Source organism: Chitinilyticum aquatile DSM 21506, assembly GCF_000430805.1.
Lineage (GTDB): Bacteria > Pseudomonadota > Gammaproteobacteria > Burkholderiales > Chitinibacteraceae > Chitinilyticum > Chitinilyticum aquatile.
Window position 1 is genome coordinate 1 of the sequence record NZ_AUMS01000019.1, and the last position, 46,659, is coordinate 46,659.

Annotated in this window: 44 protein-coding genes, 1 tRNA gene, 1 other RNA gene and 6 pseudogenes; 18 read left to right on the forward strand and 34 right to left on the reverse strand. The window is 59.0% G+C overall.

Annotated features, from left to right (window positions below):
* On the reverse strand, positions 1–280 hold a 280-nt coding region (locus H559_RS0112375), incomplete at its 3' end, for a transposase (protein WP_028452952.1).
* A 2-nt stretch (positions 281–282) separates the two neighbouring features.
* Between H559_RS0112375 and H559_RS20245 the strand changes: the two genes are divergently transcribed.
* Positions 283–660: a DNA-methyltransferase gene (locus H559_RS20245; protein WP_081413045.1), complete on the forward strand. Its 378-nt coding sequence runs from the start codon at positions 283–285 to the stop codon at positions 658–660.
* A 70-nt stretch (positions 661–730) separates the two neighbouring features.
* Positions 731–1,849: a Fic family protein gene (locus H559_RS0112385; RefSeq protein WP_028452953.1), complete on the forward strand. Its 1,119-nt coding sequence runs from the start codon at positions 731–733 to the stop codon at positions 1,847–1,849.
* Between the two features lie 82 nt (positions 1,850–1,931).
* Here H559_RS0112385 and H559_RS0112390 read toward each other — a convergent pair whose 3' ends face one another.
* From H559_RS0112390 to H559_RS20250, 3 genes are all read right to left on the reverse strand, one after another.
* Complete coding sequence (locus H559_RS0112390) at positions 1,932–2,396, reverse strand: DUF3489 domain-containing protein (RefSeq protein WP_034641203.1); 465 nt, start codon at positions 2,394–2,396, stop codon at positions 1,932–1,934.
* Positions 2,397–2,435: 39 nt separating this feature from the next.
* A complete protein-coding gene (locus tag H559_RS0112395; protein ID WP_028452955.1) occupies positions 2,436–2,651 on the reverse strand; it encodes a hypothetical protein in 216 nt (71 codons plus the stop codon).
* Between the two features lie 121 nt (positions 2,652–2,772).
* Positions 2,773–3,078, reverse strand: a complete 306-nt coding sequence (locus tag H559_RS20250) for a DUF6900 domain-containing protein (protein WP_155845408.1) — start codon at positions 3,076–3,078, stop codon at positions 2,773–2,775.
* A gap of 89 nt (positions 3,079–3,167) precedes the next feature.
* Between H559_RS20250 and H559_RS0112405 the strand changes: the two genes are divergently transcribed.
* Together H559_RS0112405 and H559_RS0112410 are read left to right on the forward strand one after the other, a co-directional pair.
* The gene (locus H559_RS0112405; RefSeq protein WP_028452956.1) at positions 3,168–3,704 is read left to right on the forward strand and encodes a hypothetical protein; all 537 of its coding nucleotides are present in this window, start codon (positions 3,168–3,170) and stop codon (positions 3,702–3,704) included.
* Positions 3,705–3,722: 18 nt separating this feature from the next.
* On the forward strand, positions 3,723–5,690 hold the full coding sequence (locus tag H559_RS0112410; protein ID WP_034641208.1) for a phage terminase large subunit family protein: 1,968 nt from the start codon (positions 3,723–3,725) through the stop codon (positions 5,688–5,690).
* A gap of 67 nt (positions 5,691–5,757) precedes the next feature.
* Here the strand turns inward: H559_RS0112410 and H559_RS22725 are convergent, their stop codons facing one another.
* Together H559_RS22725 and H559_RS0112425 are read right to left on the reverse strand one after the other, a co-directional pair.
* On the reverse strand, positions 5,758–6,657 hold the full coding sequence (locus tag H559_RS22725; RefSeq protein ID WP_155845409.1) for a kinase: 900 nt from the start codon (positions 6,655–6,657) through the stop codon (positions 5,758–5,760).
* 33 nt (positions 6,658–6,690) lie between these two features.
* Positions 6,691–7,545: a hypothetical protein gene (locus H559_RS0112425; RefSeq protein ID WP_028452959.1), complete on the reverse strand. Its 855-nt coding sequence runs from the start codon at positions 7,543–7,545 to the stop codon at positions 6,691–6,693.
* On the opposite strand from H559_RS0112425, the gene H559_RS0112430 reads away from it, so the two are divergent.
* The 3 genes and pseudogenes from H559_RS0112430 to H559_RS23190 all read left to right on the forward strand — a co-directional run.
* Entirely contained in the window at positions 7,492–9,354 is a 1,863-nt protein-coding gene (locus tag H559_RS0112430) for a hypothetical protein (protein WP_155845410.1), read from the forward strand. The two genes, H559_RS0112425 and H559_RS0112430, sit on opposite strands and share 54 nt — an antisense overlap.
* 79 nt (positions 9,355–9,433) lie before the next feature.
* Positions 9,434–10,498, forward strand: coding sequence for a DUF3825 domain-containing protein (locus tag H559_RS0112435; RefSeq protein WP_028452961.1), 1,065 nt, complete (start codon positions 9,434–9,436; stop codon positions 10,496–10,498).
* Between the two features lie 5 nt (positions 10,499–10,503).
* Positions 10,504–10,983: pseudogene (locus tag H559_RS23190) on the forward strand (IS1595 family transposase); the annotation flags it as partial.
* A 326-nt stretch (positions 10,984–11,309) separates the two neighbouring features.
* On the opposite strand, the gene ssrA reads toward H559_RS23190, so the two are convergent.
* Both ssrA and H559_RS0112440 read right to left on the reverse strand, forming a co-directional pair.
* Positions 11,310–11,674, reverse strand: a transfer-messenger RNA (tmRNA) gene (gene ssrA, locus H559_RS22285).
* Between the two features lie 251 nt (positions 11,675–11,925).
* Entirely contained in the window at positions 11,926–12,795 is an 870-nt protein-coding gene (locus H559_RS0112440) for a LysR family transcriptional regulator (RefSeq protein ID WP_034641212.1), read from the reverse strand.
* 133 nt (positions 12,796–12,928) lie between these two features.
* On the opposite strand from H559_RS0112440, the gene H559_RS0112445 reads away from it, so the two are divergent.
* The gene (locus tag H559_RS0112445; RefSeq protein WP_028452963.1) at positions 12,929–13,822 is read left to right on the forward strand and encodes an MBL fold metallo-hydrolase; all 894 of its coding nucleotides are present in this window, start codon (positions 12,929–12,931) and stop codon (positions 13,820–13,822) included.
* Between the two features lie 289 nt (positions 13,823–14,111).
* Here H559_RS0112445 and H559_RS20255 read toward each other — a convergent pair whose 3' ends face one another.
* The 3 genes from H559_RS20255 to H559_RS0112460 form a co-directional block, all read right to left on the reverse strand.
* On the reverse strand, positions 14,112–14,504 hold the full coding sequence (locus tag H559_RS20255) for a hypothetical protein (RefSeq protein ID WP_155845412.1): 393 nt from the start codon (positions 14,502–14,504) through the stop codon (positions 14,112–14,114).
* Positions 14,505–14,949: 445 nt separating this feature from the next.
* On the reverse strand, positions 14,950–16,170 hold the full coding sequence (locus H559_RS0112455) for an acyltransferase family protein (protein ID WP_034641215.1): 1,221 nt from the start codon (positions 16,168–16,170) through the stop codon (positions 14,950–14,952).
* 417 nt (positions 16,171–16,587) lie between these two features.
* On the reverse strand, positions 16,588–17,346 hold the full coding sequence (locus tag H559_RS0112460; RefSeq protein WP_028452966.1) for a substrate-binding periplasmic protein: 759 nt from the start codon (positions 17,344–17,346) through the stop codon (positions 16,588–16,590).
* A gap of 197 nt (positions 17,347–17,543) precedes the next feature.
* Between H559_RS0112460 and H559_RS0112465 the strand changes: the two genes are divergently transcribed.
* Complete coding sequence (locus H559_RS0112465; protein WP_034641217.1) at positions 17,544–18,038, forward strand: GNAT family N-acetyltransferase; 495 nt, start codon at positions 17,544–17,546, stop codon at positions 18,036–18,038.
* Between the two features lie 114 nt (positions 18,039–18,152).
* Here the strand turns inward: H559_RS0112465 and H559_RS23325 are convergent, their stop codons facing one another.
* The 3 genes from H559_RS23325 to H559_RS0112480 all read right to left on the reverse strand — a co-directional run bounded on the left by H559_RS23325 (position 18,153) and on the right by H559_RS0112480 (position 20,782).
* A complete protein-coding gene (locus H559_RS23325) occupies positions 18,153–19,355 on the reverse strand; it encodes a carbohydrate-binding protein (RefSeq protein WP_028452968.1) in 1,203 nt (400 codons plus the stop codon).
* Positions 19,356–19,489: 134 nt separating this feature from the next.
* A complete protein-coding gene (locus tag H559_RS21820) occupies positions 19,490–20,470 on the reverse strand; it encodes a DUF3298 domain-containing protein (RefSeq protein WP_051279417.1) in 981 nt (326 codons plus the stop codon).
* Positions 20,471–20,509: 39 nt separating this feature from the next.
* Complete coding sequence (locus H559_RS0112480) at positions 20,510–20,782, reverse strand: GIY-YIG nuclease family protein (protein ID WP_028452969.1); 273 nt, start codon at positions 20,780–20,782, stop codon at positions 20,510–20,512.
* Positions 20,783–20,895: 113 nt separating this feature from the next.
* On the opposite strand from H559_RS0112480, the gene aceK reads away from it, so the two are divergent.
* On the forward strand, positions 20,896–22,647 hold the full coding sequence (gene aceK / locus H559_RS0112485; RefSeq protein ID WP_028452970.1) for a bifunctional isocitrate dehydrogenase kinase/phosphatase: 1,752 nt from the start codon (positions 20,896–20,898) through the stop codon (positions 22,645–22,647).
* A 40-nt stretch (positions 22,648–22,687) separates the two neighbouring features.
* Here the strand turns inward: aceK and H559_RS0112490 are convergent, their stop codons facing one another.
* The 3 genes from H559_RS0112490 to creD form a co-directional block, all read right to left on the reverse strand.
* Positions 22,688–23,233 carry a hypothetical protein gene (locus tag H559_RS0112490; RefSeq protein ID WP_028452971.1) on the reverse strand — a complete coding sequence of 182 codons (546 nt, stop codon included), beginning with the start codon at positions 23,231–23,233 and terminating at the stop codon, positions 22,688–22,690.
* Positions 23,234–23,338: 105 nt separating this feature from the next.
* Complete coding sequence (locus H559_RS0112495) at positions 23,339–24,559, reverse strand: hypothetical protein (protein WP_028452972.1); 1,221 nt, start codon at positions 24,557–24,559, stop codon at positions 23,339–23,341.
* 229 nt (positions 24,560–24,788) lie between these two features.
* Positions 24,789–26,207 carry a cell envelope integrity protein CreD gene (gene creD / locus H559_RS20265; RefSeq protein WP_051279419.1) on the reverse strand — a complete coding sequence of 473 codons (1,419 nt, stop codon included), beginning with the start codon at positions 26,205–26,207 and terminating at the stop codon, positions 24,789–24,791.
* Between the two features lie 318 nt (positions 26,208–26,525).
* Here creD and H559_RS0112510 point away from each other — a divergent pair, with 318 nt between their 5' ends.
* On the forward strand, positions 26,526–27,521 hold the full coding sequence (locus H559_RS0112510) for an extracellular solute-binding protein (protein ID WP_245579373.1): 996 nt from the start codon (positions 26,526–26,528) through the stop codon (positions 27,519–27,521).
* A gap of 276 nt (positions 27,522–27,797) precedes the next feature.
* On the opposite strand, the gene creC is transcribed toward H559_RS0112510, so the two are convergent.
* From creC to arsC, 8 genes and pseudogenes are all read right to left on the reverse strand, one after another.
* Entirely contained in the window at positions 27,798–29,225 is a 1,428-nt protein-coding gene (gene creC / locus H559_RS0112515) for a two-component system sensor histidine kinase CreC (protein ID WP_028452974.1), read from the reverse strand.
* A 117-nt stretch (positions 29,226–29,342) separates the two neighbouring features.
* Entirely contained in the window at positions 29,343–29,606 is a 264-nt protein-coding gene (locus tag H559_RS23500; protein WP_505635908.1) for a DUF8617 domain-containing protein, read from the reverse strand.
* A gap of 108 nt (positions 29,607–29,714) precedes the next feature.
* Positions 29,715–30,419, reverse strand: coding sequence for a two-component system response regulator CreB (gene creB, locus H559_RS0112525; protein ID WP_028452975.1), 705 nt, complete (start codon positions 30,417–30,419; stop codon positions 29,715–29,717).
* On the reverse strand, positions 30,416–30,985 hold the full coding sequence (locus H559_RS0112530; protein ID WP_028452976.1) for a transglycosylase domain-containing protein: 570 nt from the start codon (positions 30,983–30,985) through the stop codon (positions 30,416–30,418). Before H559_RS0112530 ends, creB begins: the two co-directional genes overlap by 4 nt.
* Complete coding sequence (locus H559_RS0112535) at positions 30,985–31,446, reverse strand: DUF6882 domain-containing protein (RefSeq protein WP_155845413.1); 462 nt, start codon at positions 31,444–31,446, stop codon at positions 30,985–30,987. Before H559_RS0112535 ends, H559_RS0112530 begins: the two co-directional genes overlap by 1 nt.
* The gene (locus H559_RS0112540; RefSeq protein WP_028452978.1) at positions 31,439–32,476 is read right to left on the reverse strand and encodes a hypothetical protein; all 1,038 of its coding nucleotides are present in this window, start codon (positions 32,474–32,476) and stop codon (positions 31,439–31,441) included. Before H559_RS0112540 ends, H559_RS0112535 begins: the two co-directional genes overlap by 8 nt.
* A 1-nt stretch (position 32,477) precedes the next feature.
* Positions 32,478–33,314 (reverse strand): M949_RS01915 family surface polysaccharide biosynthesis protein, encoded by an 837-nt coding sequence (locus H559_RS20270; protein WP_051279423.1) that lies wholly within the window; start codon positions 33,312–33,314, stop codon positions 32,478–32,480.
* 329 nt (positions 33,315–33,643) lie between these two features.
* Positions 33,644–33,999 (reverse strand): annotated as a pseudogene (arsC, locus tag H559_RS20275) (arsenate reductase (glutaredoxin)).
* A gap of 137 nt (positions 34,000–34,136) precedes the next feature.
* Between arsC and H559_RS0112555 the strand changes: the two are divergent.
* Complete coding sequence (locus H559_RS0112555) at positions 34,137–35,648, forward strand: phospholipase D family protein (protein WP_034641230.1); 1,512 nt, start codon at positions 34,137–34,139, stop codon at positions 35,646–35,648.
* Between the two features lie 158 nt (positions 35,649–35,806).
* Here H559_RS0112555 and rarD read toward each other — a convergent pair whose 3' ends face one another.
* From rarD to H559_RS0112570, 3 genes are all read right to left on the reverse strand, one after another.
* Complete coding sequence (rarD, locus tag H559_RS0112560; RefSeq protein WP_034641233.1) at positions 35,807–36,700, reverse strand: EamA family transporter RarD; 894 nt, start codon at positions 36,698–36,700, stop codon at positions 35,807–35,809.
* 119 nt (positions 36,701–36,819) lie between these two features.
* The gene (locus H559_RS0112565; RefSeq protein WP_028452981.1) at positions 36,820–37,203 is read right to left on the reverse strand and encodes a hypothetical protein; all 384 of its coding nucleotides are present in this window, start codon (positions 37,201–37,203) and stop codon (positions 36,820–36,822) included.
* Positions 37,204–37,308: 105 nt separating this feature from the next.
* On the reverse strand, positions 37,309–38,202 hold the full coding sequence (locus tag H559_RS0112570) for a hypothetical protein (RefSeq protein WP_034641236.1): 894 nt from the start codon (positions 38,200–38,202) through the stop codon (positions 37,309–37,311).
* Between the two features lie 145 nt (positions 38,203–38,347).
* Here H559_RS0112570 and H559_RS0112575 point away from each other — a divergent pair, with 145 nt between their 5' ends.
* From H559_RS0112575 to H559_RS20285, 3 genes and pseudogenes are all read left to right on the forward strand, one after another.
* Positions 38,348–39,364 (forward strand): succinylglutamate desuccinylase/aspartoacylase family protein, encoded by a 1,017-nt coding sequence (locus tag H559_RS0112575; protein ID WP_051279425.1) that lies wholly within the window; start codon positions 38,348–38,350, stop codon positions 39,362–39,364.
* 346 nt (positions 39,365–39,710) lie between these two features.
* Positions 39,711–40,642: pseudogene (locus H559_RS20280) on the forward strand (IS5 family transposase).
* Positions 40,643–41,269 carry a site-specific integrase gene (locus H559_RS20285; protein ID WP_155845414.1) on the forward strand — a complete coding sequence of 209 codons (627 nt, stop codon included), beginning with the start codon at positions 40,643–40,645 and terminating at the stop codon, positions 41,267–41,269.
* 74 nt (positions 41,270–41,343) lie between these two features.
* Here H559_RS20285 and H559_RS0112590 read toward each other — a convergent pair.
* A tRNA-Thr gene (locus H559_RS0112590) sits at positions 41,344–41,419 on the reverse strand.
* Positions 41,420–41,718: 299 nt separating this feature from the next.
* Here H559_RS0112590 and H559_RS0112600 point away from each other — a divergent pair.
* Both H559_RS0112600 and H559_RS23400 read left to right on the forward strand, forming a co-directional pair.
* Complete coding sequence (locus tag H559_RS0112600) at positions 41,719–41,913, forward strand: hypothetical protein (RefSeq protein WP_028452985.1); 195 nt, start codon at positions 41,719–41,721, stop codon at positions 41,911–41,913.
* A 103-nt stretch (positions 41,914–42,016) separates the two neighbouring features.
* Positions 42,017–42,166: pseudogene (locus tag H559_RS23400) on the forward strand (helix-turn-helix domain-containing protein); the annotation flags it as partial.
* Here H559_RS23400 and H559_RS20290 read toward each other — a convergent pair.
* From H559_RS20290 to istA, 4 genes and pseudogenes are all read right to left on the reverse strand, one after another.
* Positions 42,162–42,565: pseudogene (locus H559_RS20290) on the reverse strand (integrase core domain-containing protein); the annotation flags it as partial. The pseudogenes H559_RS23400 and H559_RS20290 sit on opposite strands and share 5 nt — an antisense overlap.
* Before the next feature lie 55 nt (positions 42,566–42,620).
* Positions 42,621–43,368 (reverse strand): annotated as a pseudogene (gene istB / locus H559_RS20295) (IS21-like element helper ATPase IstB).
* The gene (locus H559_RS23405) at positions 43,355–44,281 is read right to left on the reverse strand and encodes a Mu transposase domain-containing protein (RefSeq protein ID WP_373277358.1); all 927 of its coding nucleotides are present in this window, start codon (positions 44,279–44,281) and stop codon (positions 43,355–43,357) included. Before H559_RS23405 ends, istB begins: the two are co-directional and overlap by 14 nt.
* A 3-nt stretch (positions 44,282–44,284) precedes the next feature.
* Complete coding sequence (istA, locus tag H559_RS23410) at positions 44,285–44,854, reverse strand: IS21 family transposase (protein WP_373277359.1); 570 nt, start codon at positions 44,852–44,854, stop codon at positions 44,285–44,287.
* Between the two features lie 283 nt (positions 44,855–45,137).
* Between istA and H559_RS0112625 the strand changes: the two genes are divergently transcribed.
* A protein-coding gene (locus H559_RS0112625; protein ID WP_155845415.1) for an IS3 family transposase occupies positions 45,138–46,300 on the forward strand; the annotation gives its coding sequence in 2 pieces (ribosomal slippage) (positions 45,138–45,393 and positions 45,393–46,300; 1,164 coding nt in all).
* 41 nt (positions 46,301–46,341) lie between these two features.
* On the opposite strand, the gene H559_RS0112630 is transcribed toward H559_RS0112625, so the two are convergent.
* On the reverse strand, positions 46,342–46,659 hold a 318-nt coding region (locus H559_RS0112630), incomplete at its 5' end, for an integrase core domain-containing protein (protein WP_028451800.1).

Here is a 46,659-nt window from a genome sequence, read left to right on the forward strand (position 1 = left end):
CGAAGTACGCCGTGGCTTTTTCCAGGATTTCGAGCTCCATCTTCAGTCGGGCGTTCTCCGCGCGCAGCTGGGATAACTCCATCTGCTCGGGCGTGATGGCCTTGCCAGTTCCGGCGGCCAGTTTTCCCGCCTTGCTGGCTTTGCGCCAGTTGCTGAGTGTCTGCTCGGAAATGCCCAGGTCGCGGGCGACCTGGGCGGGGGATTTGCCTTCGGCTTCGACCAGGCGGACCGCCTCTTGCTTGAACTCGGTGGTGAAGCTCTGCTTCGGGATTTTGTACATCGATACCTCCGTATGCCAGTTTATCTGGCTACGCTTGGTATCCGAAATTCGCGGTTAACCTCAATGTCTGGTTCATCAACAAGCCGGCCAAAAACGATCTGCATCCGACCATGAAACCGGTCGAGCTGGTCGAACGCGCCATCCTCAACAGCAGTAAGACGCGGGATATCGTTTTGGATCTGTTTGGCGGTTCGGGAACCACTTTGATCGCCGCTGAAAAATCCAATCGCCGCGCCAGGCTGATCGAGCTTGATCCGAAGTATGTCGATGTGATCATCAAACGCTGGCAGGACTACTCCGGCAAGCAGGCGATCCGGGCTGTGGATGGGATGGCGTTTGACACTGGATTGCAGTCCCCCGCCTTGGCTTGCGGTGAATAAAAGCGCCATTCGCCGCAATTTTCACGGTGATTAACTTGCCGATGCGGTGAATGCCCCGCATAATCACCGCATGAATAGCGGTGAACACAAATACATCTGGCAATCTCCAGACTGGCCAACGTGGCATTATGATCTGACGGTACTAGCAAAACCGTTAGCCGATGTCTGTCGTGCGCAAGGAATGTTGCTGGGACGACTCAGCGATGTGGGTATGGCGCTGCGTGATCAGGCCAGCCTGCAAGTACTGACCGAAGATGTGCTTAAAACCAGCGAAATCGAGGGTGAGTACTTAGACATTACCACCGTGCGCTCATCCATTGCCCGCCGTCTTGGCGTTGATATTGGCGCCTTGGCACCGGCAGATCGACACGTCGAAGGCGTTGTTGAAATGGTCCTTGATGCGACGACCCGCTGCGCGGAAGCGCTCACCTTGGATCGGCTCTTTGGCTGGCATGCTGCTCTGTTTCCAACTGGCTTTAGTGGAATGAGCCGAATCCGGATTGGCGAATTCAGACAAGATGAAGATGGCCCCATGCAGGTTGTGTCCGGTCCGATTGGCAGGCAAAAAGTGCACTATGAAGCCCCAGCGGCAGAGGTGCTAACCCAAGAAGTCGCCCGCTTTCTGGATTGGCTCAATCATCCTGCCCATAAGGAGCACATTATTCTGCAGGCTGGCATTGCGCACTTGTGGTTTGTGACCTTGCATCCGTTCGACGATGGGAATGGGCGGATCGCCCGCGCTGTCGGTGATTTGCTATTGGCACGCGCGGATGGTACCGCGCAGCGCTTTTACAGTCTATCGGCGCAAATTCAGCGCGAACGAAGCGACTATTACGATATTTTGGAAAAAACGCAGAAAGGCACGCTGGATATCACGCCTTGGCTAGCTTGGTTTCTGGAAACCTTGCTCCGCGCCATCGGGCAAGCCCAGCTCACACTAGATGCCGTTCTGGCCAAGGCAAATTTCTGGCAGCGCTGGCTGGGCACTCCGTTCAATGAACGGCAGATCAAAGTGCTGAACCGGCTACTGGATGGTTTTGATGGCAAATTGACCAACAAAAAATGGGCCGCCATCGCCAAGTGCTCCAGCGATACGGCCCTGCGCGACATCAATGAGCTGCTGAATCTGGGCGTGCTGTGTAAATCCGCATCCGGCGGACGCAGCACGTCCTACGAGATTTCGACTTGAAACCGAGCCCTGTTGAGGGCTGAATTACATCCGGAAATAATAGTTTTCAGCTTTAAATATTCAACAGGGCCTCATTACAGCATCAAGTAATGCGATAGGTTCGCTGCTGGCCACTCATTTTTTCAGACGATAGGTTAAGGCCCAGTTTTTTACGCACGACTCCCGCCAGCGCACCTCGGACAGTGTGTGCCTGCCATTGCGTTGCTGTACAAAGCTGCTCAATCGTAGCGCCTTCAGGCCGCTGCAGCATGCTGATCAGTAGTGCCTGCTTGCTGTTGGCGCGCGGGTTGCGCGGTGTTGGCCCAGCTTCGAGCTGTGTGGCGCCTTGGGCGACGGCGGCTGGGTAGGCACGATCAAGGGCGGCATAAGCACTGAGGCTGGCCCTGTAGCCGCCAACGTGCGGCTCAATCAGGCCACGTTGTAACAGGCTGGCCAGGACACAGTCACGCGCACCGCCGTTGACTTTGTCAGGAAACCAGACCAGCAAGCCAGTCGGGTGACGAGTAGCGGCATCGAGAATTTGTTGCTGGGTAGCGCTCAGCGGCATGATAATCTCCTCAGCCCCGGTCACCCGGGGCGCAGGTCATTACTTGGCAAATTCGCCTTCTTTGAAATAGGCGTCGGTGATTTGCTTGAGCACTTCGATGCGATGGCCCATGTCGCCGACGTCTCCCCATTTGACGTCGTCGGGGTCGACGCTGAAGTGATCGTCCAGCATGGTTTGCAACCGGTTGAGCAGGGTTTCAAATTCCCCGACTTGGGCCACAAATACTTCAATGGGTTGTTGGCGTAGGCTATTCATTTTGCTGCCCCTTATGCGTTATCGTGTCAACATGAAGGCTTCAATTCGGCACACAATCAAGTCATTTGTTCTACTTTTAACCGGAGTTTCAATCAGGCCTGCAGAGCAGGCCTGGGTGTACTCACTCCTGAATCAAATCAGCAGGTGCAACCAACTCTGTACATTGCGAGGCCAGTAGCACGACCGCTTTGCCATCACGCCAACCTTGAAGCTGACCCGAGCGGCGGCGGCCGCGTTGATCGATAAAATGCACGCGCTGGTTTGGCTGATTTTGTTGGCCAGCCCTATAGGCCGCCGCCAGTGCGGCGCGCAGATTCCAGACCGCCAGGTCATAAAAATCGAGGCTGTCTCTGTGTCGGGTGTCCAGGGTTTCAAGTCCGAGGTGCTGCTGGGCGATCTGACCGAGGATGGTATCGATGGTGTTCATGATCATTGCTCCGGTTGGGGTGAACACATTCATCGCTTCATTCCAATTGATTATCAAGTTGATTCTTAATCTTATTTTTGGGTATTTACATGGGGATCTCGATTCGCGCCTACGCTCGCGAACGCGGGGTATCTGACGCAGCTGTGCGCAAAGCCATCAAGGCTGGACGGATTACGCCAGAGCCCGATGGCACCATCGACCCAGCTCGCGCGAATCGCGAATGGGCCCACAACACCGATCAGGCACAGCAGCGCAGCTCAGTCCGCGCCGTGCCCAATGAAGCCCTGTCCACCGTGCGGGATACCGTCAGTGATGCCTCAGCAGGCCTCAGTGGCGGCACCACCCTGCTGCAGGCCAGAACCGCCAATGAGGTACTGAAAGCCCAGACCGGCAAAGTCCGACTGGCGCGCTTGAAAGGTGAGCTGGTCGATCGGGCCCAGGCAGTCGCCCATGTATTCAAGCTCGCACGCGCAGAACGTGATGCCTGGCTGAATTGGCCATCGCGGGTGTCTGCACAAATGGCAGCCGAATTGCTGGTTGATCCACACACGCTGCACATCACGCTTGAACGCGCGGTTCGGGATCACCTGACCGAAATGACTGAAATCCAAGTGAGGATTGATTGATGAGGTAAGCCCACGGTGATGCCCTACAACGGTGCTTTGGCCATTGATGCCGCTTGGCGTGAAGGTCTGATGCCTGATCCTTTGCTCACGGTTTCGCAATGGGCCGATCAGTACCGATATCTCTCCGGCAAATCGGCTTCGGAGCCCGGCCGGTGGCGCACCAGTCGTACGCCTTACCTGAAAGCGATCATGGATTGCCTGTCGCCCACCTCCAAGGTAGAGCGTGTCGTTTTTATGAAAGGCGCTCAAGTCGGCGGTACCGAATGCGGCAATAACTGGATGGGCTATGTCATCCATTTATCGCCAGGCCCGATGATGGCGGTCTCGCCCACCGTCGAAATGGCCAAACGCAACTCGAAGCAGCGGGTTGATCCATTGATTGATGAGTCGCCAGAACTGACCTCGCGTATCGCGCCCGCCCGGGCCAGAGACTCGGGCAACACAATTCTGGCCAAAGAGTTTCGCGGCGGCGTACTGGTAATGACCGGCGCCAATAGCGCGGTCGGCTTGCGCTCAATGCCAGTGCGGTATCTTTTTCTGGATGAAGTGGATGGTTATCCCGCTGATGTCGAAGGCGAAGGTGATGCCATTTCACTGGCCGAGGCCCGTACCCGGACCTTTGCCCGCCGGAAGATCTTCATTGTCTCAACACCGACGATTGCTGGTGCCAGTGCCATCGAACGTGAATATGAAGCATCCAACCAGCAGCGCTATTTTGTGCCGTGCCCCCACTGTGGCCATGCCCAGTGGTTGCGCTTTGAACAACTGCGATGGGAAAAAGGCCGGCCGGCATCTGTGGCCTATGTGTGCGAGTCCTGCGAGCAGCCGATTGCCGAGCATCACAAAACCTGGATGCTGGAGCATGGTGAGTGGATCGCACAGAACCCAGATTGCCCAAGCAAAACGACCGGCTTTCATCTGTCGTCGCTCTACAGTCCGGTAGGCTGGCGCTCATGGGCTGACATTGCCGCCGCTTGGGAGGCTGCCGTGAATCAAGAAACCGGCTCCAGCTCAGCCATCAAGACCTTCAAAAATACCGAGTTGGGCGAAACCTGGCTGGAAGATGGCGAAGCGCCTGATTGGCAACGTCTGCTGGAACGGCGCGAAGAATATCCAGTCGGCCAGATACCGCTACCCGCCTTGCTACTCACTGCGGGTGCCGATATCCAAAAAGACCGGATCGAGGTTTCTGTCTGGGCATTCGGTCCCGGCAAGGAATCCTGGCTCATTGAGCATCGTGTTCTGATGGGCGATACGGCCCGCGATCATGTCTGGCAGGACTTAGGGCAATTGCTTGGCGAAACCTGGACCCATGCCAGCGGGGCTCAACTCCCGCTGCAACGCTTGGCAATCGATACCGGCTTTGCCACCCAGGAAGCCTATTCATTTATTCGGGGGACGCATGATCCCCGGGTCATGGCCGTCAAAGGTGTTCGTGCCGGCGCCATGGGTGGTGCGGCACTAATCGGCACACCGACCGCCGTCGACATCACCATCGGCGGTAAAAAACTGCGCCGTGGCATCAAGGTGTACTCCGTCGCTGGCGGCATCGCCAAGCTGGAGCTCTACAACAACCTGCGCAAACCAGCTGATCTCGCCGATGACGGATGCACGCCAGAGTATCCGGCGGGTTATGTGCATTTGCCCATGGTGGATGGTGAATACCTCCAGCAATTGTGCGCCGAGCAACTGATTACCCGGCGTGATCGCCATGGTTTCGCGATCCGCGAGTGGCAAAAAATGCGTGAACGTAATGAGGCGCTCGACTGCTATGTCTACGCCCGCGCGGCGGCAGCATCAGTCGGGCTGGATCGATTCGAAGATCGGCACTGGCGCGAACTTGAACGACAACTTGGCATAGAAAGCCAGACAGCGCGACAGATCGACCCTGCTTCTCAGCACTCTGCCGGTACCACCAACACCAGCATTCATTCCAAAACCAATCCATCAAGCCGGCGTGTCATCAAAAGCCGCTGGCTAACTTAATTCGAGGAAGTCCCTATGAGCCTTGCCACCCAAATCGAAAGCCTGGTCCTGCGTGTCGCGCAGGAATTCAAAGACATCCGCAGTAAAACCGGCAACCTGACCAGCCTCTCCACCAACGACAAATCCAGTTTGGTGGCTGCCTGAGGATTAGTTGCTCCTTCAACTTGAAAGGCAGATGGCTCCAGATATTGAACCAAGGCCCCTTCGGGATACCGCCACCGCCTTGGCCGTAGGGGAAATAGCCGTTGCGGATGTTCTCCACGGGACCGGCTCCGCCGACAACATCGTAGGGATGGCGACCAAGCATCAGTGCCTTGAAGATCAGTATGGACAGCGAAAAAAGTTCGCTTTCCAGTGTTCGGTTGATTTTGGCCAGTTCCTTGCCTTGCAATTCGGGCGCGAGCATATCCGGAGCCGCCACCGGGCAGCGGTATATATTGCCCGTCACATTGAGCTGCCAGCTGTCACAGTCGATCAGCGTAACCGTATCGCTATCCGGGTCGCACAAGAAGTTGGCTAGGTTGTAGTCGCCGACCATCACGCCCGCAGCGTGCAATTCTTTCAGCGTACCGAGCAAATTCAGCAGATATGCCACCACGGCGGGTCGATCAAGGTCAGGGAATTGCTCACGATATGCCATTGCATGGGCGAGTACGTTCATACGTACCCCAGCAGCCTTGCGCATAGCATAGCCACGCCACTGACCACGTTCGTCTAATACTGAGAAACGCGGCCAAGCTAATCCTGGGTGCTGCTTGAGACCCGCAAGCTTAGGATCGCTGCTCATGGCATCAATCTTGGTACGCAGGGCGTCACTTCGTTTTTGCAGCACTTGTGGGTGGTACAATTTGACGACCACACTCGGAAAGTTGGGAACAGCATGGACAGCCGCTTCGCCGCCTTGTGCGAATGGGGAGTCGGCCAGCTGGACGGATTCTCCTGCTGCGTTGCGAACGGTGAGGCTCATGGTGGTTTCTCCTGTGTTGTGGCAAGCACTGATTCAATCGAAGAGCCAGTCGAAGATTTCCGAGGCGACGTAGCCGACCCCGACGGCGACCGCAAGTGGAGCACCAATTGTCACTGCGGTTGCTGCCACACCGGTGATGCCAAGCGCCGAGACTGCGGCCACGGCTCCGGCCCCAGAGGCTGTGGCGGCAGCCCCAGCCGCGGCACCGCTGACCCCGCCTTTGGCGCTGGCCTTGACTACGGTGCCGGCTACTTCCACTGCATCCGCACGACCCTCGATCAGGTCTATGCAGCCTTTCACTGCAGCGACTCCGCCGCCGATGATTGCCCCGGCCGCACCGCCGGCCTTGGCTGCCTGGCCCATTGCGCTGCTGAGACTGCCGCTACCAGTTGCGCCGGCACGCTGCGCCAGTGACTCGGTGCTTTTCGACGACACGCCAGTACTAGTCATGCGCTTGGAAATACCTGCCTTCTCGGCTGCCTTGTTGAAGGCTTGGGTGCTTTCTTCAGAGCCGACCAGTTGTGCGCTGCGATACTTGCCATCGGCGCACTGCTTGACTAGTTTGTTGATGCCCGCTTGGCTGGTGACGTCCTTGACCTGAAGGCGCTCGATGACCTTACCGCCCTTGGTGGTTACCAGATCGACGGTGCCGGCTGTGGTGCTCTTGGTCAGTTCGGTGCTGGCGCCATTTAGGGTGAGCAGGTTTCGGGCATTGCGTACATCTTTCACCAGAACCTCGTGGATGTGGCCCTTGAGGTGGGGGTTGTGGCCGGCACGTTCCATCGCTCGGGCGATGACAGTGCCTTCGTAGGCCGTTTTTGAAACCACTGCGCCGTGGCCTACATTGCCTTGGCCGATAAAGATGCCATTGGATTTGATTTGTGCCATGATTTATTCCTTGCTGGTGTAGCGGCACGAAATGTGCTGCTTGTTGCAACGAACTATGAGCGCAAAAATAGAAAAGTTAGAGGAGGCTTAGCGGAGATGAGTGGGGAATGCCAGCAGTCAGCGGATGACTTTTCCGTGAATAACAATCACGAAATCAAGGCCGATCCTGTGGCACTCCTGAATATTGTGCTTTCGATGCTACCCCTTCATGCCGAAGAGGGCCGGCAACGCGAAAGTTGCCATGAAACTGAAATCGTCACAGTGCTTATTGAGCAAGGCCGCGCTACAGAGGCAACCGCAGTGTCGCTGGTTTACACACTGCGACGCCAATTTGAGGCGTTGTCTCTGCTTGATTCGATTGAGCTTCGGAGTGGTAAATGGACGTTTGTCTCATTTCCTGCATCCTTGCTGGGGCGTTCTTGGCTAACGACACTAGCCACCCCAGGTCAATTACTGCTGCCCGCTGACTATTGGGAACAAGGGGATGACCGGCCTCCCGAGACGAAGGAGGAGCAGCGCTCTCTCTTGCATCGGGTAGAACTCGGCCGATTAAAATTCAACCAACAGGCTAAGACAATCAGAACAGTACACGTTGCTTGGGCATTTATTCGTCTGGGTAACAATTTCCTCCTGCACCATCGTGAGGACAAAAAACGGCCAGGTGAAAAATCATATGTACTGCCGGGCGGACGATTCAGTCTGACTGACCTACCCGTCGACGTTCGAGAACGCCACGACATTCTGAAAACGATTTTTGATCCAGAATCCGAGATCGTTACTCAGCACATTGCCCGCACGCTGGAAAGAGAACTTGAAGAAGAGGCGGGGCTTCTGGTGGGGATACATTACACCTACACGCCATTGAGCAATTCCATCCCGATTTACCGTGAAGTCAATGGTGCAGGGAATCGGCATGCCTACTCTTCTTACAGGTTCAACCTATTCCAGATCAAGCTGACCCAATCTGGTGAGACGCACCTGCTCGATAAGGTGTCAACATCTCCCGGCACGTTAACGTGGTTTTCCGCTGCAGATATCGCCGCTCCACAGCGACCCGATGGGGCTTCCGCATATGTGGAAGCATTGCGCCAGGCATGGGGCGATGAACTTGATAAACAGCTATTGAATGTCCCTGACTCCAGCACATCTCCCCTTCCCTACAACGACGAGTCTTGCATGCTGGATTTGCCAGGACATCCTGGGAAAAGTTTTTTTTACTCTGGCAAGCCCGGAAAAGAAAAGCCAATTGCGCCGGTTTCGCCGCTAGATCAGCAGGAATGGCAGTTCCTCATGCTATTGGGTTGGCATGCGCGCAGCTTCCCGATACAGGAAGCCCGCAGAATCCAATTGCTCGCAAACGGATGGGTTAATGCCAGCGACATCATACAGCTAGCCAAAGGGCTTCAAGAAAAAATCCAGCCAGTAATACCCAATCTCATAGAGATCCGTGAGAACCGGTACGCTTCTTTGAGAATATCTCCGGATATTTTGTTTTTACCGGTTGAGTTGTTTCACTACAGGATTGCTGGCAGCAACAAAGACGGAGGAGAGTTTTGGCTGGAGCGACAAGAAATGCAGACACCCTGGGGCTGTTTACAGGGGGGGCGCTACGAAAAGAAGGTTACCGGGAAGACAACGGCCACCTTACGTGAACTGGAGAAAGGCGACGATCCGGATGGCGATTGGGAAAGGAACCTACGCGAACAGTTTGGCGAAGGGGTGCGAGGGGTTGGTTTACGCCGACTCTGGAGTAGCAAGGGGAATTCATCATGCTTGGTTGCGGGGCTTCAACGGATGTCCAACCCCTGAATGGTAGCTCCGTTAGCTCTCCGCTTGAAATCGAGCTTAATCAAATAAGATTTGGGTGTGCATTTCAAAGGATAAAAAAATGGAAAGAATAAAAGGATCTATCGAAACTTGGCAGTCGGCCGGATACGGCATAATTCGTGGCTCAGATCAAAATACATATCTAGCTCATTACACCGATTTTGAAGCCTACATAAGCAAGAAGAGCAAGATATCAATGGAAATTGGCCAAGACGTTACTTTTGTTCCGTGTAAGAGTGGGAGGGGCAAAGCTGAGAGTATCGAATATGACAGTAGAAGCGCTCTTTTTAGATTCGCCCATTTTCCTGATTACGAGGGCGCGATTCAGCAGTTAGCGTTAGAGTTCGCTGTTCGGGAGAAGTGGTCATCATCATCCTTTGATGAAGACTCGTTGCGTTCGCAGGCAGCGACTAAGGGATGGGACGAGCAGAAAGTCACCAAATTTGTTAAGCGTAAGCAATTCGATGTCCTTTTTTCCTTCATAGAGAGAACTTTTGAGCGACTTCAACTCGAGGATAAGATTATTTATTCAGATTCTGGGGCTGCCTTCAATACATCGCTAGGGAACAAATTCGATAAAGACGTTTTCGCGATCTTCAAATATACCCCAAATAAGCCGTCGAAATACACTTTTGATAAGTTCACTGACGCGAATTTTGTTGGTAAAAATTTCCCGATCGTGCCAGAGTCACCAAGCTACTTCTTCGATATCGCGTCACAATCGAAGATACCTAGTGACCACCTTCTCCTAGACTGTGAGCTCAAAATATTCCCGGATTTTGTTCATCTGTTTGACGAAAGGCGGACGCGGTTCCCTGAAGCATGGCGAGAAATGAGTGACGATGAGTGCGCCAGTAAATTTGAGCAACTTCTAGATCGGTCGCGTAGTCGGGTGCGGCGCAACTTCCGCGCGGCGGTACCATTCTACTACCCGGCATTGAAGAAGATTCAAATGTTGCTGCCGATTACTTTCACCAACGGGAACGAGACTAGTGAGACACGGGCGCTGGTAGTTTCTCGTGAAGGCGCTGGTTATTCGGCAGAGACAATTATGCCTCTCGAGTGGGCTTATAAGAACGCTCGACTTGTAGCAAAACCTGACCGAGATGATTGGCTAGATTTTTAATTAATCCTCGTCCGGCCCGCCGTCGCGGCGGTGTTGCCTAAACGCGCGGCTCCGGAGCTGAACAAATTCCGGTTCTGGTGGTGCGAGATCGCTCCGGTCATGCCGCAGACTTCAAGCTGTCCAAGCTGGATGCGAATCATGTCGCCTCCCAGCTAAAGCCGCTGGTTGACCCTGATGCCGTTCTCTGTACCGATGGTGCGGCGGTTTGTGCTCGCTTTACCCGCGAGGCCTGCATGACCCATGTGGTCGTACAAGCCAAGCCGGGAAGTCGGGTCAAAGAGGGGCGTACCACATTCAGAACGTCAATGCCTATCACCGTAGGCAGAAGAACTGGATGCGCCGCTTCCATTGTGTGGCGACGCATTATCTGGAGAATTATCTGAGATGGCGGCGCATGCTGGAAACGGTACGGCAAAGCCATCACTCCGAAAGCCTGCCTGCAGGAAGCAATGGGGAGAGGCTTGCACCACGGTTTTGGTACATAGCCTATAAAATGGCCTGCGCAGAGATCCGTAGTTAGTGACGTCAGATGCTTCGTGTGGACTGCCCAAGCATGTCTACTGTAAAACTCGTTCGGCAAGTCCAGAAGTAACGCCATGATTTATATGGCAAATGCAAAACCATGCTTCCGGACTTCACTTTTGGGGTGGGGCTGAGAGATGACATATGAAATAGTCGGCACAGAGATCAGCGGTCGGTCGATCCGGAAAATTTGTGCCGTAGCCAGTCCGGAAGCCTTGCGCCACAAGGCTTGTAGCGGCGGGGCTGGGCAAAGAAAAACCCCAACTGAGAACAGTTGGGGTTTGTGTATTGGTGGAGACGGCGGGAGTCGAACCCGCGTCCGGAAGCCCTCTACGAAGGGTTCTACATGCTTAGTCTAGCCATTTGGATTTAACTCCCTTCCACGCCGACCGACAGGCTTGGGGAGAGCGAGTTACCTTGGATTTAACCCCGGCTCAAGTAACCCGAACCGAGGCGATCCCTTCTTAATGACTCTACTGCCGGTTTGACCCGACCCGCCCGAAGGGCTCTGCGGTGTAGAGACTGGCGCAATTAAGCAGCCAGTGCGTAAGTTTCGTCGTTTGCGACTATATAAATTCAGTGTTTAACGGGGTGACTGAAATCCCGGCATGCCCCCATCCGCTTTGTAACCCCCGTCGAAACCATGGCGTCCCCGTGAGTCTTCAAAAGAGATGAAGAACCGCCAGTATACACCCGTTTCGGGGGCAGCAGACAGTCGATGTCTGGTGGCCGCACGAAAGCGCAAGGTGGTGTGGGCCGCGAGCGCCCGATTTTGCTGCGCTGTGGCTTGCCGATTTGGCGGGCAAGCGTAACGCTGGCTGCCTGTGTGTATTGCTGGGTATCCCGCTATACCCATTGTTGGTAAATGGCTCTGCCTTGATACCTGTCACGTTTATGGCCGGTGATCAGGCGGCCAGTCGTTCTGCCAGGAAATCCAGCAGCGTACGCAGCGTGGCGGGTAAATGCTTGCGCGAGCTGTAGACGCCGAAAATCCCCAGCTCCTGCGGTGCAAAACCATCCAGCACGGTCTGCAGTTCGCCGCTGGCGAGGCTGGGGGTGGCGAGGTAGCGCGGCAGCATGGCGATGCCGGCGCCGGCCACACAGGCCTGCAGCAGTGCGGTGGCGTCGTTGGCGCTGATATTGCCGCTGACGGCAACGCTGACCGGCGTGTTGTCGCTCAGGCGGGTGAATTGCCACAGGCTTTTTCCGAAGTAGCTGTGCGTGAGGCAGGAACGCTGCGCCAGCTCTTCCACACCGGCGGGCATGCCGTGTTCCCGCAGCCAGGCGGGGGCGGCGCACAGCACCGAGGGGCAGCGGCCCAGTTTGCGGGCAATCAGGTTCGGATCAAGCTCGCGGGCGATGCGGATGGCCAGATCAATGCGCTCATCCACCAGATTCACCGCGCGGTCGAGCAGCTGCATGTCGATGGTGACGCCAGGGTATTTCGCCACATAGGTGGCCACTTCGCGCGCCAGCACCGCATGACCGAAAGAGCTGCTGGCGGTGATGCGCAGCAATCCGCGTGGCGCATCGTCCGGCACGGCCACTGCGGCCTGCATGTCGGCTTCCAGCTCCAGCATCTGCCGGCAGCGCGGCAGCAGCTCGGCGCCGGCGGGTGTCAGCGTCAGCTTGCGTGTCGTGCGATGCAGCAGCCGGGCGCCCGTCCAGTGTTCCAGCTCGGCCAGATGGCGCGATACGGCCGGGCGCGAGAGATCAAGCAGATCCGCCGCTGCCGACTGGCTGCCGCTATCCACCACCGTCACAAATACCCGCATTGCTGCCAGCCTGTCCATTGATATGCCCGTTTTTTGCAACAAATTAGCGCGGATTCTACGCTTTTTTGCAGCGGTATTCGCAACTAAGATGGCGTCCATGCACTCAAGCACAACCCAGACAAGGACGCACACCATGAACCGCAACACCACCTTTACCCGCCGCCTGCTGGCCGGTGCCATCGTTTCCTTTGGCCTGATCGCCGCCACACCGGCACTCGCTGCCGATGCGCTGAAGCTGGACGTTTACAATCCCGGCCACGAGGCCATTTTCCCGGTGACGTCGGTGCTGGTATCCGGCAAGCACGATGCCATCCTGATCGACGCGCAGTTTGGCCGTTCGCAAGCCGAAAAAGTGGTCGAAATGATCCGCGCCAGCGGCAAGAAGCTGACCACCGTCTACATCAGCCACGGTGATCCGGACTTCTACTTCGGCCTGGAAACCATCAAGGCCGCCTATCCGGACGTGAAGGTGCTGGCCACCAGAACCACCATCGAGCACATCGAGCACACCCGCGCCAAGAAACTGGCCTTCTGGGGTCCGAAGCTGGGCAAGGATGCGCCGGCAACCACCATCGTGCCGCAGGAATTGCAGGGCGACACACTGAAGCTGGAAGGGAAGACGCTGCAGGTGCGTGACCTGAAGGGCCCGCAGCCGGATCGCAGCTATGTGTGGATTCCGTCGATCAAGGCCGTCGTTGGCGGCGTGGTGAACTTCAACGGCCTGCATGTGTGGATGGCCGATACGCAAAGCGAGCAATCGCAGCTCGACTGGCTGAAGACGCTGGACGGCATCGCCGCGCTCAAGCCGAAAACCGTGATCCCGGGGCATTACGCCGCCGGTACCGCGCAGGACATCAGCGCCGTGACATTCACCCGCGACTACGTGGAAGCCTTCCGTGCTGCCGCTGCCAAGGCACAGAACTCCGCCGAGCTGATTGGCGCCATGAAGGCGAAATACCCGCAGGCCGGCGAAGAATCCTCGCTGGAACTCAGCGCCAAGGTCGCCAAGGGCGAGATGAAGTGGTGATTGATACCAATATGGGTATTGCCATGTAGCCTTTTATTGTTAAAGGCTTTGGGTATATACAATACAAGGCCGCCCGTGAGCGGCCTTGTGCTATCTTGTGGTTTCCAGTCTGGCCGGGGCTGGCCTTGCCGAAAAAATACACGTCTCGTCCGGTGCATTCACGACCTGTTCACTGTCGGCCTGCGGAATGACTCCTGCAGGCCGCGCTGTGGCGGGATTTCAGAAAGGCGACGATGCGGTTTTGGCTATCGGCGCTGCTGCTTTCGCCTGTGCAAATGTCAGCCTGCCATCACCACACGCGCCACATTAGTTGAATGGCGATCATGGCGTCGATTTTGTCGCGAATTTTGGGCGTGCCTGTCACATTCACGGCCAGGTGATCACCGCGCCAGCTCAGTAATGGGAGCGCGGCCAGAAACCAGTCACCGTCCGACATGCGGGGATAGCCATCCATCGCGCCAACGGCCAGACCCAGATCGAAAGACCCCAGTTTCAGTGGTTGCCAGGCAGCCGCAAGATAGTGACTGTGCTGGTTTTCACTATTGAGGAACTGGCCACCCATCAGGGCCCACTCATCGTCCAGATCAAGCTGGGCGCCAAATCCCCAATTCTGCTCGCGAAAGCCCCGGCTGCGATCAGGGTGATAGGATAGGAAACCTGCATTAAGCCAGATGCGTTGCACGCTCCGCTCCTGCTCAGTGTCTGCGGGGGGCTCCTCGGCGCGCAAGAGGGGGGACAACAGCACAATCAGCATCAGTGTAATCGGGAACAAACGGACAAATTGCATGGTGGCTCGCGCTGGGATGGAAAAATCGCCGCAGCCGGGTGGGGGCATGGCGACAGATCGTTCAGCTTAGGCAGTGGCAGGGCAGGACGGGAATGAAGAATTTATTGCAAACTGCCTGCCCCGCGGCTCGCAGAGCAAAGGAGGCTCGCCAGAGGCAGGCAAGGGTACCGCCCATCTCTGGTTCTTGTGCTGTTATTGCGTTGCCTTGAGTGAGAACCAGCCTCTGCTATACATGCAGGGTGATGCTGACAGGGCCTTTTCAAATATTAAGCTCTGAATATATACCCCTCACCAAGGTCATCCTTCTGGATGGCCTTGGTGCATATGGGTAGACAGGAATTCAGCCTGCACGCCCTGCGGTGGCGAGCTGCGTCTTGCGCATGGTACTGCTGTGCCACTGGCGTAGCCAGCGTTGCGCCGGACGCTCGAAGCAATGGTAACTCAGCGCCGACACGGCCAGTGTCAGCAGTACGAAGCTGCCTATGCCCAGCAGTGCCGCCAGCCAGCCGGTTTGCGCGTACCACGTTGCCAGCGTCGCCGGAGCCAGCCAGTTCAGCACCTCGACGCCGGCCAGCAGCAGCACCGTGTGCCACAGGTAAACGGAAAACGACAGATCGCCCAGCCAGCGGGTAAGCCGGTTTTCCAGCAGGGAAAACACCGGGCTTGGGCGCGGCTGCTGGATGGCGGCGGCGTACACCAGCAGGGCATAGGCCACGATCAGCGCCAGGCTGACCGGCAGGCTTTGCGGCAGGTGCAGCAGCAGCAAGGGCAGGACAACCAGTACGGCCAGTACGGCGTCGTTATTCAGCCAGCGGGCCAGCACGCGCTGGCGCACGGCGGGCAGCAGGCTCAGGCCAAGTACGAAACCGGCCAGTCCGCGCAGCATGGCGGCGATGCCGGTGGTGGCGTCGAGCGAACCCAACTGGTGATGAATGCCGCCCAGCGTGGTGAGCGCAAGCAGTGCGGCCAGCCAGCGCCAGCGGCTTTGCCAGCCGGCCAGCGGCAGCAACAGCGGGAACAGCAGATAGCAGCCCCATTCCACGCTGAGCGACCACGATGACACATTCCACGCCAGCATCGATTTGGTCAGCAGACCCTGCGCCAGGAAAAACTGCTCCGGAAGTGCCTCCAGCCGGTTGAACGGCCCTTCAAAAGCCGGAATGCCATTCATGCCCCAGCTGCCGAACAGCGGGCCACCGTAGTAGGTCAGCCCCTGAGCCTGCTTGATGGTTTCCCAGGCCACCAGCAGCAGCAACGTCAGCAGAAAGAGCGGATAGATGCGGCTGAGCCGCAGCCACAGGAACTGGCGGTAGCGCAGTGGCTGGTCAGTGCCGCGCATCAGGTTCAGATACACATGCCCCAGTACCAGCCCGCTGAGAATGAAAAACAGATCCACCGCCAGATACCCATTTTCAAGCAGCTGGGTGTGAGCGGCCAGTGCTTCCTTCCATTGCGGAAACAGAATCAGGCGGGCGTGAAACAGCATGACCAGCAGCGCGGCAAGCCCGCGCAGCGCAGTCAGTAGTGGTAGCTCCCGGGGATCGGGACCTGGGTTCGACATGATTTCCTCCTTGCAGTCAGTGCGAAAAGGGCCGCGCCCGGCGACGAGTCAGACAAGGCCTGGTACTGAAACCCTAAGCGCAAGACACTAGAAAGGAAATATCCGACGAACGGCGTTACAAATAATGCAGGAAATTGATTTTTGGCGTTACTTCGGCAAAAAGTAACGAAATCCACTCAAGTTCTGAAAAATACGGTTTGCGAGAGGGACGAGTTGGTGATGGCGCATAAGGTGAATTACCTACTGCAAGGGACGTGTCACGTTTACTTACATTTCATTGCGGAGCGCAAGATATAGTTATTGCGAAAACACTACACAAATGATCGGGCAAGGGGAAATGCACTCTTTGATTCAGCGGCAGCATCCGGTGTTCTCGGCAGCTGCCGAAGCAGAGTGGCAAGCCTGTTTTGGCTGACTCTATTGGGCGTATTTGGCGTAAATCCGGCTGAGCGTTCCGTTGTCTTCAAGCCTGTCCAGCGCGGCCTGTACTCGGCTGATGGTTGCCGGCGGCACCTTGCGGGAAAACGCGATATAGCGGCCACCGGTATTGAATCGGGCCGGCAGGATGCGCAGCTGGTCACGGAAGGCCTGCGGGCCGATGCGGATGGCCGTTTTCATTTCGATTTCCGACTGGAAGGCAAAACGTCCGCGCCCGTTGACCAGCTTTTGCAGATTGGTTTCCAGTGATCGCCCACCGTCATCGATCTGGATGTCCATTTTCTTCAGCTGGTCACCCTGCGACACACCCTTGGCAATGAGCACGACGCCCTTGTCACCCAGCGCTTTCAGCTCTTCCAGATGGCGGATGTCGATCGGGTCATCGCGTCGTGCCACCAGTACATCGGAGACAAAATACAGCGGGGGATCAATGAACACATACTGCTTTTCCCGCTCGGCACTCCTGATGAAGCCGAAAAACACATCGATTTCACCGTTTTCCAGCATTTTTTCGATGCGCTTGAGCGGCAGGAAATCATTTCCTCCGCTGAAGCGAATGCCGGGGTCGAGCCGGCTGATTTCCTGCATGATTTCGATGCTGATGCCGGTGCTGGCGCCACCGGGGTTGCGGATGAATTTCGGGGCGCTGTCCTGTGCTGCCGTGCGCAGGGTTTCGGCGGCCAGCAGGGAGCTCAGCAAGAGACTGGCTACAGCAATCAGGCCGTGAAGTTTCCGCATGATTCATTCCGCAGAAAGGTGAAGGGTGAAACCGGCACGACCGGCGGAGGCTGATGTGCCGGGATGCTGTCTGTGTTGTAGACCAGAATCGCTGTCGGCAGAAAGGGCATTGTGATTGCGGGGTGCCGGAGTGCGGGTACGCGCAAGTGTCTTGGCGGTATCATGGCGGCTGATTTCATTTCCGCTACGGTTCTGCCATGTCTGCCCCTGAATTCCGCACTCTGCCCGTCGATTTTTCCCTCTCCCGCCATGCCGAGGCCTTCATTGCGCTGCTGGACCATTATGCTGCCGACCCGATGGGCGGTGGCACGGGCCTGTCGGAATTTGCCAAGCGCAATCTGGTGCCCCGGCTGGCCGCGCGCGATGATTTCTTTGCCTTTATCGTTTGGTCGGGCGAAGAACCGGTGGGCCTGATCAACCTGATCGAAGGCTTCTCGACCTTTGCCGCCCGGCCGCTGCTCAATGTGCACGACGTGATCGTGCATGCCGGCTGGCGCGGGCGCGGCGTGGTGGATGCGCTGTTTGTGGCAGCGGAAGCGCTCGCCGTCGCGCGTGACTGCTGCAAGCTGACGCTGGAAGTGCTGGAGGGCAACCCGCGCGCTGCAGCCGCTTACGCCCGCAGCGGCTTCAAGCCCTACGAGCTGGACCCGCAATTTGGCCGTGCGGTGTTCATGGAGAAGAAGCTAGCCTGAGCCGGGGTATACATTGCGGTGTATTGACCTGTAGCCATTTTAGAGGAATGGCTTTGTGCACATACCCAAAGAAAAACCGCCCGAATGGGCGGTTTTTCATGGCGTGCCGCTGCTTTACCAGGCCGGTGTACCCATGCGGGTGTGCCACAGCAATGTGCTCGGTCGGCAGAGGTTGCCGTTGCAGGCCCACGCGCTCAGGTAGTGATCCTTGCTGTCGGGCTTCCAGTAATCACCGTTGCCGCGCGGGATGCGCACCGTGACCTGCGTGCCCGCGAACGAGTTGCTGCTCCAGCTCGCGACATAATCGCCCGGCTTGTACATGCAGGAGCCATCCGGCAGGCGCATGCGTTGCTGCAGGCTGTAGAGATCCGGTGGCGGCGGGCCGGGGTAGGGCGGCGGCGAAATGAACTGGTCCGCATGCACGCGACCGACAGGGCGGCCGTCCATGCGCAGTTCCACATATTGCGGCGGGGCGCTGCTGCCATCGCCGATGAGGGTGCTTTCAGCTGCGATGGTGCACTCGGCAGTGGCGACATAGCGGTAGTTCGTATAGGCCGCCGTGCTGCTGTAGCCAACCTCCAGCATCTTCTGGCCGCTGACTTCAACCTGGTTTACCCCGATTTTGAACGCGGCAGGGCGGGCCCCGAGTACCGGCCCGCCACTGGGCATGTAGTAGGGGGGCTTCGAGATGCCCGTCAGCGACGGAACCGGTGCTGCAGCCGGTGTTGGTGTGCTCACTGGTTGCGGTGTCGGCGTGACGGCGCCGATGGCTTCCCACGGGCCCCATTCCACGCCGGGCTCGTTGCCCTGCGTCCACCACTTGGCGCGGTAGAGCGTGCCCTTGAAGCTGGCCTGGTCGCCCGCGTTGTAAACGCGGGTGCCGTTCCAGGCCGCAGGGCCGCTGGCGCTGGCCTGCAGCTCCCAGGGGCCGTAGGCATTGCCGGGAAGGTCGTTCTGGGTCCACCACCTGGCCTTGTAGATTTCGCCGTTGTAGCTGACCAGTTCGCCGCCGGTGTAGGCGCGGCTGCCATCCCAGGCTGGCGCCAGCGGGTTTTCACTGGCGTAAAGGCGATCGGTTTCCGCATCGTTCAGGCTCGGCATGCTGGCCGTGTAGCCGTAGCTCTTTATCGGGCAGGGATTCGGGCTCGGAGTCGGGCTGGTACTGAGGTCGGGATAGGTGACCGGCAATTTGCCGTCGATTCCGGTCGGGCGGGGCGGTGGCGAGATGGGCGGGGGGCTGCAGGCCTGCGCGGCGGCACCGGCGAGCAGCCATCCGCCGAGCAGCATGGCTGCATTCAGCGTGGTTCGGTTTTTCATTCCTCATCTTCCTGTTCTGTTTTTTAGGGTTACCCGATCAGGGGTAACCCGTACAGATTGGCAGACGCCATGCCAAGGTCAAGCAATAGAAGTGCCCGCTGATGCAGTCATGGCAAGGAATGCAACACCGCGGTTCAGGGGGCTTTGTTCTGCCCCAGTACTGTGCGGAATTCCGGTTTCAGCATGCCGAGAAAGGCGCCCCAGGGAATGCTGATTTCCTGCTGGCCGGCGGCGTGGAAAAGGATGGCGTCCTGGGCGATGACGATCGTCAGGCCCTTGGGGCTGATGGCCCAGCAATCCGGCGACAGCACGTAGTCGGCCACCGTTTTTGCGTCGGCGTAATCATCCATCTTTTCCTTTTTCAGATGCTGGTGCACGCGCGCCAGAATGATCTTCTGCCAGTCACGCCCACTGAATACATCACCCGCCTGCAGGACCCGGCCCTTGGCGAGCCAGTAGTTGTACTGCGTATTGCCCGACATCGGGTGTGCGGCGCCAAGGAAATACACCCAGCTTGCATTGCTCAGGCTAAGGAATTCGGGCGAGACAAAGTGCGGGCTGAGGCTGTTGCCGCTTTCTTCGGTTGCCGGGGTTTTGGGATCGGGCAATGCAAAGTTCTTTTCCACCCACTGGTTGAAACCCTTGCTGCCGGGAATGTCGTTGATGATGAACAGTGGCGATACGGTCTGGCTTACGGTTTTCTGTGCCGCCCAGACACTGTCGGAAGGAATGTCGGTTTTGTCGACCGGCAGGGCGAAGTGGTAGTGCAGTTGCAGCAGCTGTACGCCGTTGCTTGTGCGCACCGCGCCATCGAGTTCCTTGATGCGTGCCTGCATGGCATCCGCCAGCGCTTTGTCGAGCGTCTTCGGGTCGGCATCCGCCACGCGGTTTTTCAGCCATTCGCGCTGGGTCTGGCGCAGCCTGGCATCCCAGGGCGGGGCCAGCTGCTTCAGCGCCTGCTGATAGCTGGCTGCCAGCTGTTCGTCGAGTTTGCCCAGTGCCGGATTGCGACAGATGGTTTTTTCTTCCGCACTGCTTGCCTTGGCACAGTCAAAACTGGCGGCAAAGGTGGCATGGGGTATCAGCAGGAAGGCTGCGAGGAGGAAGGAACGCATGGGCATACTCCGCAATGTAATGACGGTAATGGCGCTATCTTAGTCCTTTCGCTGCTGTAAGGGGCCGGAAATGGATTGCGCCAGCTGGCGCTTGGCCAGCGGAGTCAGCTGCTTGATACGGTATTCGATTTGCGATGCCTCGCTGCGGTTGGCCGCAGTCAGCACCGCCAGCAGCTGCCGTGGTGGTCGTGCCCGCGTGTAGCGGGCGCCACGGCCACTGGCGTGTTCTGCGAAGCGCCGCGCCACGTCGGTGGTGATGCCGGTGTAGATGCTGCCGTCGCAGCATTCGATCAGGTAGACAAACCATTGCATGGCCGAGTTCATGGCCGCACTATGCCACAACGGCAGGGTGATCGCGGATGCTGCAGCGCCGCAGAGGCGGCCGGCTTCGCCTACAGTGAAGCAAGCCCCTGCCGGATACCACCATGAATCATCCTGCCCCCAGCGCCCAAGCCACCAGCCCTGCCAGCGCACGTGCGCTGGCCCAGGCGATTCTGGATGGCTTCAACCACCACTATCATGTCTTCCGCTCCAGCTGCCATCATGCACAGTCGAATTTCGAGGCGGGCGATGCGGCAGCGCAGCGGGCGGCCGTGCGCGAGCGGATTGCGTATTACGACATACGAGTCAGGGAGGCCACCGAGCGCCTGAAACGCGACTATGCCGCCGAGGCGCTGCCGGTGGATGAGTGGGCCCGCATCAAGACCGAGTACATCGGCTTGCTCAACCAGCACAAGCAGCCTGAGCTGGCGGAAACCTTCTTCAATTCGGTGTGCTGCCGCATCCTGCACCGCAGCTATTTCCACAACGATTACATCTTCTACCGGCCGGCCGTCTCCACCGAATACCTGGAAGCCGAGCCGCCGAGCTGGCGCAGCTATTACCCGACCCACGACAATCTCTGCGCCACGCTGGCACAGGCCATGGCCGATTTCGGTTTCCGCCTGCCCTTCGAGAATCTGGCACGCGATATCCGCGCAACCGTCAAGGCGCTGTACCGGCATCTGGGTCGTCTGCCCCGGCTGGGTTATGGCGCGCACCTGGAGGTGCTGGTCGCGCCGTTTTATCGCAGCAATGCGGCCTACATCATCGGCCGGCTGCGCGCCGGTGGCCACGACCAGCCTTTTGCGCTGGCGCTGTACCGCAGCAGTGCGCGCGAGCTTTACATCGACGCGGCGCTGTTCGACCCGCTGATGGTGCGGCAGCTGTTTTCCATGTCGCGTGCCTATTTCATGGTCGACATGGAAGTGCCGTCGGCGGTGGTCGGTTTTCTGCACGAACTGCTACCGGACAAGTCGCGCGCCGAGCTGTACACCATGGTCGGGCTGGGCAAGCAGGGCAAGACCATGTTCTACCGCGAGCTGATGCACCACATGCGGCATTCATCGGACTTGTTCCAGTTCGCGCCCGGCATCAAGGGCATGGTGATGATCGTGTTTGCCCTGCCGTCGTTTCCATTCGTCTTCAAGGTGATCAAGGACGTGATCGCGCCGCCCAAGGAAGTCAGCCGGGAGCTGGTGCGCGAAAAATACCAGCTGGTGAAACAGCACGACCGCGTCGGGCGCATGGCCGATTCGCTGGAATTTTCCGACGTAGCGCTGCCAAAACACCGTTTCGCACCGGAGCTGCTTGACGAGCTCAAGCGCCTGGCGCCGACGATGATCGAGGACGAGGGTGACACGGTGGTGATCCGGCACCTGTATATCGAATGCCGCATGCAGCCGCTGAACATCTGGCTGGATACGCATACCGGGCAGGATCTGGAAGACAAGGTGCGCGATTACGGCAATGCGCTGCGCGAGCTGGCGATTGCCAACATCTTCCCCGGCGACATGCTGTTCAAGAATTTCGGCATCACCCGGCTGGGCCGCGTGGTGTTCTACGACTACGACGAAATCGAATACATGACCGATTGCGATTTCCGTCGCATCCCGCCACCGCCCACGCCGGAATTCGAAATGAGCGGCGAGGCGTGGTACACCGGCAACAAGGGCGAGGTCTACCCGGAGGAATTCGGTACCTTCCTGCTGACGCACCTGCCGGTGCGCCGCGCCTTCATGAAGTACCACGCCGACCTGTTGCGCCCCGAATTCTGGCAGCAGGCCAAGGCACGCATCGAAGCCGGGCGGGTCGAGGATTACTACCCCTATCCGCAGGCACTGCGTTTCCGGCGCTAGCCGGCAGTTGCCGTGCTGCCGCCCTGCTGTGCCGACTCGTTCAGCCCGGATACTCCGGCAGCGAATCAAGAAACGCCTTGCCGAAGCCGCGCAGGCGGATTTCCGTGGCGTCTATGCGGACCGCATAAACAACCCGCGCCATCAGGAAGCCGCCAAAAATGCCGCCAACGATGAGCAGGATGCCCAGGGCCCCCAGCAGGTTCTGGCCATTGGAAAACGCGGAGGCCGTGAGCCAGAAACCGCCAGCCAAGCCGCCGAGTGCCAGCGCAATGCCCAGCAGCTGGCGCTTGCGGTGCGCCGGGCACAGGCCGGCGGCAACAGAAACCTTCTTGCGGACAATCATGGCCACGATGGCGTAGACCACGATCTGAACGAAAATCAGCAGGTAGAGCAGCGGATGGTGCCAGTACAGCGTCCGTGGCTTGGGTGGCTTCGGCAGGGTGGCGTTGCATTTGACACAGCAATGGGGCAGGGCCGCACCGGGCGACATGATGACCATCTTGCCCTTGCGCCAGACAGGCTGGCTGCTTGGGGTGTAGCTGTTCTCAAGGCTGGATTCGGGTGGTGCGTAAGGATTATGCGTCATTGCAGTGTCATGCCTGGAAGCCGGAAACCTGCATTCTCCGGCTCATTCCATCATGACGGGCTTAAACTTTCTTTATGTGTTGTATTTGCGTCAGTAAATGCCGTTTCAGAACCACGTGCCGAAATTGAACTTGAAGGCCTGCACGTCACTGCCGAAGGTGTAGCTCAGCCCCAGCCGGTAATCGGCTTCCTTGCTGTGCATGGGGCGGCGGGTGCCGATGGTGATGCCGATGTCGTTCTGGTACTGGGTGAAGAGGTCGGTGCCGGTGAAGTAAGTGTTCACCGCGTAGCATTCCCAGAACAGCGGGTCGCCATCGACCACCCAATTGCTCAGCGTGCTGTAGAGCAGGCCGTTGCGGAACACGGTGTTGGCAATGCCGGGGTTGATGCTGGTGCCGTCATAGCTGGTGCGTAGCGCCGTGTAGTAGCCGATGAAGTTGCCCATCGTCAGCGACCAGTCCGTGCCTGACCAGACATAGCTGGATGCAATGGCGGCCGATGCCATGTAGCTGGCAGTCAGCAGGTCGGGCGAGCCGGTGGCATAGAAAGACCCCGCCACACTGACCACCCAGTTGTCCTGCAGCGGGCGGCGGTAAAAAATCCCCAGCTTGCCGTCGTAAATTTTCGAGTTGTCCGCCTCGGTGTAGGTCAGCGGCATGCTGATCAGCAGTTCGTGGTTTGGCTCGGCAAACTGGTGCGAGTATTCCAGTGGCAGCGTCAGCGTATCGCTGTCCATTTCCTTGGCATCGCCGCGCGCGGAGGACAGCATGCGCGCGTAACTCACCCCGATGCCGACGCGATTGTTGCCACCTTCCCGCCAGCCATTGCCGCTGCCGCCCCACATCGCCTGGCTGTCTGCCACGACGCCCCGGCTCATCATCGAATTCGGATTGCCGGCGACCGGGTCAACCGGCGAAACTTCAACCATTTTCTTCATCATCCGCTCAAGCAGGTCGGGGTTGTGCTTGAGGTAGTCTTCCCACAGATCGACGCTGGCATCACGCGTGCTGCCGGTGAAGCTTTCATTGATGCCCAGCACCGGAATCGTGAAAACCAGCGTGCTGCTGCCCGTGGTCGGGAATGCCAGATTGACCGGCAGGCCACGCACGTTCAGCGTGCTGCTGACCGCTTCGCTGCCGGTGTAGGCGCCACCGAAAAGCTGCGAGAGATTCTGCTGCTGGTAGAGGTCAATGCCATCCTGCAGCGAATCGAAACTGCGCTGTTCGGTGATGCCGTTCATGCTGGCATCGAGATCGAAGATGCCGGCCTGGCTGGTGGAGCACAGGCAGAGGCCGCAGGCCAGTGCGCTCAGGGTATGTCGCAGCATGATGATGCCCTCCGTGGTGTCCTATCGGCATAGCCAGCACGGGGCAGTGGGGCAAGCAATTGCTGCGCTGCAGCAGTTGCAGATGCGACGGACGGCAGGCGGATGGCCGCAGGGTTGTTGTTTTGCTGATAGGTATGCATCCACAGCCATTTGTATGAAATGGCTGTGGATGCATGGGGTGTTAGGTATGTGTGCTGCACGGCAAGTCCGTGCCGTGCGGCGCGCCTGCTCAGCTGGCTGCCGGTTCCGGTTCCGGTTGTGGCATCACTTTGGCCACCGGCTTGGCGGTCTGTGCCGTGCGGTTGCCCAGTGCCTGCCAGTCGAGCTTGCGGGTCAGTACCATCACCGCCGCCAGCAGGCCGAAGAGCGTCAGGCTGCCCATCAGCAGGGCCATGTCTTCCGACTGCAGGATGCCGTACAGCAGCCCGTACAGCGCGGCCAGAATGCCGGCAAAACCCAGCCCGCGCCGCCAGCCGGCGAGCATGTAGCTGACGTAATAGCCCAGCAGCAGCACCGAGGCAGCAGCGGCCAGCAGGTAGGCCAGCGCAAAGCCCAGGTGTTCAGAGAGCGACAGTGTCAGCAGGAAGAACAGCGCCAGCGACAGGCCGACCATCGCGTACTGCACCGGATGCACCTGCACGCGCTTGAGGACTTCCATCAGGAAGACCGCACCGAACATCAGCAGGATGAACAGCTCGGCATATTTCAGCGTGCGTTCGTTCAGAACATAGCGGTCAACCGGGTCGAGCAGGCGCAGGCCGAGATGGGCAACGGGCGGCGAACTGCAGCTGCCATCGTTCTCTGCCGCGTTGCAGCCGGTGGCGAGTTGCGCGCCGCCGGTGGCAAGTTGGCTGGTCTGCCATTTGGCACTGAAGCCCTGCGCATTCACGCTGCGCGAAACCGGAGCAAAATTGCCCGAGAAGCTCGGGTGCGGCCAGTTGCCGGACAGGGCCACGCTGCTTTCCTTGCCGACGGGCTGCAGCAAAAGCTGTGTCGTGCCGGCGAGTTTCAGCTCGAGCGCAAAGGGCAGCGTGCCGCCCTCACCCGACCAGGCCAGCGGGGCATGCACGCCGCTGGGCAGCGCTTTCAGTTCCGTGCCGGGGGCGAATTTCGCCGCATTTCCATTGGCCTTGCCGCCCAGCTGCTGGATGCCGCGCACATCGCTCATGCCCAGCGCCAGATAGGGTTCGCCCAGCTTGACGACGATTTTCTCCTTCTCGGATACCGGCTTGCGGCCGATGCTGTCCGCTGCCGGCATGAAAAAGTGGCCGCCAAGCTGTAGCTGGCTGCGGTAAACCGGCGCTTCGAAAATGCCGCGCTTCAGCGTTTCGACTTCCAGCTTGCCGTCCAGGGAGAACTGCTCCGGCTCCAGCACCAGCTGCTGCTCATGGGTGCTTTCTTCCCAGCGCCGGCTGGTGACGCCCTTGTCATTCTGCGTTTCCTGCAGCGTGGATACGGTTTCGGTATACGGAATCACCAGAAAGGGCCCGTTGAGCACCTGCTCGCCAGCGCTGAACTGCGCGATTTCCTGCCGCACCTCTTCCGCGCGCCCCTGCCTCTCGTTCAGCAGCGAGCGCACCATGCCGATCACCAGCATCATTCCGGCGATCAGCGCCAGGCAAGTGAGTATTTTCCAGGCCAGTTTCATTGTTCTCTCCTTGTAGCCAATTGGCGGGCCACATGCCTGCAGCCCCGACCACGGCATGATGCGATGGCTGCATGGAGAGAAAATGCGGCTTGTGTGGAGATTGTGTGAAGATGCCGGTACTGGCGGCATGGGCTGCCGCAGCGGGCGTAGGCACCATTCCCGGCTGCTCAGGCCGTAAAAAACAGGCCGCCGTGCTTGGTGTGCCGGAAGCAGGCGGCTAGTATTCGGACACGGCAACATGAAATGGCAACGGCATGGCCAGAACGGGCAGAATGCCGCTGCGAAGGAATACACGGAATGGTCTGCAAGCGATTGATTATGCTACTGCTGGGATTGTTGCTGGCGCTGCCCGGCAGTGCCAGGGAAGTACTGCGCGTGCTGGCCTGGCCAGGCTATGCCGAGCGCGAGCAGGTGCGTCTGTTTGAAAAACAGCATGACGTGAATGTCGTGGTGTCCTACGTTACCTCGGATGACGAACTCTGGCGGCGCGCCAGCCGCAATAACGGCAGCAACTATGATGTCGTTGCGGTGAATACGGCCGAGCTGCAGCGCCTGATCAACAAGAAGCTGCTGCAGCCGGTTCTGCCGGCGCAGATTCCCAATCTGAAAAAGCAGCTCGCTCCGTATCAGGCCATTCCCGCGCTCAGCCGCAATGGCAAGCGCTTTGCCGTGCCCTACGCGCACAGCGAAATGGGCCTCATCTACAACCGTAAGCTGGTGACGACCCCGCCTGCCACGATGGCCGAGCTGTGGAACCCGCGTTATCGTGGCAAGGTGCTCGCCTATGACGGCAGCGCGCACAACTTCACCATTGCCGCGATGCAGCTCGGCATCAAGGATCCGTTCCATCTCTCCGAGCAGGACATGCAGAGGGCTGTAATCAAACTGGTCGAGCTGCGCAATAACGTGCTGGCCTTCTACAAGACCCCCGAAGAAGTCGTCGATCTCTTCAATGAATCGGAGGTCGCGCTGATCTATGCCAATTACGGCGAGCAGCAGGTCAGCCTGCTGCAGAAGGCCGGCGCCGACATCGGCTATGTGATTCCGGCAGAAGGCGCGCTGGCCTGGCTGGATTGCTGGGCCATCCTGCGTGGCGCGAAAAATCCGTCGCTGGCGCACGCCTGGATCAACTTCACGCTGGACAGGGAAATGAGCCGGCAGCTGGTCGAGGAGCAGGGGCTGGGCAATACCGTGCAGCAATTCGGCACAACGACGGAGAGCGACAGGCTGATCTGGCTTGAGCCCGTCGAAGATGCTGCAGCGCGGGCCACGCTGTGGGAGCGCATCCGCGCGGGCCGCAAGCCGGCGCTCTGATCCCGGGCTGCGAAGACGCTCAGTGCGGCTTGGGCGGGGTTTCTGCCGGGGGCGCTTCGGAAGGAGCCTGCCAGTGCTGGCGAACCACGCGCAGCCAGCGGCGGCGTGATCGGGCGAGGGTACGGATTCTTCTCATGGCGGGTCTCCGGTGCGGACGGTGTTGGCGCAACAAGTGCAGAAGTCCGTAAAGCAGCTTCACTTCACGACAGGCGTTATTGTAAGTCTTGGCCGGAAACGGCTCCTGTAACCGAAATGTTACGGAACGCGTTGGTTTGATCAAGCGATTGACAAGGGCAGACGCAGGTGGGCGCTGACCCCGCCCTCACTGTTGGCAAGCCACACGCTGCCGCCGTGCAGCTCGGTAATGGCGCGCGTCAGCGCCAGGCCCAGGCCGGTGCTTTTCTGCCCGGTGCCGGGGCGGGGCAGCGAATAAAAGCGCTCGAATAACCGCGGCAAGGCATAGTCAGGTATTGACTCGCCCTCATTGAAAATAGTGAGCTGCAGGGCATTACCCTGCCGGGTAATGCCGATGCGGATATCGCCGCCGGCCGGCGTGAAGTCCAGCGCGTTCTGCAGCAGATTGCGGATCGCCTGCTCCAGCAGGAAGCGCTCGCCCATTACTTGATCATCCGGCCACGGCGCGTGCTCGATCACGCAATGGCCGCTTTGCGGCGCCAGTGCCAGCAGCACACCGTCGACCAGCTCCCCCAAAGCGAGGGCTTGCGGTTCGTGCAGGCTGCGCCGCGCCTCCAGCGTGGCCAGCTGCAGCAGGTAATCGACAATCTGCTGCATCCGTGCGGTTTCCGCGCGGATATGCCCGACAAAGCGTGCGTGATCGTCTGCATCCAGATCCTCATCAAGCAGCTCGGCTGATGCGCGGATGCCGGCCAGTGGCGACTTCAGCTCGTGCGTCAGCGCGTGCACGTAGTTCTCCACATAGGCCTTGCCTTCCAGCTTCTCGCGCATTTCCCCGAGCGCCTGCGCCAGCGTCGTCAGCTCACGGTTGGCGACAAAGTGCGGCACCGCCACCGGCTTGCCCGCGCCAACGTCATGGGCGAAATCGGTCAGTTTGGTAATGCCACGGCTCAGCCACCACGAGAAGCCCGCGCCCAGCAGCAGGCCGACCGCCAGCAGCAGTGCGCCGGCACGCCACAGCTTGCCTTCGCTGCGCTCGATGTAGGGCTGCATCGCCCAGTTCGGCCGTGCCACCGTCAGCACCCCGACGATCTTGTTGCCATCGCGGATGGGGGCGGCGACGTGCATCACGGTGGACAATTCATCGTTCGGATCGGCGCGGGTGCTGCGCGCCCCGTATTGGCCGCGCAGCGTGCGATACACATCGCGCCACTGGCTGTAATCGGCACCGACATCCTGGCCGGAGGAATCGAGCAGCACCAGCCCTTTCGCATCGGTAATGGTCACGCGCAGGAAGGTGCGATCGCGCTTTACCCCCCAGACATTGGCTTCCGGGTCGCGCGCCGCAAAAGCCTGCAGCGCGGCGGCAAAGCGGCTCTCGTTCAATTGTCCGGCGACAAAATCGGCCTGCACGGCTTCCGCCAGCAGATTGGCGGTGTCGATCAGCACTTCTTCCGTGGATTGCCGCACCGCCGGCTTGATCTCGTCACCGACGAGCTTGAGCAGCAGCACTGCCAGCAGGGCGACCAGCAGGAAGTAACCGAGAAAGATTCGTAGGGAGAAGCGCATCAACTTTCCAGAAATCCAAAAGCACCAATTTCCAATAAAAATATGCTGCGCTGTTCGTGCCTACTGCGCTGAATTGAAGGTTTGCTTGTTTTTGCGATTGTAATTAATTGGTGAGATTTACTTATCATTGAGAAAGAATTCAACTTCAAGCTTATCTTCTTGTTCATTGATCAGGATCAGCCTGCCACAGTTGCTACACTTCAGCAATTTGCTTGAGCTTTCAATTAACGATGATATGAAATTTTCTGTGTTCATATTTTCGAAATTTCCATCGATTGTGTTTTCTGAAACAATGAGCGAAATCCCTGCCCCGCAAAACAAATTCTTATGAACGAGAGATTCACACTTGCAACGAACCCAAGAACCCACCTTAGACCTCACAATTTAGATGTTGATGTCGAATTACGCATTTCTTTAATGGGAATAGTAATGGATGGCAATAGGGGCGGGTAATGGTTGTTTCAAAGTACCCCCCCCCAAAAAAAACGATTAAAACTTAGTCATTTCCAGTGCATAACCAAACCCCCGATGCGTGGCAATCGGGTCGGTGTCCGGCGTGATTGCGCGCAGCTTGGCGCGCAGGCTTTTGATGTGGCTGTCGATGGTGCGCTCGAAGCTGTCTTCCGCCGCTTCGCCCAGCGCGTCGAGCAGTTGCGCGCGGCTGTAGACGCGCCCCGGGTGGGCCAGCAGCGTGCTCAGCAAGCGGTATTCGGACGGCGTGAGTGTCAGCGGCTGGCCGGCGTAGCTGATGCGTTTGCCTAAGGTATCCTGCTGGAACCATTTATTTTCATTGCTTATCGACGTATGGGTGTCCGGGTTTGCCGGGCGGCTGCGCTTGAGGATGGCCTTTACCCGGGCGGCGACTTCGCGCGGGCTGAAGGGTTTGACGACGTAGTCGTCGGCGCCCAGCTCCAGCCCCAGTATGCGGTCGAATTCCTCGGCGCGCGCGGTCAGCAGCAGCACCGGCAGCGTTTCGTTGTGCCGGCGCAGGCGCTTGAGCACCTCGAAGCCGCTGTCATCCGGCAGGCCGACGTCGAGCAGCAGCAAATCCGCGCCTTCCGCCGCCAGCGCCGCTTCGCCCGATTTCGCGAGCGCATGCCAGTTCACGCTGAAACCTTCGCGTTGCAGCGCGAATTGCAGCGTGTCGGCAATGGCGGGTTCGTCTTCGATGAGGAGGATGCGGTTCTGGCTCATGGCTGCTCCTTGCTTGCCTTGAGTAGTGTATCGCGCGCTTTGCTGAGGCGCTCGGCAGAGCTGGAATACGCACTGGGAGCCCGGACCAGCGCGACGAGCGTAGCCATTTCCGTTTCCGACAGGGATGCCAGGGGGCGCTGGAATCGGGCCATGGCCTCATTGCTGAACCCATAGCGGCCATTTCCCATGTAGGACGACGAGGCAATCAGCCCATATTGTTCGTCTTCGGAAAGGTGAAGCTGCACCAGTTTTTCCCACAGCCATGGTTCGATCACACTACCTGCGGGCGCGCAATCCGGATTGCAGGAACGCCATATTAGTCTTGCCGTGTAGGTGCTTTCCTTGCCGCACAGGCTGGTTTTGAGCAGGTGGCGCATGGCAGGTGGGAGTGCGCGTTCTTCAGCTGTGGCTTTGGCAAGCAGCTCGCTGATGACATGACGGTGGGGCTGAAAGATCGCAAAATTGTAGACCAGCAAGGCCAGCAGGACGCCGATGCATAGCAGGGCAAGTCCGCTGGCCAGGTATTTCACTAAGCGAAGCGGTGTAAACAGGCTGCGTTTACTCATTAGATGCTCCGGAAATGGCGCAGGATGAAATAGAGCTTCACTCCCTCGCACTGATCGATGAACACGCCTTCGGCATCCAGAATGCGGGCGGCCAGTGCGAGGCATTCCAGCGCCTGGGCGTGGCCACCGGGGATGATGAAGTCGGTCAGCAGCGACAGATCATGGGTTTCGCCGAAATCGAACACGGCCTTGAGAGATTTGGTGGCCGCAGCAGGCAGCATGTCATTGGCCCAGCCCCAGAGGAATTCGTCATACTCAACCAGCGTGCCAGCGACGCACAACTCGGCCATGACCTGCCCTTGCGGGGTGGTGAAGGTGAGTGTGGCGGTGTCCAGATCCCACTGGTAAGCCGCGCCTTTGAGTTGCCAGTGTTCCTGCCAGCGCGCATTGCGCGCCTGCATTTGCTTGACTGCATCACGACTCCATGCGGACCAGTCGATGGGCTGCATGGGCTTAGTCAAAACCATTGATCGGGTTCTGCTCAAGGCGCTTGTCGATCAGCTCGAAGGGATCGCGGAGGCCGGACGTCGACCAGCGCGCGACGACGGCTTTCTTGCGGCTGCTGGCGGTGAGGTCAAGCAGTTGCAGTTCGGGTGACCAGCCCTTCTTTTTACTGGGGACGATCTGCCAGCGCCATTCGCCGTAATACTCGTGATGCTGGCGCGTGCCGTCCTTGTTCCAGCTGCCGGCGAGTGACTGGCTGTACCACGCCGGGGCGCAGGCGCGGTCGTACAGCGCTGTTTCGCCGCCGACCGTGTATTGCGGCTCGCGGTAGCGGATCGGCTCGCTCAGCAGCGCGGGTTTGTCCAGCTCGATCAGGCGTTGCTCGACAAAGCGGCCGCCACCACCGGCATAGCCTTCCATCCAGCCGGTTTCCAGATTCAGAAAGACGCGGTCGGGCAAGGCGGCAAAGCGCTGGACGGTCAGGCGCTCCGGCATGGGGTTGCCGCCGGTGGCCGGCAGGCCACCCAGCGCGCAGCCGGTGTCGCTGGGGCTGGAGGTATAGGCGAGCACCTGCGGCTTGCCTTGCTCCGGCCAGCGGCCATCGGGCAGTGCAATGATGAACACCAGCATCTGCGGTGTCTCGGGCAGGAAGGTGATATAGGGCAGGAGCCCTTGCGCGTCTTTTTCACGCAGCCCGATCGAGTAGGGCAGCACCAGGGCAAAACGGTCGGGCTTGTCGAGCGCAAAGAGGGCGACGCGGCTTTCCGCATAGTCGGGACCATCGAAATTCACATAGGCGGGCGGCGTGCCAAGCAACTGGGTGAAGACTTCGACGGGCGGAGGCAACGCCATGTCGAGCGGCTGGCCGGCTTCGCGCGGCAGGTCGCGGCCTTCCATCTGCTCCTGCCAGTTGCGTTTGGCCTTGGCGTGTTTGGCATTGCATTGCGCGGCCTCGGCCAGATTCTGTGCGTGGCAGACGACAGCGGCGTGCGCGGGGAGGAGGACGGAGCTGCCCAGCAGGGCGGCGAGCAAGGAAAGTGTACGCATCTTATCGTTTTCCCAGCGGGGTCAGGCTGGCGCGCCAGCGGGAGTCACTCTTCTGCATCAGCGAATGCCAGTGCTGCAGCGCGTATTGTTTGGTGGCGGCAGGTGCCTGTGCAAAATCGGCGTCGCTTTCATAGCAGCCGGGCAGCGGGCCATCGATCTCGCTCCACATGCTGTCTTTCAGTTGCTGGCGGGCGGCCGTTTGCGCGGCGGCATTGCAGTCCTTGAGCAGCGGCGGGCCGACATAATCGCCGTTTTCTTCATCGCGGAAGATCACGCCGTAGCGATCCAGTCCGCGCAGTGCGTATTTCTGCTTGCCCGCATGCACAATCAGCTTGTAAGTGTAGGGGCTGACATCGCTGGTACAGGTCATGCTGTAGCCCAGCAGGGTTTCCGTACGGCCATCGGCATCGGCATCGACGACGCGGGTGGCTGACAGATCAAAGGCCGCCGCCACGTCAAAACCGCAATCTTTTACGCTGTCATTCAGCAGCCACAGCCGCTGTGGCTTGCTGCCCCCGAGCTGGTAATGCGCGGCGGCGAGGTAGGCCGAGCGGCTGCCGTCTGGCGCTTCCTCGGTGACCTTGCCTTCTTCACTCCATTCACTGAGCAACAGCAGGTTGTCACCGTTGGCATCCTGCCAGCGCAAGGCATCAACCAGTTTGCCGCGCAGCTCGACGCCGGCGGGCAGCTCGGCCTGTTTCAGGTGACGGATGGCCGGAGCGCTGGCGGCCGCGGCACTGGCCGTCGTGGCGGGGCTGGCGCTGGCCGGCGGGGTAGGGTCGGTTTTGCTGCAGGCGGTCAGCAGCGCCAGCAGCAGGGCGATAAACAGGGGACGCATGGGGCGAAAGAATCGGGCAAAGATCGATCTTGCCTTGCATCAGCCTTGCCGGCAAGTGAGGTTCTGCTGATGCTTTGTTTGCGATGTCCGTTTGTACTGTGTTTGGCCTGAAACAAGGCGTGAAGCCCGATGCATAGTCATTCTATGCAAGGGCTTTGCAACGCAGTATCAGGCCAAACACAGCCAAACCCGGAGGGCTGGGCGCTTTTTGCGCCGACTCTGCGTTGTTGCTTCGCTGACATAACCGGCTATGCGGCGCTCGCAACGCCTTGATTCGGCGCAAAAAGTGCTCCAGCGGGCACGCAAACAAAGCATCAGCAGAACCAGCATCACGCCGGCAGAATGGCGAGCACGGCCTCCGGCGGACGGCCGATGGCGGCCTTCTGACCATCGACGACGACAATCGGTCGCTCGATCAGGCGCGGGTGGGCGTGCATGGCGGCCAGAATCGCTGCGTCATCCAGCGCTGGATTGGCAAGATTCAGCTCGGTGTATTCGGCTTCCTTGGTGCGCAGCAGTTCGCGCGGGGTGATGCCAAGCAGCCGCACCAGCTCGGCCAGCTCGCTTGCTGCGGGCGGATTTTTCAGATATTGACCACTTCTGCCTGCAGGCCGCGTTCCTGCAGCAGCGCCAGCGTTTCGCGTGATTTGCTGCAGCGCGGGTTGTGATAAATCGTGACGGTCATGGCAAAACCTTCGGGAGCGTCGGAAAAGTGCTGCAGATTCTACCGAACTCGCGGTGTGGCTGGCGGGCAGGAGTGGATGCTCTGCTAGACTCGGCGGGTACTGATCAGCCCCCAACGATACGTCACTAGCGATCACCATGCGCCCGAGGATTTCCGAGACCCTGCGTCATGCCCTGCTGAAAGCCTGCGGCCGCCTACCCAGGCGCCCGCTGGAGGCAGACGAGCCCGATGAGCTGCGGCCCAGCTCGCTCGTCGAGCTGATGCGGGCGCGCTGCAGCGCCTGTCCGGGGCAGAGCGGGCTGTCGCCGCTGATGGATGGGGAAGATGCACTGCTGGCGCGCCTGGGCCTGATTCACGGTGCGGAAAACACGCTCGATCTGCAGTATTACATCTGGAACAACGACCTTACCGGCAGCCTGCTGACCCTTTTCTGCCTGCAGGCTGCCGACCGTGGCGTGCAGGTGCGGCTGCTGATCGATGATCTCGGCTCGAAGCCGGATGATCTGCTGCTGCGCGCACTCGACAGCCACCCCAATATCGATGTACGTCTCTACAACCCGGTGGCCTGGCGTCGCTTGCGCTGGTTTGGGCTGCTGCTGGGCGCCTTCCGGCTGAACCGCCGCATGCACAACAAATCGCTGACCGCCGATGGCGTGGCGACCATCCTCGGCGGGCGCAATATCGGCGATGAATATTTCGGTGCCAACCGCCATGTCGATTTCCATGATCTCGACGTGCTGTGCATTGGCGAAGTCGTGCCCGAGGTGGCGGCATCGTTCGAGCTGTACTGGCAGCACAAGCTGTCGCTGCCCGTCGATGCCTTCTACCAGCGCCGTCTGCCGCCCGATGCACTGGAAGACCTGCGCGCGCAGATCCTGCGGCGGCTGGAGGGCGAATACGGCGCGGATTATCTGGCCTCGGTCAGCCGCCGGCTCGATGCCGCGCCCAGCCAGCAGGCTGCACTCCATTTCTACTGGGGCGTTGCGCAGCTGCTGTACGACCATCCGGACAAGACGCTGGACAAGCCGCAGGCTGTGACGCTGACGCAGCAGCTCAGCCCGCTGATGGCCGACTCAAGGCATCATCTCGACATCATGTCGCCGTATTTCGTACCCGGCCTCAAGGGCATGCTGTGGCTGCGGGAGCGTGCGCGCAGCGGCGTGCAGATCCGCATTCTCACCAATTCGCTCGCTGCCACCGACGTCACCGCCGTGCACGCCGGCTATGCGCGCTACCGCTGGATGCTGCTGCAGGCCGGCGTGCAATTGTTCGAGTTGCGTCCCGACCCCAGCCAGCACATCGAGCGCAAGAAATGGCTGGGCCGCTCGCGTTCCAGTCTGCATGCCAAAACCTTTCTGCTGGATCGCCGCTTCGTGTTTGTCGGCTCGCTCAATCTCGACCCGCGTTCGGTAGAGATCAATACCGAAATCGGCGTGCTGTTCGATAACCCCGCGCTGGCGGCCTTGCTGGGCGAGCGCTTCGAGGCGACGATCAGCCGCGAAAGTTATGCACTCAGCCGGCGCAAGACAGGGCTCTTGTGGCGGGACGTCAGCGGCGTGCGCAACTGGAAGAAAGAACCCAACACCACCTTCCGCCAGCGCCTGTGGGTACGCCTGCTGCAGTTTCTGCCGATCGAATCCCAGCTGTGATTCAAGATGCTGATGAGGTAGCCAGCTCTGCAACCCGTCATGCCGGCGAAAGCCGATATCCAGGGCTCACTTCGAACAGGTATTGCTGAGAAGCGACCTGATATTGTGGGTGTACGTATGAATCCCTTTATTTAAAAGGGCTTAGAATTAATACATATCTATGTATTATTGCGCCGCTGGCGATGCAGCGTCATGCCGCTGTGCAGGCAGGTCAGCAGTACCGCCAGCCAGATCGGGATGTAGGTGCCCAGGTCACCCGGCGTGAAGGCTTCGCCCAGCAGCCAGATCGACAGCACGAACAGCAGCGCGGGTTCCAGATAGCCGAGAATGCCCAGCACGCCCAGCGGCAGCAGGCGGCTGGAGGCCAGATAGCTGGCAAAGGCAATCGCCGTGAGGATACCCAGCCCCGGCAGCAGCAGCCACAGCGCCGGGCGCAGGCTGAAATCCTGCACCACCGTGCTGTTCGACAGCGCCCAGATGGCCCAGGGCAGGATGAAGAGGATTTCCAGCAGGAAGCCGCCGACGGGTTCGAGCTTCACCGCGCGGCGAATCATCAGATAGGGCGGATAGCCCAGCGCCGTGAGCAGCGTGACCCATGAAAAGGCCTGATGCCGCCAGAATTCGTGCAGTACGCCCAGGCTGGCAATTCCGACGGCCAGCCACTGCAGGGGGGCGAGGCGTTCGCCGTAGAACACGCGACCGATCACCACCATCACCAGCGGCAGCAGGAAATAGCCTAGCGTTACCTCCAGCAGCCGCCCTACCAGCGGCGCCCACATGAAGAGCCATTGCTGGATGCCAAGCAGAAAGGCATTGGCCAGCAGCGCCAGCCACAGCAGCGGCTCACGCTTCAGCCGCGCCAGTGTCTGCCCGAACAGCGGCCAGGCGCGCAGCAGCGACAGCAGTAGCACCATCGCCGGAATGGTCCACACAATCCGCCAGGCGAATACCTGCTCGCCGTTGAGCGGCGCCAGCCAGGCGCTGTACGCGCCAAGTGCCGCGAAGACGACGGAGGCAGTAACGGAAAGGGCCAGGCCACGGGCAGGAAGCATCGACGAACGTTCGGCAGACAGGGCCGGACATCATCGCAGCTGCCCGTCAGCCGGACAATCAGGGTAATCATCAGGGTTTTCCCTGATTCAGCGTCATTATCTGCGCGGGCCCAGCCGGCTCAATGCCGGATCAGCGGGCTACTTTCCTTCGGGCGCGACTGCTGCAGGTCGTGGTGCAGCGCTTCGTCCTGCATGCCACGCCAGAACACATGGACGCCGAGTGCGCTGCTGTGATCGCTGATCTGCTGCCAGGCGCGCACGGCATCGGCCGGTTTTTCATACATCAGGATCGATTTGTGCATTTCGATGGCCTGCGATTCGGTCACCATGCCGGCATCGCTGAGGTAGTCGATCAGCATCGAGCGTGCCTTGGTCGTGCGCTCGTCGGACTGGTCGTAGACCAGAAAAAGAAAGGCCTGCGGCAATTCGCGCGAGGCCATGCGGAGAAAATCGACGCGGGACAGAATGCTGACCTGGCCGCGCTGGCTGGATGCAATGGGCATGATGGACTCCTGACTGAAAAGGGCAGGCACAGGGCGACAGGCTGCATCGCACCGCGTTTTTCCTTTCTAGCAGCACGCCCTTGCCGATGCTGACAATTTTGCACCTCAGGGAGCTGAAGCGGCCTTGGCAGGAGGCTGAGCGAGTTCGCCCCCATGGCCCAGCAGTTTGCGGGTCTGGATGTCCACTTGCAGAGTCAGTGAGTGCCAGTGCTGATTTTTCCACCGGATCGGTGTCGCGGTGGCTGGAATGTGCAGCAGCCATGCCGCGACGACCCCTTCATCTTTCGAGTCGGCACAATCCGCTGGCGCAGGAGCTTTGCTGCCGGTTTCGAGGGCGCGATTTGCCGCTGCCGTCCAGCGCGCCATGCAGCTGTTCTGGGGTACGTAGATATCGCGTTGCACCTTGGTTCCGGCTGGCAGAGTGATGTCCGGCAAAACGGTGGGGCTGGCCAGTGTGCAGTACGCCAGACGCAGCGGCATGTCCGACAGGCTGTGTGTTGCCAGCACTTCACCGGCGGCACAGTGCCAGCCATCCACCTGCCCGGGGGCGGCGAGGCTCAGCCTGCCGTAGCGCCAGTCAATGTGCTTCAGTTGCAGTCCTTGCCAGCTCACCGGGCTAGCAAATTCCGCGCTGCTGGCCTCGTTCCAGTCCTCGCTGTAGCCCAGATCGATTTTGCTTCCCGCAGGTGCCAGAATGCTGCGCACCATACTGGCCTGCGTCAGTACCGGATGGCGGCGGATTTCTGCCTGTGCACGCTCGATGTCGCCTTCGCGGGCAGACTGTTTGAAAGAAGCAATCACCAGTACGGTGAATGCATAGCTGAGCACCTGCAGGGCGATCAGCAGCCAGAACACGAGTTTGTGCGAGCGCAGCCACTGCGCAAACTTCCAGTTCCCCTGAAAAGCGAGAAACATGAAGCAGGACAGCGGCAGCATCAGCAGCGGGAGTAAAAACGCGAGTAGCGCGATGCCAAGCACGCCAACAGGAGCAAACATCATGGTTTTGCAGCGTACGGATTTACAGAATGGCTCCAGCCTAACACCTGCACGCCAGCATGGCCTGTAATCCGTTACACAGTAGGCAGTCTGCGCGATTGCGCCGATAATGGCGGCCTTGTCTGCAACAACCCGCCGGTATCCCGCCATGACGACCGCCACTCCCGCGCATCGCGCGCACATGCTGAAATCCCATGTTTATGCCGGCTTCGAGCCCGGCCCGCGCGTGATCATTCTCGGCGCGGTGCACGGCAACGAAATCTGCGGCACGCTGGCGATCGAACGCCTGATGGCTGAGCTGGATGCTGGAGAGCTGACCATCCTGCGCGGGCGTCTCACTCTGATCCCGGTGACGAACCCGCTGGCGCACGCGAAAGTGCAGCGCAATGGTGACCGCAATCTGAACCGCAATCTCGCGCCAACGAATATCCCGCAGGATTTCGAAGACCACATCGCCAATGTGCTGTGCCCGATTCTGGCCGATCAGGATGTACTGCTTGATCTGCACTCCACTACCAACCCGCCGGGTCAGCCCTTCATCATGCTCGGGCCGCAGAACAACACTGGCGAACTGCTGCCCTTCGCCCGCGCGGCGGAAGAAGAAGCGCTGGCGCTGCGCCTCGGCCCCACGCGCATTGTCGAAGGCTGGCTCGATACCTACGCCGAAGGCGTGAAATATCGTCTCGCGCACGCCAGCGCCAGCCTGCGCGCGCAGATGCTCAGCACCGACCCGAGCTATGGCGTGGGCACCACCGAATACACCCGCAAGCACGGCGGCTATGCGCTGACGCTGGAATGCGGCCAGCACAATGATCCGGAAGCACCGGAAGTCGCCTATCGCGCCATCCGCAATACGCTGGCGCACCTGGGCCTGATTGATGCACCGGCGCCGACGGTGCAGGCCGAATTCGAGCTGCTGAAACTCAGCCAGGTAATCGACCGCATGGACGAAGGCGACCGCTTCGTGCGTGAATGGGCGAGCTTCGATCACTTCAAGGCTGGCGACGTGATCGGCCACCGTGCCAACGGCACGGCGCTGACCGCACCGAGTGATGGCTATATCGTTTTCCCCAGCCCGATCGCAGTGCCGGGCAACGAGTGGTTCTACTTCGCGCAGGCGAGCGAGCGCCTCGTCGATGGCCGTGCTGCCAGAATTATGGGGTGATAGGTATTGTTACGAAGCGCTTTGAATGAAAGGGGTGTGAGTAAATACCCACCATAAAAAGGACAACCCAAAGAGGGGTTCAGGCTAGCGCCATCAATATTTGGAGGCCATTAAAAGCGTGTGCGTCTGGTGTATGAGGTAAAACGGCAAGGCTCGCTCAGGGGGCGGCTAGGGTGATGGGCTTGCGGTTTTGAAAACTCCCCAATGAATGATCGCCGAGAGCACAGTCGAGTCGAGAGTACAGAAAAGGTGCTTTGCGAAAATTACCCATGAAAGTGGTTTTGTTGCACAAATCGGCACGCTTCCTGCTTGAACTAGCCCCTTTGCCGTTGCGCCGCCGTCCCGCATGAGTAAGCCAGCCTCGCCCAAGTACCGCACAACCAACTGGAATACCTACAATCAAGCCTTATGCCAGCGAGATTCGCTGATGATTTGGCTGGATAAAAACATGGAATGGTTTGCCGCTCCGACCGGCAAACGGGGTCGTGCGGAGCGGTTCACTGATGCCGCCGTCCAGTTCTGCCTGATGATCAAAACCTCTTCAATCTGGCTCTGCGGAAGACGACCGGAATGGTTGGCAGCCTACTCAAGCTGGCAGGCCTGAACTGGCCTGTGCCCGACTACAGCACCTTGTCGCGTCGACAGAAAACCCTGCAGGTCAAGATTCCTTATCGCAGTAAGACATCTGGCCTGCATCTGTTGGTCGATAGCACCGGCATCAAGATGCTGGGTGAAGGCGAGTGGAAAACCAAGAAACATGGTACCGAATATCGCCGGCAGTGGCGCAAGGTCCATCTCGGTATTGATGCAGAAACACTGGAAATTCGTGCCATCGAAGTCACCTCAAACAGTGTGGGTGATGCGCCGATGCTGCCGGAACTGCTGGCCCAGATTCCAGCGGATCAGCCGCTGGCGTTTGTGAGCGGTGATGGTGCTTATGACACCAAGGGCTGCTACTCCGCGATTGTTGCCCGCAATGCCGAGGCAATCATCCCTGTACGGAAAAATGGCAAGCCTTGGCAAGAAAACACCGCCGGTGCACAGGCCCGAAATGAAGTCTTGCGAGCGACGAATCGGTTGGGTCAGACGATCTGGAAAAAGTGGAGCGGCTACCACCGACGTAGTTTGGTGGAAACCAAAATGCGCTGCCTGAAACTGCTTGGAGAGCGGGTGATGTCGCGAGACTTTGACCGTCAGTTCGCTGAACTGCAAATTCGTGCGGCACTGTTAAACCGCTTCACCCAACTTGGCATACCAGAAACGGTACTCGTGGGGTAGGTGCGTCTGGGGTTTGGGGTTACTCAACCTCCAACGGATTTATGCAACAAAGCCGGAAATTTCCCGAAAATCCGCCTGCTTGCCGGCGAAGTGGCAAGAGACCGCTGGCTAACCCGTGAGGAAGCCCGCCAGTTGATTGCACAGTGTCCGCCGCATCTGGCCGCTGTGGTGCGTTTTGCTCTGGCAACAGGGTGTCGCGCCAAGGAAATTACCGGACTGGAATGGGAGCGCGTCGATCTGGACAGGCAAACCGCTTGGCTGGATCAGACCAAAAACGGCACGCCGCGAGGCGTTCCGCTCAATCGCGATGCAGTAGCAGTGCTGAAGGAGCAGATCGGCAAACATGACCGGTTCTGCTTTACCTTCAAAGGTGAACCGATCCGCTGGCAGCTGAGCAATACGGCTTGGCTGAAAGCACTGGAACGGGCGGGGATTACAGATTTCCGCTTTCACGATTTGCGGCACACATGGGCCTCTTGGCATCGTCAGTCAGGGACATCCTGCGACGAGCTGAAAGACCTTGGGGGCTGGAAATCACGTTCCATGGTGGATCGCTATGCCAAGTTTGCAACGGAGCATTTGTCCGCTGCAGCGGCACGGATCGAAAGCAGTGGCGCAAAAGCGTAGTAAATCACACTACGTTTTCGCTACGGTGCCAAAAGAAAAAGGGTCCAGGGAGAACGCTAACCCCTTGATTCTTATGGTGCCGCAAAGGTGAATCGAACACCCGACCTACTGATTACGAATCAGTTGCTCTACCGACTGAGCTATTGCGGCACGAAAACGAAAATATAACGCCAGACGTCACGTTTGTCACCGCCCTCGCGCGGGGCGGCATGGCTGTAATCATGCCTCTTGCGGCGACGCACTTTGGGCAGCTGCTGCGTGAATTCCTTGCGGCAAGTTTGCTGCGGCGCACTATGCTGAACAAGCCTTCGCGGCAGCAAGGTGTTGTTCCGGTGTCGCAAGCAAGCTGGTCAAACCGGCACTAAAATGCTAAAACCATGCGCGCTAAGGCATAGTAGTAAAATATGAGCGGTCTGCGAGCCGCCTACGCTCTCCTGGATATCCGGAAAATGAAAGATCTGATCGAGTGGTTTCTGTCCTATGGCTGGCTGATCTGCCTGGGCGCCCTGTTTGTGGCAAATTCGTTTGCCGACACCTTTTTCAAGAATCCGAAAACTGCCAGCCGCGTGCTGATTGCCATAAGTGGTGCCTATGTGCTGCTGATGATTTTTTCGCTGCTGTACGGGCTGGACATTGTGTCCTGAGTTTCTACTCGCATTTGCAGCCAATAAAAATCCGGGCCCTTGCCCGGTTTTTTATTGTGGGCGGTCTCAAGGTCCAAGTGCAACACCCTGATAAGGTGTCGCCATGGCTTCTCTCTACCACCATCTCAGCCCTGAAGAGGGGGCTTGCATCATGCAGATGTTCGCTCAAGGTCATAGCCTGAGGCAGATTGCCCGCGTGACCCATCGCGCGCCCAGTTCACTTAGTCGTGAATTGCGTCGTAATACGGCTACCTGTCCAGTCCCGCTCGATTGATTACACGCTTTTTGAATAACTCAGGCCTTTGTTGCTGCCACTGCTTCATCGCTTGAAGGGGGGGGGCTGTAGCGCCCGCTGCGGCAAATGCTGGTTATAGAGCCAGACATAACGCGTCAGCGTCTGCGCCAGATCCTCTGCCGAGTCGAAGCGGTGCGTGGCCAGCACCTCGCTGATCCGGCCATTGAAGCGCTCCACCATCCCATTAGTTTGCGGATGGCGTGGTTTCGTCAGGCGATGTTCGATGCCCAGTGCGGCACACAGCCGGTCGAACTCATGTTCGCCACTGGCCTGCTTTTGCTTGTTGAACAGCCGATCCGTGAACTCGCTGCCGTTGTCGCTTAGTACCGTACGAATCCGAAACGGCGCAGCCTTGTTTGTCAATCAGCATCCAATATTTTCCACCGTTCGGCATCCAAGAGTTTCCACTTGATCAGCCAGTTTTCGCCTGATTTCTCCGCTGTTTGAACCGGAACGAGTCGTTACCCGTTTCCAGAATTTCGCAGTGATGCGTCAGTCGATCCAGCAAGGCCGTCGTCATCTTGGCGTCGCCGAACACGGTGACCCACTCGCCAAAGGACAGGTTGGTCGTGAAATCAGGGGCTGGTTTTCTCATACAGCTGACTAATCAGATGAAACAGCAGCGCGCCACCTGAGGCTGGAAACGGCAAGTAGCCCAGTTCATCGAGAATCACTGCGTCCATTTGCACCAGTTGCTTGGCCAAATTGCCTGCATTGCCCAACTGTTTTTCCTTTTCCAGCTGGTTGACCAGATCAACTGCGTTGAAGAAGCGAATCCGCTTGTTCCGGTGAATCGCGGCAATGCCCAGTGCCGTGGCCAGATGGGTTTTGCCGGTGCCGGTTCCCCCCACCAGAATCAGGTTGTGTGCGGTTTCCATAAAGCTGCTGCTGACCAGTTGCTCAATCTGGCTTTGCGGTAGCGGGGTTTCTGCCCAGTCAAAGGCCGCCAGATCACGATGAATCGGGAATTTCGCTGCTTTGAGCTGGTAACGCAGGCTGCGGGTTTGCCGGTCTTGCTGTTCGGTTTCGATCAGTCGCGCCAGCCAGGCTTCCGGTGCCGGAGGCTGTCGCGGCTTCTCAGCGTGCAACTCACTCCAGGCCGCCGCCATCCCATACAACTGCAGCGATTTGAGCTGGGCGATACGGTCAATGCAGGACATGAGCACCTCCACGCAGCACGTCATACCGCGCACAATCGGCCAGCGGTTCACTGCGTAGCCGCAATTGCTGGGGCAAGCTGATGACGGCAGGCTGCGGTGGCGCCAGCAAACGGCGCAGTTCATTCATGACGATGGCGCCGGTCACGACACCCGCTTCCAGACTGAGTTCGCACGCCACTTGCAGTGGCTCCAGGCCCGCTTCCCGCGCCAGCTGCAGCAACTCGTCAAAGGCACGGTCGCCTTTGGGCTGCGCGAGCAAGCGGTCTCTGACCTGGCGAATCGGGATGGGTAAATCCCATTCGATAAACGGCACACCATGGCGCAACGCCCCCGGCTTCTTCGCCAGTACTGGCAGATAGTGCCAGGGATCGCACACCAGTTGATTCCGGCCAAACTGCCGGGGATGTTCGGCGATGGTTTGCATGTCGTGCACAATGCGCAGCCGATCTGATGCCAGACGCACGGAAACCGCTTTGCCCGCGAATTCGGCCGGCACACTGTAGCGGTTGTAATCGACGCGTACCAGGCAGGTACTGGATACCCGCAACATCTCTTCGAGGTAGCCATCAAAGGGCGCAGCAATGGCGCGCAGTGTGCTTCGCTCTTCTGCAAAGACCTCGGCAATCGGCCGATCCTCCGCAGGATGCTGCCGACTGGCCAGTTCCCGGCAACGCAGTGCCAGCCAGTCGTTGAGCTCGGCCAGACTGGTAAAGCGCGGCTTGGGCGTGAACAACCATTCCCGGATGTTGCCGACCTGATTCCCCACTTGCCCCTTCTCCCAGCCTGACGCTGGCGTGCACGCCACCGGCTCGAACAGATAATGGTTGGCCAGTGCCATAAAGCGGGGATTGAACTGGCGTTCCTTGCCGGTCAGGATGGTTTGCACAACGGCCTTGAGATTGTCGTAGACCATCCGTTACGGTACGCCGCCGAAGAAGGCAAACGCCCGGTTATGTGCATCAAACAACATCTCCTGGGTTTCGCGCGGATAGGCGACCACGAACATCTGTCGGCTATACACCAGGCGGAAGTGTGCCACCTTGACCTTCTGCGAGATGCCGTCGATGTCGACCTGCTCCTGGCTCCAGTCAAACTGGCAAACTTCGCCGGGTGCAAAACACAGCGGAACAAAGGCCTGCGTCACAGATGGGCGAGTGTTGCCAGCCTTCCAGCGTTTAACAAAGCGACGTACGCAGTCATAACTGCCCAGATACCCCTCGACCTGCAAACCCGCGAACAACCGTTGCGCCGTTCGGCGCTGTGATTTGGGCACGGTCTGCTCGGCAGTCAGCCAAGTGCTGAGCACCTGCTGGAACGACTCAGTAAGCTTGGGAGCAGGCTGATGTTGCCGCTGATAGGCGGGTGATGAGGTGGTGCGCAGATGTTTGCGGACCGTAGGACGGGAAAGCTTCAGGCTACGGGCAATGGAAGTAATGCTCTCGCCACTGACGAGATGGCGACGCCGGATTTCGGCGATGAGGTCCATGGATAACACCCCAGGTTTCTCCGGCAAAAAGCCGGATGGTTGCACAACCCGGGGTGGAAACTATTGGATGCCGATTACCCCGGAAACTTGGAAAGTTTTGCATGCCGATTTACAAAAGAGACCCTTTACCGTGCCCTAGATACACCTTTTGATGCGAGCTCATTCCTCTATGAGCAATCCGAAGTATTGTTCGATCCGCATGTGTTAGCGACTGATTGTTGTGGTTCAATGATTTCGGACACCAACTAAGGTGGTAACCTCACCACCAGCAACAAGGTGTCTTATGAGCAGAATGCGTCGTACCTTTACCCCTGAATTCAAAGCTGAAGCTGCCGCTCTGGTCGTGCAGCAGAACTACTCTATCGCCCAGGCCTGCAAGGCCGTCAATGTCGGCGAAACCATCATGCGCCGCTGGGTCGAGCAGCTGCGGCAGGAACAAAATGGGGTCACACCCCAGGCCAAGGCACTGACGCCCGAGCAGCGGCGCATTCAGGAGCTGGAAGCGCGCATTGACCGACTGGAACGGGAGAAAGCCATTCTAAAAAAGGCTACCGCTCTCTTGATGGCCGACGAGATCAATCGTACGCGCTGGTAGACCAGTTAAGAGAGCATGAACCCGTAGAGCTGGTCTGCAGTACCTTTGGCATTTGCCGCTCCGCTTATTACCACTACCGCCAGCGTCGCACCGTGATTGATGGCGAACGGATCGCGTTGCGCGCCAAAGTTCGTGAACTCTTCACGCTGAGCCGCCAGTCTGCGGGCAGCCGCAGCCTGGTCTGGATGCTGGCAGCCGAAGGCTATCAGGCAGGCCGTTACAAAGTGCGGCAGCTGATGCGTGAAGCCGGACTGGCCAGCAAACAACCGGGGCAACATCGTTATCGTGTCCCGAAGTCCGAGCGGCCCGACATTCCCAACCTGCTGGATCGTCAATTCCAGCCGGAGCACATGAATCAAGTCTGGTGTGGTGACATCACCTACATCTGGACTGGGGCTCGCTGGGCCTATCTGGCCGTGGTGCTGGATTTGTATGCGCGCTGCGTGGTGGGCTGGGCCATGTCGGAGCGGCCGGATGCCGACTTGGTCTGCAAGGCGCTGGATCAGGCATGGCAACAGCGCGGCAAGCCCAAGGGCGTGCTGTTTCACAGTGACCAGGGCTGCCAGTATGGTAGTCGCGTGTTCCGGCAACGCCTGTGGCGTTATCAGATCACGCAGAGCATGAGCCGGCGCGGCTGTTGCTGGGATAACGCCCCGATGGAACGGCTGTTCCGCAGCCTGAAAACGGAATGGATACCCAAGCTGGGCTACGGTTCATTCGAGGAAGCCAATCGGGATGTGGGAATGTACTTGATGGCGTATTACAACTGGCAGCGCCCGCATTCAACTAACAGCGGCACACCACCGGCGATCAAGGAAAAGCAACTCAATTTACTGTCCGAAATTTGTTGACCACTGAGGTTACCCGCACTTTCCGGCTACCAAGGTAGCGGTTATGCGGCCAGCTTTTCTCGCTCCAGCCAGGCTGCGTAATGGGTTGCCGGTGATTCGTAATTCAGCGACGAATGCCGGCGCTTGCGATTGTAAAACACCTCGATGTAATCAAAGAGGTCTGCCTTGGCTGTCGCCCGCGTCGCGTAGCGCCGGTGGAATACCCGCTCGTTCTTCAGGCTGTTGAAGAAGCTCTCCATCGGCGCGTTGTCCCAGCAGTTGCCCTTGCGACTCATCGACACCGTCATGCCATAGTTACGCAGCAGTTGCTGGTAATCGTGGCTGCAGTACTGGCTGCCCCGATCCGAATGGTGCAGCAC

What these genes read in the sequence shown, in the direction of transcription:
- H559_RS0112405 (WP_028452956.1), top strand. Translation starts at nt 3,168, where the DNA reads ATGGGGATCTCGATTCGCGCCTACGCTCGCGAACGCGGGGTATCTGAC.
- H559_RS20250 (WP_155845408.1), bottom strand. Translation starts at nt 3,078, where the DNA reads ATGAACACCATCGATACCATCCTCGGTCAGATCGCCCAGCAGCACCTC.
- H559_RS0112425 (WP_028452959.1), bottom strand. Translation starts at nt 7,545, where the DNA reads ATGGCACAAATCAAATCCAATGGCATCTTTATCGGCCAAGGCAATGTA.
- H559_RS23325 (WP_028452968.1), bottom strand. Translation starts at nt 19,355, where the DNA reads ATGAAAAACCGAACCACGCTGAATGCAGCCATGCTGCTCGGCGGATGG.
- creD (WP_051279419.1), bottom strand. Translation starts at nt 26,207, where the DNA reads ATGAAACTGGCCTGGAAAATACTCACTTGCCTGGCGCTGATCGCCGGA.
- H559_RS0112440 (WP_034641212.1), bottom strand. Translation starts at nt 12,795, where the DNA reads ATGCGGGTATTTGTGACGGTGGTGGATAGCGGCAGCCAGTCGGCAGCG.
- H559_RS0112555 (WP_034641230.1), top strand. Translation starts at nt 34,137, where the DNA reads ATGCGCCCGAGGATTTCCGAGACCCTGCGTCATGCCCTGCTGAAAGCC.
- H559_RS0112395 (WP_028452955.1), bottom strand. Translation starts at nt 2,651, where the DNA reads ATGAATAGCCTACGCCAACAACCCATTGAAGTATTTGTGGCCCAAGTC.
- H559_RS0112390 (WP_034641203.1), bottom strand. Translation starts at nt 2,396, where the DNA reads ATGCCGCTGAGCGCTACCCAGCAACAAATTCTCGATGCCGCTACTCGT.
- H559_RS0112540 (WP_028452978.1), bottom strand. Translation starts at nt 32,476, where the DNA reads ATGCGTACACTTTCCTTGCTCGCCGCCCTGCTGGGCAGCTCCGTCCTC.
- H559_RS0112565 (WP_028452981.1), bottom strand. Translation starts at nt 37,203, where the DNA reads ATGCCCATTGCATCCAGCCAGCGCGGCCAGGTCAGCATTCTGTCCCGC.
- H559_RS22725 (WP_155845409.1), bottom strand. Translation starts at nt 6,657, where the DNA reads ATGAGCCTCACCGTTCGCAACGCAGCAGGAGAATCCGTCCAGCTGGCC.
- H559_RS21820 (WP_051279417.1), bottom strand. Translation starts at nt 20,470, where the DNA reads ATGCGTTCCTTCCTCCTCGCAGCCTTCCTGCTGATACCCCATGCCACC.
- aceK (WP_028452970.1), top strand. Translation starts at nt 20,896, where the DNA reads ATGAATCATCCTGCCCCCAGCGCCCAAGCCACCAGCCCTGCCAGCGCA.
- H559_RS0112530 (WP_028452976.1), bottom strand. Translation starts at nt 30,985, where the DNA reads ATGAGTAAACGCAGCCTGTTTACACCGCTTCGCTTAGTGAAATACCTG.
- H559_RS0112570 (WP_034641236.1), bottom strand. Translation starts at nt 38,202, where the DNA reads ATGATGTTTGCTCCTGTTGGCGTGCTTGGCATCGCGCTACTCGCGTTT.
- H559_RS20270 (WP_051279423.1), bottom strand. Translation starts at nt 33,314, where the DNA reads ATGCGTCCCCTGTTTATCGCCCTGCTGCTGGCGCTGCTGACCGCCTGC.
- H559_RS0112575 (WP_051279425.1), top strand. Translation starts at nt 38,348, where the DNA reads ATGACGACCGCCACTCCCGCGCATCGCGCGCACATGCTGAAATCCCAT.
- H559_RS0112435 (WP_028452961.1), top strand. Translation starts at nt 9,434, where the DNA reads ATGGAAAGAATAAAAGGATCTATCGAAACTTGGCAGTCGGCCGGATAC.
- creC (WP_028452974.1), bottom strand. Translation starts at nt 29,225, where the DNA reads ATGCGCTTCTCCCTACGAATCTTTCTCGGTTACTTCCTGCTGGTCGCC.
- H559_RS0112495 (WP_028452972.1), bottom strand. Translation starts at nt 24,559, where the DNA reads ATGCTGCGACATACCCTGAGCGCACTGGCCTGCGGCCTCTGCCTGTGC.
- H559_RS0112600 (WP_028452985.1), top strand. Translation starts at nt 41,719, where the DNA reads ATGAAAGATCTGATCGAGTGGTTTCTGTCCTATGGCTGGCTGATCTGC.
- H559_RS0112455 (WP_034641215.1), bottom strand. Translation starts at nt 16,170, where the DNA reads ATGTCGAACCCAGGTCCCGATCCCCGGGAGCTACCACTACTGACTGCG.
- H559_RS0112480 (WP_028452969.1), bottom strand. Translation starts at nt 20,782, where the DNA reads ATGCAATGGTTTGTCTACCTGATCGAATGCTGCGACGGCAGCATCTAC.
- creB (WP_028452975.1), bottom strand. Translation starts at nt 30,419, where the DNA reads ATGAGCCAGAACCGCATCCTCCTCATCGAAGACGAACCCGCCATTGCC.
- H559_RS0112490 (WP_028452971.1), bottom strand. Translation starts at nt 23,233, where the DNA reads ATGACGCATAATCCTTACGCACCACCCGAATCCAGCCTTGAGAACAGC.
- H559_RS0112460 (WP_028452966.1), bottom strand. Translation starts at nt 17,346, where the DNA reads ATGCGGAAACTTCACGGCCTGATTGCTGTAGCCAGTCTCTTGCTGAGC.
- rarD (WP_034641233.1), bottom strand. Translation starts at nt 36,700, where the DNA reads ATGCTTCCTGCCCGTGGCCTGGCCCTTTCCGTTACTGCCTCCGTCGTC.
- H559_RS0112465 (WP_034641217.1), top strand. Translation starts at nt 17,544, where the DNA reads ATGTCTGCCCCTGAATTCCGCACTCTGCCCGTCGATTTTTCCCTCTCC.
- H559_RS0112510 (WP_245579373.1), top strand. Translation starts at nt 26,526, where the DNA reads ATGCTACTGCTGGGATTGTTGCTGGCGCTGCCCGGCAGTGCCAGGGAA.
- H559_RS0112445 (WP_028452963.1), top strand. Translation starts at nt 12,929, where the DNA reads ATGAACCGCAACACCACCTTTACCCGCCGCCTGCTGGCCGGTGCCATC.
- H559_RS23405 (WP_373277358.1), bottom strand. Translation starts at nt 44,281, where the DNA reads ATGGTCTACGACAATCTCAAGGCCGTTGTGCAAACCATCCTGACCGGC.
- H559_RS0112410 (WP_034641208.1), top strand. Translation starts at nt 3,723, where the DNA reads ATGCCCTACAACGGTGCTTTGGCCATTGATGCCGCTTGGCGTGAAGGT.
- H559_RS0112385 (WP_028452953.1), top strand. Translation starts at nt 731, where the DNA reads ATGAATAGCGGTGAACACAAATACATCTGGCAATCTCCAGACTGGCCA.
- istA (WP_373277359.1), bottom strand. Translation starts at nt 44,854, where the DNA reads ATGGACCTCATCGCCGAAATCCGGCGTCGCCATCTCGTCAGTGGCGAG.